A 54997-nucleotide genomic window follows, 5' to 3' on the forward strand; every position below is an offset into this window, starting at 1 on the left:
TGCAGGATGGGGACATCACCTTCGAGTGTCCGGGGAAGATCACTTATCACTCGGTGCAGCGGAAGTTGGCCGGGCCGGTGCAGAAGAGTTACCCGTTGCCGGCATTTCCCAAGAGCATCTGCGTGGCGTGCCTCCTGAAGTCGCTCAAGTCGGCGCCGGCCTTCACCCAGGTGGAGTAACGCACGATGAACCTGATCGACAAGCACGCACCCGGATGGATCGACGCCCTGTTTGCGGAGGGCGGCCCTCTTGCCTCCGGCGCTGAGGAATTTCGCTACGCCTTGATCGATTGCGCCTTCGCCCCGCAATGCCATCAGCTGCTCAAGAGCCACCTGGGCTCCGGCTCCTGGCGGTCGCTCTACGAGAACATGCCCGGCGCTTCAGATGAAGCGATCCAGCATTCACCCGTGCTGCTGAACATCGATGCCGTCGAGAGGCCCTTGCTCGATCGTGTGCTGCTGCTGACGAATGGCTTGCCGATGCTCAGCTTCATCCGCTCGGACGAACCGCTCGAATCGCTGTTCGAGCGCCTGAGCCCCTGGTGCATCGTGAATGCGGATGGACAGTATTTCGTGCTGCGCTTTCCCGACACGCGCCGCCTGCCGGATGTGTTGGCTGCGTTGTCTCCGTTGCAGCAGATGGCGTTCTGCGGTTCCGGAGCCACATGGCATTTCCGTCGGCGCGACGCCGGCTGGAGCACTTTCCTTGCACCCGGGCAAATGAACGCCTCCATGTTGCTGCCTCCGTGCGCGCCGGTCCTCGATGGTGAACAATGCGTGGTACTCATCGCTGGCAGCGAAGCGGACGAGATGGTCGCGAACCTGCTGCAGCTCTCGCCGGCCTATGAAGCGAAGCATTCGCCCTCGGCCTTGCACGCACTCGCGGAGCGCGGGCTCGCCGAGGCCAATGCCATGCACCTCGACACGGTGGCACAACGGATGAATCTGTGCGAAGTGTTTTGGCAGCATCCCGAACTCAGCCGCAGCGTTCGTTCAGACCATGAGGCGCTGCGCGCCTTGATGGTCTAGCGCACCACAGCAGGAACAACAGATGCTTCTCAAGAACTGGCTCCTTCCCCTCGTGCTTCTTGCATCCCTGGCCGCGACAGGATGCGCCATCGGTCGTGCCGACACGGTTCCAGCATCGGTCAGCGGCGTCAACTACACCGACCAGGACATCCACTACCGGCTGTTCGACCCCAAGGATCCGAAGCAGACCACACTTGCCTCCGAAGACATTGGCCCATTTTCCGCAGGAGGCGTGCTGTGCTGTTACGGCGTACCGAAGACCTGGGCGCCTGGCATTCAGGTCGGTGTGATTCTGCAGAGCTACGACAACAATGCGCGCGACTACCGGCCGCGCCAGACCTTCATCGTTGATCTGCCGCCGTACGACAAGAGTGGCAAGGCGGGGGATGTGTGGTTTATCAACTATCCCGATGGCACGGTGGGGGTGGTTTCAACCGCTTACCGGCCCAACGGCGATGGGTGGCCCGGGAAGATCAAGGGATGGCCCAAGCCTTCGCTGGCTTTTCAGCGGGAGTTGTGGGAAAGGGATATGCGGTTGGCAGAGGAAGGGTTGGCGTCGAGTGCAAGGTCGCTGCAAAGACTGAAGAATGACCCGAAAAAGTACCTGAGGGAAGAGTGGGATTGGCTCTCAAAGAGCTATGCATTCAGGCACAAACTAAAGCTATTCTCAGGGCCAGACGATCCCGCATTCTTTGCAGAGGAAAAAGAAACGATGGAGAGGCTCGTGGCGTGGCAGCAAGAGAAGATCGACCGCTTGATGAAGATAAAGCCATGACCATGCTTTCCGAACAACACTGCAAAGAAGCGCCTCGCGCTTTTCGTACTTAGCTTGTCGCAACAGGAACGACAGATGATTCTCAGAAATTGGCTACTTCCCTTTGCGCTTCTTGCATCACTGGCCACCAGTGGTTGTGCTTTAGGCCGCGCCGACACGGTTCCGGCTTCGGTCAGCGGCGTCAACTACACCGACCAGGACATCCGCTATCGACTGTTCGACCCCAAGGACCCGAAGCAGACCGTGGTCGCCTCCGAAGAGATCGGTCCGTTTGCCGCAGGAGGCGTGATCTGTTGCTACAACGTGCCGAAGACCTGGGCACCTGGCATCCAGGTCGGAGTGATCCTGCAGAGCTACGACAACAACGCACGCGACTATCGGCCGCGCCAGAACTTCATCGTTGATCTGCCGCCCTACGACAAGAGTGGCAAGGCGGGGGATGTGTGGTTCATCAACTATCCCGATGGCACGGTGGGTGTCGTTTCAACCGCGTACCGACCTAACGGCGACGAATGGCCCGGGAAGATCAAAGGGTGGCCCAAGCCTTCGCTGGCTTTTCAGCGGGAGCTGTGGGACCGGGACATGCAATTGGCACGGGAAAGTTTGGAGTCGAGCGCGGAAGCACTGCAGGAGTTGAATAAAGATTCCAAAAAATACCTCAAAGAGACATGGGACGAGCGCGCAAAGGAGTTTGCTTATCGAAAGGAACTCGCCGCGTTTTCGGGGCCAGACGATCCCGCCTTTTTCACCAAGGAAAAGGCCATGCTGGAGAGGTTGATAGTCTGGAATCAAGAAAAAATTGATCGGCTGATGAAGGTCAAGCCATGACAGCCCATCTTGCAATCTCGATTGACGAGATGACTTTTTTTAACCCCTCAGATCGAAAAGTATTTTTTGGGAAGAACAACAAGAAGATTGAAGATGACTATGAAGTCGGCCGGGAATTGCGCCCCATAGGCCAGCCCGGCAAGTCCTGCGACGTGAATCTCTTCATGGGCTTCTTCTTCGATGGCACGCGAAACAACTACGACAGCAGCACAAAAAACGAGGACTACACGCATTCCAACGTCGCACGCTTGTACGGCGCGTATCCGGGACAGAGCGTGCCTGGGGTGCCAGCTGACCCCGATGCGCAATGGACCACCAACCCCGAAAACTACCAGCACTTCTTCAAGGTCTACGTTCCGGGCGTGGGAACGCCCTTCATGCAAGTGGGCGACAGCGGCGTCGGCAAGGATGCGCTGCTGGGCAACGCCACTGCTCGCTACGGCGAGCGCCGCATCCTGTGGGCGTTGGCGCAAGCGCTCAACTGCGTCTACCGCTACCTCACCCGGAGCGGCAAAGGGCCGGGGTTATTCTCGGCCGAAGAGGTGATGCGGTTCTGCGAGGATTTCAGCCTCGGCAAGGAGGAGCTTCTGGAGGCGTCCAACGGGGCCGCTGAGAAGCGCCAACGCGACAACAAGAATCGCCGCACGCTGGAGGTGATGCTCAACAAGCTGCACGATTCAATCAGGCCGCACATGATCGACCCCGAAACCGGCCAGTGCAGCAAGGTCGATCCAGGTCGGGTGCAACGCATCTTCGTCAGCGCATTCGGCTTTTCGCGGGGAGCAGCCGAGGCACGGGTCTTCGTCAACTGGTTCCTGGCGATGTGCCAGATCGATGCTGAACTTCGCGGGCAGACGGGGCCGACGTTGGCCTCGTTCCCGGTGACCTTCGACTTCCTGGGATTGTTCGATACGGTCGCGTCGGTCGGTGTAGCGGCCTCGTCGCTGTTCGCCGACGGGCATGGCGGATGGGCCGATGCGGACGCCTCGATGCGCATTCCGGCCGAGGTGCCCTGCCTGCACATCGTGGCCGCGCACGAGTTCCGTCGCAGCTTTCCGTCGGATTCCGTTCACGTCGGCAATACGTTGCCTGAGAATTCTCGGGAGTGGGTGTGCCCCGGCATGCACTCGGACGTCGGCGGAGGCTACATGCCGACGGAGCAGGGCAAGGGAGTCCATCCCAAAGGCGATGACATGCTCTCGCGCATTCCCCTCGCCCTGATGTACCGTGAGGCGCGAATACTGGGCGTGCCACTGAAGCTGGAACTGGCACGTCCGGTCATCAAGGATCAGTTCATGGTCGCCAAGGAACTGATCCGTGATTTCAACGCCTACCTTGCCGTATGCCAGGTCAAGGAAGGTCTGTTGCGCGATGTCATGGCAGAGCAGCGCAAGCTGTTCATCCAATGGCGCAAGTCCTGGGCTGGCCACGCGGCCACCATGCCGTTCGTCTTGCGTGCTTCGGAGGCAGACCGGGCGGACCTCAAGTCGGCCGACGAGCAGTTCGTCAAGGAAGTAGAAGACTTCGAAGCCTGGCGAAAGAAAAAGAAGCGGATCAGCGGTCGCAACAGCCCGGACGGCACGCCGCGCGAGGTCGACAACGTGCCCGGCATCGATTCGGAGCGGGTGGGCGAGTGGGGGCGTATCGAGCCGTACTGGAACGAGCCCGTGCTCACCAGCAAGCTGTTCGAGGACCGTGTGCACGATTCTCACGCATGGTTCAAGCTCACTGGTCCCGAGGCGGCCGAGTTCAAGGCGCAACTCGAAAAGCTGGTGGCCCGCAAGAAAAAGGCGGACGAGGCACGCACGGGGATCGATCCACCCAGAGGTGGAGCACCGGCCGGGCTGACGCGCCGCCAGGAGCGATGGGTCAACCTGTACCTGACCACGGGCGAGTACGCGCCCGATTTCACGGAAGGACGCGAATGGTATGCGTGGGGTGCCGGCTACTTGCGCTATCGCCGTGTGTATGCGGGCGCGGACGAGACACGACTGACTCAGAACCGTCGACCCGTTGAAAGGGAGTCACCGGAGCCGATGACGGCCTGATCCGAACGGCAGGGCGGTGTCCTGCCGCTCCTTTGTTCAGAACGGATAGTGCCGAGGCGTCGTCTGCACCGTAATCCACCGCAGCTCCGTGAACGCTTCGACGCCGGCTCGCCCACCGAACCGCCCGTACCCTGACGACTTGACACCGCCAAACGGCATCTGCGCCTCGTCATGCACCGTCGGCCCGTTGACATGGCAGATCCCCGCCTCGATGCGCTGCGCCACGTTCCACGCACGCGCCACATCGCGGCCGAACACCGCTGATGACAAACCGAACTCGTTGTCGTTGGCCACCGCCACGGCCTCTTCCACGCCATTCACGCGCACGACCGCCTTCACCGGCCCGAACGATTCCTCGCGGTAGATGGCCATCGCGGGCGTGACGTGGTCGAGCACGGTGGCGGGCATCAGCGTGTTCTGTGCCTTGCCGCCGCACACGAGGACCGCGCCCTTGGCGAGGGCGTCGTCGATCAGGGCGTTGCAGCGCGTCACGGTGCTCATGTCGACGACCGAGCCCAGCACGACGGGGCCTTCGCGCGGGTCGCCGAGCGGCAGCGCCTGTGCGCGGGCGGCGAACTTCGAGACGAACTCGTCGGCCACCGCGTTGTCGACCACGAGGCGTTCGGTCGACATGCAGATCTGGCCCGAGTTGGCGAAGGCGCTGAAGATCGCGCCGTTCACGGCTGCGTCGATGTCGGCGTCGTCCAGCACCACGAAGGGCGCCTTGCCGCCGAGTTCGAGCACGGCGGGCTTCAGGTACGTGGCGCAGGTCTGCGCGATGAGGCGGCCCACGCGCGTGGAGCCGGTGAAGTTGACGCGCCGCACCGCCGGGTGCGCGACCATGGCCTCGACCACGGCGCCGGCGTCGGCCGGCGCGTTGGTGACGAAGTTGACGGTGCCCTTGGGCAGGCCGGCCTCGGCCAGCGCTTCGATGATGAGCGCGTGCGTCTCGGGGCACAGCTCGGAGCCCTTGAGCACGACGGTGTTGCCGCAGGCCAGCGGCGTGGCGATGGCGCGCGTGGCCAGGATCACGGGGGCGTTCCAGGGCGCGATGCCCAGCACCACGCCGGCGGCCTGCCGCACGCCCATGGAAAGGCTGCCGGGCACGTCGGACGGAATGACCTCACCCGCGATCTGCGTGGTGAGCGACGCGGCCTCGGTGAGGATGCCGGCCGCCAGGTGCACGTTGAAGCCGGCCCACAGCGCCGAGGCGCCGGTCTCGCGCGCCATGGCCTGCACGAAGGCGTCGGCGCGCGCTTCGAGCGCGTGCGCGGCCTTGAGCAGCAGGGCGCGGCGCTCGTTGGGGCCGGTCTTCGACCAGGTGACGAAGGCGCGCTGTGCGGCGTCGACGGCGGCGACCGCGTCGGCGGGCGTGGCCGCGGGCGCGCGCGTGGCGATGCCGCCGTCCAGCGGGTTGCGGCGCTCGAAGGTGGCGCCGCCGGTGGCCGTGCGGCGTTCGCCGTCGATGAGCATGGAGATGTCGGTCATGGGTGTCCTTTGCAAGAAAGAAAGAGGAAGAGGGGTGTTCAGGTCACGCCCAGGTAGGCCTGGCGCACGGCGTCGGAATGCAGCAGCGCCTGCGCCTCGCCCGAGGCGACGACGCGCCCGCGTTCGAGCACGTAGCCGCGGTCGGCGGCCTGCAAGGCCTTGCGCACGTTCTGTTCGACCATGAGCACGGTCACGCCCTGGTCGGCGATGCGGCGCACGATGGCGAGCAGCTCGTCGACCATGCGCGGCGCCAGGCCGAGCGAGGGCTCGTCGAGCATCAGCAGGCGCGGCCCGCTCATCAAGGCGCGCGCCACGGCGACCATCTGCTGCTCGCCGCCGCTCATGGTGCCGGCGAGCTGCGTGGCGCGTTCCTTCAAACGCGGAAAGTCGTCGAAGGCGCGCGCGAGGCGCTCGGCGCGCAGGCGCGCGGGGATGAGCCAGCCGCCGAGTTCGAGGTTCTCGGTGACGGTCATCTGCGGGAACAGCTGTCGGCCCTCGGCCACCAGCGCCAGGCCGCGTCGCACGCAGGCGGTGGCATCGGCGGACGGCAGCGCCGCACCGTCGAGCACCGCGTCGCCCGTGCGCGGCAGCAGCCCCGCCAGCGCCTTAAGCAGCGTGGTCTTGCCCGCGCCGTTGGGTCCGAGCACGACGGTGACACCGGGCGTCACGTCGAGGTCCAGGCCCTGGATGACCTGGAAGCCGTGGTAGCCGGCCGAAAGGCCGCGCACGGTCATGAAGGTGCCGCTCATGCCGTGGCCTCCATCTCGTCGCCCAGGTAGGCCTCGACCACCTCGGCATTGCGCACGACCTCGGCCGGCGTGCCGTCGGCGATCTTGCGGCCCTGGTGCAGCACCAGCACGCGCTCGACGTACTTCAGCAGCGTGGTCACCGCATGCTCGATCCACACGACGGCGAGGCCGTGGTCGTCGCGCAGGCGGCGGATGCGCCGTGCCATGGCATCGACCTCCGCCTCGGTGAGGCCGGCCGCCACTTCGTCGAGCAGCAGCACGCGCGGCCGGGTGCCGAGCGCCATGCCGATCTCGAGCAGCCGCTGCTGCGAGGGCGTGACGTCGGCCGCGATCTGCGTCGCGAGGCCGCCCAGGCCCAGCATGTCGAGGATCTCGTCGGTGCTGCCCAGGCCCGCGATGGGCGCGCGGCGGCGGCCTGCGAACTGCATGCCGAAGCGCACGTTGTCCTCGAGCGTCATGTCGGCCATCACGCGCGGCGTCTGGAAGGTGCGCGCGATGCCGTGTGCGGCGTACAGGTGCGGGCCGCGCCGCGTCAGGTCGACATCGCCTTCCACCAGCAGCCGGCCCGACGTGGGCATGACCACGCCCGAGATCGCGTTAAAGAAGGTCGTCTTGCCCGCGCCGTTGGGGCCGATGATGCCGACCAGCTCGCCCGCATGCAGCGTGGCGCTCACCGCGTCGACGGCGGTGAGTCCGCCGAAGCGCACCGTGAGGTCACGGGCTTCGAGAAGCGGCGTGGCCTTCATGGTGCGTGCCTCCGCAACGCCGCCGCCTTGCGCTGCCACAGCGACGCGAGGCCGTTGGGCAGGTACATCACGCACAGGATGAGCAGCAGCCCCAGCACCATCATGTAGCCGTAGGGCAGCTGCAGCCGCAGCGTCTCCGACAGCAGGCTGAACACGATGGCCGCGGCCACCGGTCCGCCGATGCTGGCGGCCCCGCCGATCATCGCGATCAGCACGGTCTGGAAGCCGATGAAGGGGCTGAACACGGCGGCCGGCTCGATGTAGGTCCAGCGCACGGCCATCGCGGCGCCGACCGCGCCGGCGAAGGCGGCGGTGAGTGCGAAGCCGGCGATCTTCACGCGGCGCGTGTCCACGCCCAGTGTCTGCGCGCGTTGCTCGTCGGCACCGATGCCGGCCAGCGCCAGGCCGAAGCGGCAGCGCTTCACGAGCAGCGCGGTGGCAATGGCCGCGCCCGCAATCGCCAGCACCGTGAGGTACACCGTCTCGTTCGACGGCACCACCGTGAGCACGCGCCCCACGGTGCCCGAGACCTGCTTCTCGACGAAGGTGACGGCATGGCGGATCAGCTCGGTCATGCCGAAGGTCAGCACCGCGAAGTAGGTGCCGCGCAGGTGCAGCACGGCCGCGCCCATCAGCACCGCCACCGCGCTCGCGATGGCCGCGCCGCTCAGGATGACCAGCGGCCAGGGCAGCACCTCGAGCAGCGTGGCGCTCGCGTACGCGCCCAGGCCGAAGAAGGCCGAGGTGGCGAGCGACAGGTAGCGCGTGGCACCGCAGAACAGCGACCAGCTGGTGGCCAGCGCGATGTACATCAGGCAGCCGAGCGCGACCGAGGCGATGAACTCGCTCGCGACCCACGGCACGGCGGCCGCCAGCGCGAGGCCGATGCAAAGCACCCACCACGGTTTGTTTTGAAAGAGGGAATTCATCTTCTGGAGAACAGTCCGTTGGGCCGCCAGATCAGCACGCCGATGAACACGGCGTACGACAGCAGCATCTTGAGCGAGGGGCTCGTGTAGTACATGCCCAGCGCTTCGACCACGCCGAGCAAGAGGCCGCCGACGAGGCTGCCCGCGATGCTGCCGAAGCCGCCGAGGGTGATGACGATCAGCGCCGTCACGGTGTAGGGCTCGCCCATCGAGGGCGAGATCTCGTAGGTCATCGACAGCAGCGCACCGGCCACCCCCGACAGGCCCAGGCCGATGCCGAACATCAGCGGGTGCAGCCGCCTGGTGTTGATGCCCACCAGCTGCGCGCCGGTGGGCGACTGCATCAGCGCGCGCACCGCCTTGCCCAGCAGCGTGAGCTTGAGCAGCGCGATGAGCACGAGGCTCAGCGCCAGCGCCACGCCGAACAGCACCAGCTTGTTGGCGGTGAAGCGCATCTCGCCCAGCTGCACCGGCTCGGCCAGGTAGTCGTAGCCGCGCAGGTCGCCGCCCCACACGAGCAGGGCGGTGTTCTGCACGAAGAACATCAGGCCGAAGCCGACCATGAGGCTGCGCGCCTCGAACACGTCGACGTTCGGCGCGCGCGCCGCCACCTGGCGAAAGCACAGCCAGTGCACCGCCATGCCCAGCGCCATCAGCAGCACGAAGGCCACCGGCATGAACACCAGCGGCGAGACGCCCAGCGCCGTGTGTGCCCACCAGGTGAGAAAGGCGCCGAGCATCAGGAACTCGCCGTGCGAGATGTTCATGATGCGCATCAGCCCGTACTGCAGGTTCAGTCCGATGGCCACCAGCGCGTAGATGCCGCCCGTGATCAATCCGCCGGCCAGGAGCTCGGCCCATCCAGAGAACGACACGCTGTTATTTCCAGGCCGGCTTCGGCATCAGTTGCGCGGTGGCGCGGTCTTTGGGCCACACCACTTCGAAGTCGCCGCCCTGCCATTGCGACACGGTGCCGGGGATCGACGCGTTCTCGCTGCCCTCGAAGCGGATCGGCCCGAGGATGGTCTTGAACTCGTTCTTCGCGATCTGCTCGCGCAGCGCCTTGCGATCCAGGCCCACCTTCTCCACCGCCTGCTGCAGGATCTGAAGGCCGGCCCACGCGTGGCCGCTGGCCCAGCGGTCGGGCTCCTTGCCGAACTTCTTCGTGTGCGCGTCGAAGTAGGCCTTGGCCTCGGGGCTGGTCTTGCCGTTCCACGAGCCCATGCCGATCACGCCCTCGGTGTTGGCGGCCATCACGTTCTTGTAGAGCTGGAAGGCGGTGCCCACCGAAGCGTAGAAGTACTTCGGGTTGAAGCCCACCTCGCGCGCCTGCCGGCTCGCCAGGATGGTGTCCGGCGGGTAGGTGATGCCGATGAAGGCGTCGGGGTTCAGGTCCTTCATGGTGCGCAGCACGGGCGCGAGGTCTTTCACGCCCAGCGGGTAGCTCTTGCGGTCGAGCACCTGGATCTGCGTCTTCTTCAGCGCGTTGTTCAGCGCCGCGAAGTTCTCCAGCCCGAACAGGTCGTCCATGTAGACGATGGTGATGGTCTTCACGTTCTGCGCCACCAGCATGTCGACCAGCGCGCCCATCATCTTGTCGGGCTGCTGCAGCAGCGAGAAGAAGAAGGGCAGGCGCATGTCGATGAGCTTGCGCGACAGGGCCGTGGGCGCGAGCAGGGGATAGCCGAAGCGGTTGGCCAGCGGCGCGACCGCGAAGTTGGCGCCCGACCCCCAAGGCGGCAGCACGAGGTCGACCTTGTCGCTGCCCATGAGCTTTTCAAACGTGCGCACGCAGGTCTCGGTCTCGCTGCGGTCGTCGTAGCCGATCAGCTCGATGGGCCGCTTGGTGCCCTTCACCGACAGGCCGCCCGCGGCGTTGACCTGCTCGGCCCACAGCAGGTAGTTGGGTTCCTGGCTCACCTGTGCGCCCGCGGCCCAGGGGCCGGTGCGGGCGATGGCGTAGCCGATGCGAACGGGGGCGCTTTGCGCGAACAACTGCGGCGCGACGGCGGCCGCGCCCAGCGCGGTGGCTGTGCCCTGAATCCAGTGGCGGCGGGTGGGGTGAAGCATGGAGGTCTCCTTCCGGGCGTCGGTATGCGCCCGCTGACCGGGATCGTAGAAACGCACGCCCTTCGACGCTGTGCCTGCCGCGCACAAAGCACTTGACGCAGCGTGCAGGCGCCTAGTGGTTAACCCGCAAAGGCGAGGGCTTTGCGGGCACTCCACAATGCGCGGCATCCCGCTGCCGTGTTGCAATCTTTCGTCTTCACTGCTTTCGCTCCATGACCGCGTCCCTGCTCCTGTCCACCGACGCCATCCCGCCGAAGGAACGCGGGCCGCTGTGGTGCGAGTGGGTGTGGCGCCACTTCGGCGGCCTCGGCTCCGACCTGTATGGCGACAGCGATTTCGACGGCCACCTCGCGTCTTCGCACGCGGGCGACGTGATCCTCACGCGGCTCGAAGCCAACCGCCATCGCGTGCTGCGAACCCCGCAGATGGCGCGCCTGAGCGATGCGCCCTACCTGAAGATCGTCGCGCCCTGGCAGGGCTCGGCCGAGGTCACGCAGCGCGGGCGCGCGGCGGCGGTGCGCGCGGGCGGCTGGACCTTGTACGACACCACGCTCGACTACACCGTGGCCAACCCCGAGCGCAGCGACCACCTCATCGTGATGCTGCCGAAAGACCAGATCGCCTCGCCCGCGCTGCCGCTGGGCGACCTCGTGGCGCGGCGCATCGGCGGCGACAGCGGCATCTCGCGCGTGGCGCTGGAGACCATGCGCAACACCTACCTGGAGCTGCCCCACATGAGCGAGGCCGCCGCGCGCGGCGCGGGCGAGCTGCTGATCCAGCTGGTGCGCCTGTCGCTCATGGAGCTCGCGGGCCGCAGCACCGCCCAGACCCAGCGCGAGGCGCTGAAAGACCGCATCCACCGCCACGTGGCGCAGAACCTGCGCGACCCCGCGCTGTCGATCGACGGCGTGGCGCTGGCCCTGCGTTGCAGCAAGCGCCTGCTGCACCAGGCCTTCGCGGGCGACGACGACACGCTCACCGGCTACATCCAGCACCAGCGGCTGGCCGCCAGCATCCGCGACCTGATCGACCCCGCGAACGCCGCGCGCTCCATCACCGACATCGCACTGGGCGCGGGCTTCGGCAACCTCTCGCACTTCAGCCGCGTGTTCCGCGCGCACACGGGCGGCAGCCCGAGCGAGTTCAGGCGGCAGGCGACGCTGCCGCGCTAGCCCGGTTCGCGCGGCTCGTGCGGCAGCCGCGACGCGCCGGCCTGCACCGCATCGTCCACGCTCCACGGCGCATACACCTCGGCGTGCAGGTCGGGCGAATCGACCTTGGCCAGCAGGTCGCGCACGCCGTCCTTCACGCGCGCCAGCGACAGGCGCGCGCCGCGCGCACGCACGTAGGCCGCAAAGTCGCACAGCGCCTCGATGCTGGTGGCGTCGAGGTCGGGCGATTCCTCCAGGCTCAGCACCATGCGCTGCAGGCCCGGCGTGGCGTCGATGCGCGCGCGGATCGATGCGAACACCGCGTCCGCGTTGCCGAAGAACAGCGGCACCTCGGGCCGCGCGATCAGCACGCCCGGCGGCACCACGGCCTCGGGGTGGCGGCCGGTGTCGACGTAGTCGTGGCTCTGGCCCAGCCGGCCGAGCCAGCTCACGGTGGTGCGCGAGAAGCCGCGCAGCAACAGCAGCAGGCTCACGCCGATGGCGGCCAGCAAGCCGTCGAGCACGCCCAGCAGCAGCACGGCCGCAACCGCCACCAGCGCCACCAGCCGGTCGCGCCGCCAGTGGAAGTACGGCCGCAGCGACGAAGGGTTCAGCGAATGGCTCACGGCGTTGATCACGATGGCCGCCAGCAACGGCTCGGGCGTGTGCGCGATCCACGGCAGCAGCGTGAGCACCGCCACGAGCACCACAAGCCCCGCCACCAGGCCCGCCGCACGGCTGCGTGCGCCCGCCGATTCGTTGGCCGAGGTCGCCGAGTACCCCGCGCCCACGGGCATGCCCTGGAACAGTGCCGACAGCAGGTTGGCGCCGCCCAGCGCCAGCAGGTCGCGGTTGGCCGACACGTTGTCGCCGTGGCGCATGGCGAAGGTGCGGATCGAGCCGTAGGACTCGGCATAGAGGATCAGCGCCATCGCGAAGGCCAGCTCGCCCATCCCCAGCCATTGCGTGCGCCCCAGCGAAGGCACGCCCGGGTGCGAGAAGTCCAGCGAGATCGGCCCCACCGCCGCCACGCCCCAGGCCTGGCACAGCCCGCTCACGTCCAGCGCGATACCGCCCACGATCACCAGCAGGGCCGCCGGCACCGCGCGCCAGCGCGCCAGGCCGCGCAGCAGCACCAGCGCCGCCAGCGCCATCGCCGCGCCGGCCAGGTTCCAGTGCCGCCACTCGGCCGCCAGGCCCGCGACGAGGCGGAAGAAATCGCTGTGCGCCGGCTGCACCGCCAGCACCTTCGGCAACTGCTTGACCACGATGGTCAGCGCCAGCCCGAGCGCGAAGCCGCGCAGCACCGGCTTGGCGATCAGGCTCGACACCGCGCCGAGCCTGGCGATGCCCGCGATGACGAAGAAGACCCCGGCCAGCAGCACGATGCCCGCGCCCAGCGCCAGCCGCGTGGCCGTGTCGACGCCCGGCATCGACGTGGTGGCCGCGAAGAGCACCGCCGCCGACGACGAGGTGGCCGAGACGATCGCGAAGCGGCTGCTGCCGAACAGGCCGTAGACCAGAAGGCCGGCGAACAGCGCGATCACGCCGGCCTGCGGCGGCAGGCCCGCGATGCCCGCATAGGCCACGGCTTCGGGCAGCAGCAGGCCCGCGATGGACACGCCTGCCACAACGTCGGCGAGGCCGGGGCGGCGGGCGGCGCTGTCGTTCACTTCGCGGGCGTGGCGTTGGTCACGCCGGTCCAGCCCGGCAGGTAGCGCGCGTCGGCGGTGCGCGCCAGCGCCACGGCCTTGTCGATGGTGGCCTGCGGCAGCGGCTCGGTGGCCGAGGGCTGCAGTTTCTTCGCGGGCACCAGCGGACGGAAATGGTCGGCCCACAGGAACTCCGCATAGGGCGCCGCGTCCTTCGCGTAGCCGCCGGCCTTGCGCACGAAGCCGGCCAGGGCGCGGTACGGGTCGTCGCGCAGCTTCGCCACGCTGGAGGGGATGGCGCTGAACGCGCGCCGCTTGCCCTTCTCGTCGAAAGGGTGCGCCCAGCGGTGGAATTCCATGAGGCGCCAGAACTGCTCGCCCCGGACCTCGCTGAGGTCGTCCAGCTGCATCACCCACACCGTGCCCACCGACTCTTCGTGCAGCGCGCGGCCCAGGTGATGGTGATCGACGATGTAGTAGTGCCCGCCCGGCCCGCGCACGGCAGGAAACCAGTGCGCGGCCAGCGTGTGCTCGCGCTCCTTGCGCTTGAGCTGCTTCCACTGCGCGCGCTTGGTGGCCACTTCGGCGCCGCCGACCGTGATCTGGGTCGGCCGCAGTGCATCGAGGGAAACGGGGATGAGGTTCGGCTTGGCGGTCATGCGGGGACGCTCCGTGGTGACGAGGGAGGCTTGCGGCGGCGGGCGCGGGCGATCATCGCCACCCGCGCGCCACACCGCAAGTCGGCCGCACGCTACCAGCGTCAGGCGGACCGGAACCTGACGGCGCGCGCGACGTGCGCGGCGCCGGCGGGCTGCAAGCCGTTGCGGCCCGCGGGGTCGTAGCGCGCCAGCGCCTGGTGGCCGTCGAGGTCCTCCTGCAGCGCAAAGCCCGTGTCCCGCAGCAGCGCGCCCAGCGTCGCCGGATCGAAGCCCGACAGGAAGTCTTCGCCGACCGACGACACCTCGCTGCGCAGCCGCTGGAACGCGGCGTTGCCCGCCGCATCGGGGCGCAGTGCCGCCTCGTCGATGTAGGTGAAGACCAGCTCGCTGCCCTCTGGCCCGCAGCCGGCGATGGCGCGCAGCGCCGCCAGGTTGGCCTCCCGCGTGAGGTACACGGTGACGCCCAGCCACGCGAAGAAGGCGGGCCGCGTCGCATCGAAGGGCGTGCGCGCGAGCGCAGCGGCAAGGTCTTCGACCGACAGGTCCGCCGCGACGAAATGCACCGAGGGGGAAGGCGGCACGCCACAGGCTTGCAGGCGCTGGCGTTTCAGCTGCTGCGTGGCCGGGTGGTCGACCTCGTAGATGGCCAGGCCCTGCGCCCACTCGGGGATGCGGCACACGAAGCTGTCGAAGCCCGCGCCGATCAGCACGTACTGGTCGACGCCGCGCGCGACCGCGTCCTTCAGCGCGTCTTCCGTGTAGCGCGAACGCAGGATCACGTCGGGGTAGGCGGCGTTGGCGCGCATCGCGTCGTCGAGCGCTGTGTCGGGCGAGCCTGTCGAGGTGGCGTCGCGCCGTGCCAGCGCGCGTTCGAGGAAGGCGGCGCGCACGCTGTCCGGCACCAGGCGCTCGCCCCACGGGTCGTCCAGCAGCGGCGCGGGCGCGCTGCGCGCATGGATGGCGCGCATGAGCGCGGTGGCGAGGGCGGTGCGGCTGGCTTGCGAGGAAGGATTCAAGGCGGGGGCTCCGGTGGTGCAAGGGGTGCAAGGGGTGGAAGGGCGCGAAGTTTCAACCCGCGCGAGGCGTCTGTACAGTGCATTGTTCAAAGCAATGACCTGCACCAAATGAATTCCATGGACCTGAACCTGCTGGCCGCACTCGACGCGCTGTTGAGCACCGGCAGCGTGAGCGCGGCGGCCGAGCGCATGCACCTGAGCGCGCCGGCCATGAGCCACACGCTCGCGCGCATCCGCGAGGCGCTGGGCGATCCGATCCTCGTGCGGGCCGGCCGCAAGCTGGTGCCCACGCCGCGTGCGGTGGCGTTGCGCGATCCGGTGCGCCGCCTGATTGCCGACGCGCGCCTGCTGATGCAGCCCGACGGCGGCGTGCCGCTGGCGCGCGTGACGCGCGAGTTCACGGTGCGCGCGCCCGAAGGCATGGGCATCGTCTACGGCGCCACCTTGCTGGCCGCGCTGCGGCGCGACATGCCATTGGCACGCCTGCGCTTCGTGCCGGAAAGCGACAGCGATGCGATGGCCTTGCGCGAAGGGCGCATCGACCTCGACGTGGGCACGCTGCCTGACAAGGGGCCGGAGGTGCGCAGCGAGTTGCTGTACGCGCAACGCATCGTCGGCGTGGTCGGGGCGGGGCATGAACTGCTCAAGGCGCGCGTCACGCCCAAGCGCCTGGCGGCCCAGCAGCATGTGGCGGTCACGCGGCGCGCCAGGTCCGTCGAGCCCCTCGACAGCCTGCTCGCGGCACAAGGTTGTGCGCGGCAGATCGCATTGACCGTGCCCAGCGCCTATGGTGCGCTGATGGCCGCCGCGCGTTCGTCGCTGGTGGCCTGCGTGCCCGAGCCGCTCGCGCGCACCGTGGCCGCGAGCCTCGGCCTGTCGATGTTCAAGCTGCCGGTGGCCGTGCCGCCCGAGCAGGTGCTGCAGGCCTGGCATCCGCGCGACGAGGTGGACCCGGCGCACCGCTGCCTGCGCGATGCGGTGGCGGCCGTGTCGAAAGACACGCGCTTCGGTCCGCTCACGGGCCGCGACGCGCAGGCCCCGATGCGCGGGCGCGCACTGGCGGCACACCGCGCGCTGCTTGCAAAGTTGCCATGAATGCTTAAGCAGCGGTTGTGTCGAAGCGGGCATCAAACTTACATCTTCTCGGTTAACGGGCTTCGCGGCAGGCGTTGCTTGTTCAAAAAAAAGATGCCTTGAGGCCTGCTTGGCCTCGAGAGCGACGCTTCCCGCTGGTATGGTCGTGCGCGCAATCCAGCTCCACGTCACCCCGCCCGTTGTCGACGCATTGGGTATTTGCTTCACATGCCCCTTCGTCACGACCGCATCTTTCCGCGCTACGCGTTCTACTGTGTGCTGGCCGGCCTGGCCGCGATCTATGTCTTCTGCGCCATGGTGCTGGTGCCGGCAAAGATATACATCCTTCCGTACCTCATCACGCCGGACTTCGTGCGCTACAAGGGCGCCTTCTTCGTGCTGGTGCTGGCGATCCCGGCCGCGATCTACCTGATCGGCTGGAAGGGCAGCGACTTCTTCGCGTGGCTGCGCACCCCACCAGTACTGACGCTGACCGCGCACGGCCTGCAGTTGGGCACGCAGACCATCGCTTTTGCCGACGTGACGCGGCTGCGCCACCGCCACAACCGCAACCACCTGCTGCTCACCACCCGCGACGGCCAGACGCTGCGCCTGCGGCTCGACCTGTGGGACGACCCGTACGCGCTCGTCGCTGAAGTGGAAGAAGCCGTGGGCGAGGTGCTGCGGCACGACGTCGAGCGGCGCCTGCATGCGGGCGACACCGTGCCCTTCGGTGCGCTGGCGCTGAATGCCGAAGGGCTGGTGCACAAGGGCCAGCTCATCGCGTGGTCGAGCATCGACACCATCCGCACGCAATCGGACGCCGAAGCGATGGACGTCGACGAGCACCTGCTCATCGTCGCCAACGGCAAGACCCGCAAGATCGATCGCTCCAAGATCGACAACGAGCCGGTGCTGATGGTGTGCCTCATGCAGCGCCTGCCGTCGGCCTGACCCTTCTTCTTTTTCTTTTCAATCTCCAAAGTACAGCGACTCAAAAAAATGGAAATCTACAGCTCCGCCCGCCAACAGGAAAAAACCCGCCAGGACCGCCCCGTCTTCTACTCCCGCACGCGGCTGATCGCCGGTGCCACGCTCTGGGTGGTGGTCGCGGTCGTGCTCGCCGTGCTGTGCATTCGCGCGCAGGACAAGAACATCGGCATCCTCATCGCGGCGGGCTTCGGCCTGCTGGCCGCGTGGCTGGCGGTCAAGTGCATCCGCACGCTGGCCAACATCGGCACGCCGGCCTTCGTCATCGGCCACCAGGGCCTGACCTTCGAGAACGGCCTGCTGCTGCCGTGGCCCAACATCGTCGAGAACATCTGGGTCAACCAGGACTACATGGGCATTCCCATCGGCAAGCAGATCCAGATCAGGACCGACCTGCCCAAGCCGAAGGCGCGCGTGCTGCGCCGCGCGACCGCGCTGGAGATTTCGGGCGACGAGTACCTCGCGCTGTGCGACGCCTACCGCTGAGCCGCAGGGGCTGAAAGCCCCTTGGCAGCGGGGCGTCAAAAAAGGGTTCGATAGACTGCAGGGGTGACATCCTCTTCAGAGCCTCCCAGTAGGTCGCTGGCCTGCGCCAGCTTTCGCCTGCACCGCTGCGTTGCCAACCACGCATTCGCAGCGCACGTCCTCCCCGTCTTTGCACTGTCGCCCGACATGGCCCGCGCCATGCCGGGCCGCACCCGTTGCCCGCGCGCCTTCCATGATTGAACTCCTCACCGACCCGACCGCCTGGATCGGCCTCCTGACGCTGGTCGTCCTGGAGATCGTGCTGGGCATCGACAACCTGATCTTCATCGCGATCCTCGCGGAGAAGCTGCCGCCGCACCAGCGCGACCGGGCGCGGCGGATCGGCTTGGGCCTGGCGCTCTTCATGCGGCTGGCGCTGCTGTCGATCGTCTCGTGGCTGGTCACGCTGACCACGCCGCTGTTCAGCGTGTTCGGCCAGGGCTTCTCGGGTCGTGACCTGATCCTGCTGCTGGGCGGCCTGTTCCTGCTGTTCAAGGCCACTTCCGAGCTGCACGAGCGGCTGGAAGGTGTGACGCACACGGCCAGCGGCTCGACCGTGTATGCGGGCTTCGCGCTGGTGGTCACGCAGATCGTGGTGCTCGACGCCGTGTTCTCGCTCGACGCGGTGATCACCGCCGTGGGCATGGTGGAGCACCTGCCGGTGATGATGGCGGCCGTCGTCATTTCCATCGGCATCATGCTGTGGGCATCGAAGCCGCTCACGCGTTTCGTCAACGCGCACCCGACGGTGGTGGTGCTGTGCCTGAGCTTCCTGCTGATGATCGGCCTGAGCCTGGTGGCCGAGGGCCTGGGCTTCCACATTCCGAAGGGCTACCTGTACGGCGCCATCGGCTTCTCCGTGATGATCGAGGCGCTGAACCAGTGGGCCAAGCGCAATGCGCTGCGGCACGAGGCCCGCCGGCCGCTGCGCGACCGCACGGCCGAATCCATCCTCCGGCTGCTCGGCGGCCGGGCGCCCGGCGAGCCGGTGCCGGCGGGCGGCGCGCCCGACGCGGCGCTGGCGGCGCAGCCGGCCTTCGCCGTGGCGGAGCGCAACATGGTCAGCGGCGTGCTGTCGCTGGCCGAGCGCAACGTGCGCTCGGTGATGACGCCGCGCACCGACATCTCGTGGGTCGACCTGAACGACGAACCCGACGCGGTGCGCGAGCAGCTGCTCGACACGCCGCACGGCATCTTTCCGGTGTGCCGCGGCTCGCTGGACGACGTGGTGGGCGTGGCCCGCGCGAAGGACCTGCTGGGCCACCTGCTGCGCGACGGAAAGATCGACGAGCGCGGCGGCCTGCGCACGCCGATCTACGTGCCCGAGTCGACCACCGTGATCAAGCTCATCGACACGCTGCGCGGCGCGCGCGGGCAGCTCGCGCTGGTCAACGACGAGCACGGCACGCTGACCGGCGTGGTCACGCCCATCGACGTGCTGGAGGCGATCGCCGGCGAGTTCCCCGACGAGGACGAGACCCTGGAGATCCTGCAGACCGCATCCGATGCGTGGACCGTGTCGGGCAGCGCGGACCTGCACCTGCTCGAACAGGCGCTGCAGACCCATGGCCTCGTGAGCGACGACGACAGCTACACCTCGGTGGCGGGCTTCCTGCTGGTGCGCTTCGGCGGTCTGCCGCCCGCGAAGGCGACGTGGGTGCACGACGGGTACGAGTTCGTGGTGACCGAGGTCGATGCGCAGCGAATCCGGACCGTGGCGGTGCGCCGGCTGCCGCCGCCGGAAGCCGAGGCCTGAACACGACGACGCGACGCGTGCCGGCCGATTTGTTAGGCTGGCGCCCCGTCGTCGTCACCTTCATTCCACGCGCATGAACGCCTCTCACCGCCGGCCGGTTCCGCTGGCCAAGGCCTACCGCCTGCTGAACCACGGCCCGACCGTCCTCGTGAGCGCTGCGCACGACGGCCGGCGCAACATCATGGCCGCGGCCTGGGCCATGCCGCTGGACTTCGATCCGCCCAAGGTGGCGGTCGTGCTCGACAAGAGCACCTGGACGCGCGTGCTGCTCGAAGGCGCGGGCACCTTCGCACTGCAGGTGCCCACGCGCGCGCAGCTCGACCTGACCGAGGCGCTGGGCAACAGCTCGGGCCGCGAGATCGCCGAGCGCGACGGCAGCGACAAGTTCGCCGCCTACGGCCTCTCGACCTTCGCGGGCGAGGCCACCGGCGTGCCGCTGCTCGAAGGCTGCGCGGCCTGGCTCGAATGCCGGCTGCTGCCCGAGCCGCCGATCCAGCAGCGCTACGACCTGTTCCTGGGCGAGGTGATCGCGGCGCAGGCCGACGCGCGCGTGTTCTCCGAAGGGCGCTGGCATTTCGAAGGACACGACGAACTGCGCACGCTGCACCACGTGGCGGGCGGGCACTTCATCGTCGATGGCGAGGCGGTCGATGCGAAGGCGCTGCCGCGCGTGACACCGTAGCCGGCATGCCGGACCTGAACCCAGTCATCACCGTCGTCGGCTACAGCCTCATGGGGCTGCTGGTGGCCATGATGGGGTCGCTGGGCCTGGCGGCGCTGTGGACCTGGCGCGACTGGCCCGGCGCCGACCGCCTGACCGGCCTGGCCGCGCGGCTCGCGATCCTCACGTGGATGGTGGGTGGCGTGATGCTGATCTTCGGCGGGCTGGCGATGGCCGGCCTGGCGACCTGGGTCATCTTCTGGGCGGCCAAGCCGCTGCCGGGCACGCTGCTCGGCATCGCGGGCTACGTGGCCTCGCGGGCCGTGCTCGTGGTCATGGCGGTGCTGCTGGTGCGCCAGGGCGGGCTGGTCCTTGCCGCCTGGTGGGGCGCGCGAGGCGAAGGCACCGGGACGACGCCCGACAAGCCGTAGCTGTTCAAGCCGCGGCCGGGTGCGGCACCTCGACCGGGAGCGCGCCGAGCCAGTGCGACAGCGGCGCCAGCACCACCTCGCCGGCACCGTCGGCATCCCGCACCGGAAACGCCAGGTCGCGCAGCACCGCGTACTCGCGCAGCCGCGCGGGGCCGATCGGGTCGCCCGGCGTCAGGCCGGCGGAGGGGTGGCACATGAGCACATCGCCCGTCTCGCTCGCCGCGATCCATGCCGTGAGGCGCTGCCGGTGGTCTTCCATGTCGCCCTCGAAGTCGTACACGCCGAGCAGGCGGCGGCTCGTGGGAATGCCGTGGCGGCGGGCCAGCGCCGACAGGCCCGCGGCGCCCAGCGCATGGATGAGGCCGGCCTTCAGCCGCTCGGTGCCCCGGCCCGGGCCCGGCGCCGTGTGGCGCAGCCACGGCGGCGACGCGCCGTAGCGCCGCACGATCTCTTCCACCAGCAGCTCGCGCACCATCGGCAGCTGGTGCACGTGGCGGTGCCCGTCGACGAAGGCGGGCGCGCGGTGCATGGCGTCCTCGAAGCGGGTGAACTGGTCGCGGATGTCGGCGCGCAGCCCCGGGGCGAAGGCCGTGCGCGTCCAGGTGCGTGCCACCAGCCCGGTCAGGGCCGGCTCGGGGCCGCCGGAGACCTCGGGCCGCGTGAGGTCCAGGTGCAGGCCGGCGTCGAAGGCGCCGGCGTCGATGCGCAGCAGTGCCCGTGCGCCGGCCAGCCAGGCGCGGCGGCGCACCATGCAGCTGGTGGCCGAGACGATGCCTCGCTCCGCCAGGTCGATGACGGCCGCGTTCACGCCGGCGCTCAGGCCGAAGTCGTCGGCGCAGATGCACAGGCTGCGGGACGGGGCGGTGGGGGTGCGCATGTCAGTCATTGGCGCTGGCCGGGGCCGCCGGCGGGAGGCCCAGGCACTGCGCGTCGCCCGTGGCGCTGCCCGGGAAGCGCCAGGCCGCGACGGCCGGGGTGAAGGCGACCAGCCGGGCCCGCGCGAGCCACGGGTGGGCAAGCTGCGCGTTGCTCGGGCCCACCAGCCAGGTGGTGCGCGGCGTGCACAGCGCGGCGGCCAGCTGCGTGCGGTCGACCAGCAGGTCGGCGGCGCGCGCGGGGTCGAAGCGGGCCGCGTCCGCGATCTCCTTGCGCCAGTTGTCGCGCGTGTCGGTGGCGGCGGCTTTCCAGTCGTCCGCGATCCGCACCGGCGTGCGCAGCTTCCAGTAGAACGGGATCTCGTAGAGGTAGCTGTCGAGCATCAGCACCTGGTCGCCGGCCGCCACGGCCTGGCCCTCGGGCAGCCGCAGCATCGTGCCCGGCGGCCGTGCGTAGAGCGCCAGGCCGGCCACGCAGGCGATGCACACGAGGGCCGACGCCAGGGCCGTCGCGCGGACCTTGGGCAGCAGCGTGTCGGGCACGCGGCCCGCGAGCACGCGCTGTGCGATCAGGCAGGCCAGCGGCGGCAGCGCCGGCAGCACGTAGCCGACCAGCTTGGAGCGCGGCAGCGAGAAGAAGCCGACGATGACCACGAGCCAGATCCACATGAGCCAGTCGATGTCGGAGAAGCGCGTGCGCGGCGCCGCCGCGTCGCGCCCGCGCGGCACCAGGGCCCAGGCGAACCACGGCAGCGTGAGGGCCGCCAGCACCGGCAGGTAGAACCACATGCCGTGCTCGTTGTTGAAGCCCGAGGACGCGAAGCGGCGGAAGTGCTGGGTGATCACGAAGTAGTCGAAGAACTCGGGGTACTTCATCTGCATCGCGACGAACCACGGGCCGGCCACCGCGAGCAGGATCGCCCAGCCCGGCAGCCACACGGCCAGGCGCAGCACCACCGCCTTGCGCGTCACCGCGCACCAGGCCAGCAGCACCAGCGCGGGCAGCAGCAGGCCGATGAGCCCCTTGGCCAGCAGCCCCGCCGCCGCCAGCAGGTAGGCGCCCGCCAGCAGGCCGCGCCACGGTTCCTCGCGCTCCCGCGCCAGCACGGCGCCGGCGCCGAACAGCACGGTGCCCGAGATGCAGCCGGCCACCAGCATGTCCAGGTTGGCGAACTGCGCGCCCAGGAAGAAGAAGGGCGTGGTGACGAGCACCACGGTGGACAGCAGCGCCAGCCGCACCGTCGACCAGCGGCGCAGGAACAGGAACAGCGCCGAGGCCGCGATGCCCGCGCCCAGCACGGACGGCAGCCGCGCGGCCCATTCCACCGGCCCGGCCACCGCCATCGCGGCGGCGCCGATCCAGTAGAACAGTGGCGGCTTGTGGAAGAAGGGCAGGCCGTCCAGCCGTGGCACGAGCCAGTCGCCGGAGTGCAGCATGCCCAGCGCGATGCCGACGTAGCGGCCTTCGTCGGGCGCCATCAGCGGCCGGGCCCAGGCCGTGATGAGCAGCCAGGCAAAGATCCCCGCGATGAGCCACAGCGGCTGCGGCGCGGTCCACCAGGCGGGCGTGGTCGTGGTCGTGCGCGGTGTCATGGCTGCCCGGCCCCGAGGCCGGTTCCGCGCTCCTGGCGCACCACGTACAGCGGCCGGCCCTTGGCCTCCTCGTAGATGCGCGCGATGTACTCGCCGACGATGCCGGTCGAGATCATCTGGATGCCGATGAAGAACATCAGGCTCACCACGATGGTGGTCCAGCCGGAGACGTCGTTGCCGAACAAGAGGTGGTCGATGGCCACGAAGATGCCGTACGACAGCGCCGGCACCGCGAACAGCAGGCCGACCACGCTCACCATGCGCAGCGGCCAGGTGGTGAAGGCGGTGAGCCCGTCGATCGCCAGGCTCACGAGCCGACGCGCATTGAAGCTGCTGGCGCCCTGCGCGCGCGGGGCCGGCGTGTAGGGCAGCGCCACGGCGCGGAACCCGACCCACGCGTACAGGCCCTTCATGAAGCGGCTGCGCTCGGGCAGGCTCTTCAGCGCGTCGACCACCTTGCGGTCCATCAGGCGGAAGTCGCCCGCGTCCTTGGGCACCGAGAAGCGGTCCGAGTCGTTCATGAGCCGGTAGAACAGGCGGCTGCCGAGCTGCTTGAAGCGGCTCTCGTCATGGCGCGCCTCGCGCACCGCGTAGACCACCTCGGCGCCGGCGCGCCACTGCGCGAGCATGTCGTGGATGAGTTCGGGCGCGTGCTGCAGGTCGCCGTCGAGCAGCACCACCGCATCGCCGCCGGCCGCCACCAGGCCCGCGGTGAGTGCGGCCTCCTTGCCGAAGTTGCGCGACAGCGAAATGCAGCGAAAGCCCGACAGGTCGCACCAGGCCTCGGCCACGGCGGCGGTGTCGTCGGTGCTGCCGTCGTCGACCACGATGATTTCCCAGTGCATCCGCGTGGCCCACAGCACGTCTTCGAGCAGCGGCAGCAGGTGGCGCAGGTTGGCGCCCTCGTTGAAGCAGGGGATCACGCACGAGAGGCTGCGCGCGCCGGGCGGCGGCGTGTCGGGGTCGACGCTCCGCGGCGAGGGGGCGGCCGTGGCCGTGGCATCGGTGTCCGGGTGCAGGGTCGAGCTGGCGGTCATGAGGGTCTCCAGGCGGAAGCTGTCGCACGGGTGGCGGCGCGCACGGCCGCGCGGTGGGCCAGCCACTGCGCGGTGCCCAGCGCGCCGACGAGCGCGGCGGCCAGCAGCAGGCCGGCCGCGATGTCGAACGGGAAATGAACCCCGGTGTAGACGCGGCCCCAGCCCGTCGCGGCGGCCAGCAGGAACAGCGGCACGCCGATCGCGCGCAGGCCGGTGCGCGCCAGGAAGGCCAGCGCGACCGTGAACATCACGCTGGCATGCGTGCTCGGCAGCGAGCCGTTGACCGCGTGCGTGATGTAGGCCGGCACCAGCCCCTGCGCGAAGGGGCGCGGCACGTTCAGCCGCAGCGCAATGGCGTGCGACAGCATCGAGGCCAGCCCGGCCAGCAGCGCGACCGCGACCAGGTAGGCGCGGTCGTCGGGCCGACGCCACAGCATCGCGAGCGCGACGGCGGCGCACAGCCAGCTGCCGCCGAGCGCCAGCGCGCGGGCGCACATCAGCACCCACGGCGTGGGCTGCGCGCCGGCGGCGAGCCATTGCAGCAGGGCGAGGTTCAGCGCGTGCAAGGCGGCACCTCGCTCGGCACACGGCCAACGGTGGACGCAGGGCGATGCGCGCACGAAGAGAAAGCGGACATGGTCGGACCTTTCGACAAAGACGAGGGGGCGCCGGCCGCGCGCAGGGCGCAGCACAGCCGCTCGGCGCGCGAGGCGCCGTTTCTCAGGTCGCGAAGGGCGGGGCGGCGGGGGGAGGCAGGCGCCGCCAGGGGGCGGACGGTGGTGGCGCCCCGGCATGCCACGGCACGGGCTCGGGTGTTCTGCGGCCGGCCGGCTTCGCCCGCCGCATCAGCACCACGGCCAGCGGCAGCAGCGCCAGCAGCAGGGCCAGCAGCGTGTCCAGCCCCAGGTTCAACGTGTCGGGCAGATGAATGCCCGCGGGGCCCTGGGCGAACACCGTGGTCTCGCGGTCGAACGGGTGGTCCGCGCGGTCGTCCGCTTCGAACTGCGTCGTCTCGCCGACGCCGCGCAGCCGCAGCATCGGTTCGTCCTCGAGCCCGTCGCAGTTGAAATGCACAGCGATGAAGGGCTGCAGCAGGCTCAGCAACAGGGCCGCGAACCACCATGCCCGGCGATGGGCATGAGCGAGACGGCGGATGCGTGCGAGCAACATGCGCGAATGCTAGGAGCCTCGCATGAACGGAACCTGATCGTGCAGGTCAGCGTCCCGCAAGGTAGCGGGGGTGCGCGGAAGGGGCAGGGCCGGCCGGCGCTACCGGGCCGGCGCCGCGCTCACAGCAGGAACGGAATGAAGCGCCGCGTGCCGCGCATGTAGTCGCGGTAGGCGTCGCCGAAATGCGCGAGGCATTCCTTTTCGTCGCGCAGCGCCGTCAGAAAAAGGAACAGCGTGGCCGCGAGCACCAGCGCCAGCGTGAGCCAGGTGAACTGCTTGAGGAACGCGCCCCAGGCCAGCAGCATCAGCGCCGTGTACATCGGGTGGCGGATGTAGCGGAAGGCGCCGGTGGTCACCAGCGCCGAGGTCTTTTCAAAACCGTACAGGGCCGGGTCGTCGTTGCGCGCCTCACTCGGCTTGCCGTGTGCCTTGAGCAATCGCACCGCGTGGATGGGCAGCCAGATCGACAGCGCCAGCAGCACGCACGAGAGCAGCTGCGTGAACGAGAGCGGATCGACATGCCACACCGGCAGGTTCAGCACGATCAGCACCAGCATGCATTCCCACGCGAAGAAGCGGTAGAAGCCGTGCGAGCCGGGCTGGCTCAGCGGCCCGCGCGACACGTACAGCAGCGCGGCCGTGCCGGCGACGAAAAGAAAGAGCTGGAACCAGAAGAGCATGGCGGCCGAATTTACACGGCCCCGCGCGGTCGGTGTGGCTCAGCCGGAGATCGAAAACCCGCCGTCGACCGGGATGGCGGTGCCGGTCACGTAGTCGGAGGCGGCGCTGGCCAGGAACACGGCGGTGCCTGCGATGTCCGAGGGCTGGCCCCAGCGGCCGGCGGCGGCGCGCGCCTTCACGCGCTCGTACAGGCCCGGGATCTGGGTGCGTGCGCCGTCGGTCAGCTCGGTCTCGAACCAGCCCGGCAGGATGGCGTTGACCTGGATCTGGTCGACCGCCCACGAGAGCGCGGTCGACTTGGTGAGCTGCACGATGCCGGCCTTGCTCGCGGCGTAGGCCGGGGCGTAGGGCGCGCCGAAGATCGACATCATCGAGCCGATGTTGATGATCTTGCCGCCGCCCGCGGCCTTCAGATGCGGGTGCGCGGCGCGGCTGCACAGGAAGGCGCTGGTGAGGTTGGTGTCCATCACCTGGTGCCACTCGGCCAGCGCGAGTTGGTCGACCGGCTTGCGCACCGTGGTGCCGGCGTTGTTCACGAGGATGTCGAGCCGGCCGCAGCGCGCGGCGACCTCGTCGAAGGCCTTCTGCACCGAGGCTTCGTCGGTCACGTCGAGCGCGAGCGCGAAGCTGTCGCTGCCCAATGCCTTCAGCGATTCGACCGCGGCGGCCGACTTCTGTGCATTGCGCGCCGCAATGACGACGCGGGCACCGGCCTTCGCGAGGCCCTGCGCCATGCCGAGGCCGATGCCGCCGTTGCCGCCGGTAACGAGCGCGACTTTGCCTGTGAGATCGAACATCAAGGGGTTGCTGGTTTCTTGGAGACGAGCGTCAGGATATCGTAGCTAGCGACCAGCTCGCCGAGCTGGTTGGTCACCTCCACGTCCCAGGCCACCACGCCCTGGCCCTGGCCGCTCGCGTCCTTCTTGTTGCGGTCGATCTTGCGCTTGCAGGTCAGGCGCGCCTGGATGGTGTCGCCGATGCCCACGGGCTTGACGAAGCGCAGCGTGTCCAGGCCGTAGTTGGCCAGCACCGGGCCGGGCGAGGGCGACACGAACAGGCCCGCGGCCGCCGACAGCACGAAGTAGCCGTGCGCGATGCGCTTGCCGAAGGGCGAGGCCTTGGCCGCCTCTTCGTCGAAGTGCATGTAGAAGTAGTCGCCCGAGATGCCGCCGAAGGCGACGATGTCGGCCTCGCCCACGGTGCGGCGGTGCGTGAGCAGCGAATCGCCGATGCGCAGTTCTTCGAAGTAGCGGCGGAAGGGATGCACCTCGCTCTCGCGCAGCGCGGCGCCGCGCACGTGCTCGCCGGTCACGGCTGCGAGCATGGTGGGCGAGCCCTGCAGCGCAGCGCGCTGCAGGTAGTGCTTCACGGCGCGCAGGCCGCCGAGCTCTTCGCCGCCGCCCGCGCGGCCCGGGCCGCCGTGCTTCAACACCGGCAGCGGCGAGCCGTGGCCGGTCGATTCGGCGGCGGCCTCGCGGTCGAGCACCAGCAGGCGGCCGTGCCACGCGGCAGCGACCGGGATGGCCTTGGCGGCGGTGGCCGGGTCGCGCGTGACCAGCGTGCCCACGAGGCTGCCCTTGCCGCGCGCGGCCAGCGCCAGCGCTTCGTCGATGCCGTCGTAGGGCATGAGCGTGCTGACGGGGCCGAAGGCCTCGACGTCGTGCGCCGCATCGTGTTCGAGCGGCTTGCGGCTCAGCAGCAGCGTGGGTGCGAAGAACGCGCCTTCGCTCACGCCGTCGCCCACCGGCGAGAAGCCGTCGCGTTCGCCGTACACCAGCTCCGCGCCCTGCAGCAGCGTGGCGACGCGCTCGGCCACGTCGGCCTGCTGGTCGCGCGAGGCGAGGGCGCCCATGCGCACGTCTTCGCGCGACGGATCACCGATGACGGTCTTGGCCAGGCGGGCGCGCAGCTTCTCGGCCACCGCATCGAGGTGCTGGCGCGGCACGATCGCGCGGCGGATGGCGGTGCACTTCTGGCCGGCCTTGATGGTCATCTCGCGCGCCACCTCCTTCACGAAGAGATCGAACTCCTCGTCGTCGGGCGTCACGTCGGGCGCGAGGATCGCGCAGTTGAGCGAGTCGGCCTCGGCATTGAACGGGATCGACTGGCGCACCAGGTTCGCGTTCACGCGCAGCTTGGCGGCGGTGTCGGCCGAGCCGGTGAAGGTGACCACGTCGGGCCCTTCGAGGCGGTCGAGCAGGTCGCCCGTGCTGCCGATCACCAGTTGCAGGCTGCCTTCGGGCAGGATGCCCGACTGCACGATGAGCTTCATCAGCGCCTCGGTGAGGTAGCTGGTGGCCGTGGCCGGCTTGCCGATGCAGGGCATGCCCGCCAGGAAGCTGGGCGCGAACTTCTCGAGCAGGCCCCACACCGGGAAGTTGAAGGCGTTGATGTGCACCGCCACGCCGCCGCGCGGCACCAGGATGTGCGTGCCCGCGAAGCCGCCCTTCTTGCCCAGCGGGAAGGCCGGGCCTTCGTGCACGAGGTTGCCCGAGGGCAGCTCGTTGGTGCCGATGCTGGCGTAGGCGCTGAGCGTGCCGGCGCCGCCCTCGATGTCGATCCAGCCGTCGGCGCGCGTGGCACCCGTGTGGGCCGACACGGCATACAGCGCTTCCTTGTTCGCGGCCAGGTACTTGGCCAGCGCCTTCAGGCGCTCGGCGCGCTGCTGGAAGTCGAGCTTCATGAGCGCGGGGATGCCGACGCGGCGCGCGTGTGCCAGCGCTTCGGCGAAGTCGATGGCCTCGGCGTGCGTGCTCGCGACGGCCTGGCCGTTGACGGCGCTGCGCAGCGATTGGGCGGCTTGCTGGCCGATCCAGCGGCCGGCGATGTAGCTTTGAAGGGTGGTCATGGCGCGTGTCCTTTGAAGAGGGAAGGCGCAGCGGCGCAGTGCGCGCGCTGCGCGGGGGTCATTTCTTGTTGCCGATGCCCAGGTAGGTATCGATGATTCGCTGGTCGTGCAGCAGATCGCCGGCATTGCCTTCGAGCGCCACGGCGCCCATCTCGAGCACATAGGCGCGGTCGGCCACCTGCAGGGCGGCGCGGGCGTTCTGTTCGACCAGCAGCACCGACACGCCGTGCTTGCGCAGCTGCGACACCACGCGCAGCACCTCGCGCACCACCAGCGGGGCCAGGCCCAGCGAAGGCTCGTCGAGCATCAGCAGGCGCGGGCGCGCCATCAGTGCGCGGCCGATGGCCAGCATCTGGCGCTCGCCGCCCGAGAGCGTGGAGGCCATCTGCGGACGGCGTTCCTTCAGGCGCGGAAAGATCTCGAAGATCTCGTCCATGCGCGCGCGCTGGTCGCGCTGGCCCTTGCGCCATTGATAGAAGCCGCCGAGCAGCAGGTTGTCTTCGACCGACATCTCGCCGAACAGCTCGCGCCGCTCGGGCACCAGCGCCACGCCGCGCGCCACCATGGTCTCGACGCCGGGGCGCGCGATGCGCTCGCCGTCGAGCGACAGCTTGCCGCTCGACTGGAGCAGGCCCATGGCCGCGCACAGCAGCGTGGTCTTGCCGGCGCCGTTGGGGCCGATCACGGTGACGATCTCGCCCTCGTTCACGTGCAGGCGCACGCTGTGCACCGCCTCGACGGTGCGGTAGGCGACGCAGAAGTCTTCCAGTTGAAGAATGGGGTGGCTCATCGGGCGTCTTCCAGCAGTTCGTCGTCGGCGCCGCCCAGGTAGGCCTCGAGCACGCGCGGGTTGGCCTGCACTTCGGCCGGCGTCCCGGTGGCGATCACGGTGCCGAACTCCAGCACGGTGATGCGGTCGGCGAGGTTCATCACGAACTCCATGTCGTGCTCCACCACGAGGATGCCCAGGCCTTCGGCGCGCAGCTGGCCCAGCAGCTCGGAGAGTGCGCGCTTTTCCAGGTGGCGCAGGCCGGCGGCAGGTTCGTCCAGCAGCAGCACCGACGGCTGGCCGGCGAGCGCGCGGGCGATCTCGACCACGCGCTGCTGTCCCAGCGAGAGCGAGGCGGCCGGCGTGTCGGCGTGCGCGCCGAGGCCGCAACGCTCGATCTGCTTGCGGGCTTCGGCCATCAGCGCGGCCTCTTCGGCGCGGTCCAGCCGCAGCATCGCCGCGAGCCAGCCGCGCCTGGCGCGCAGGTGCGCGCCGAGCGCCACGTTCTCGACCACGCTGCGCTGGCCCAGCAGGCGCACGTGCTGGAAGGTGCGGCCCAGGCCGCGCGCCGCAAAGGCGCGCGAGGGGCGGCCCGACATGGCGTCGCCTTCGAGCCGCACTTCACCCGAGCTGGGGTCGTCCACGCCCGAGATCATGTTGAAGAAGGTGCTCTTGCCCGCGCCGTTCGGTCCGATCAGCGCGTGGATCTCGCCGGCCTTCAGCGTCATCGAGATGTCGTTGTTGGCGATGAGGCCGCCGAAGCGCTTGCTGACCGCGTCGGCCTGCAACAGCATCGTGCCTGCCGCCGGCAGCACGCGCTGCGCGAGCTGCGCCGCCGGTGCGGCTGCGTTGGCGGCGGGCGCCTTGGCGACCGGCCGCACCCAGCGGCTCACGAGCCGCGCCAGCGTGGGCCACAGGCCGTCGGCAAAGCGCTGCAGCACGAACAGCATCAGCAGGCCGAACACCACCACTTCGAAGTTGCCGCTGGTGCCCAGCAGCGCGGGCAGGATGTCCTGCAGCTTCTCCTTCAGCAGCGTGATCAGCGTGGCGCCGAGCACCGCGCCCCACAGGTGGCCCGCGCCGCCGACCACCGCCATGAACAGCATCTCGATGCCGATGTTCAGGTTGAACGGCGTCGGGTTCACGAAGCGCTGCATGTGCGCGTAGAGCCAGCCCGACACGGCCGCCAGCAGCGCGGCCAGCACGAACAGCTTGATGCGGTGGCGTGCCGTGTCCACGCCCATCGACTCGGCCATGAGCCGGCCGCCCTTGAGCGCGCGGATGGCGCGGCCTTCGCGCGAGTCGAGCAGGTTGTGCAGCGCCCACAGCGCCAGCAGCAGCACGGCCCAGATCACCACGCCGAGCGCGCGCGGCGAGGCCAGCGAGATGCCCGCCACCACCAGCGGCGGCACGCCCGTGATGCCGGTCTGGCCGCCCAGGAACTCCATGTTGCCGAGCAGGAAGTACAGGCTCAGGCCCCAGGCGATGGTGCACAGCGGCAGGTAGTGGCCCGACAGCTTGAGCGTGACTGCGCCGAGCGCCCAGGCCAGCGCGAAGGTCAGCACCAGCCCGAGCAGCAGGCCCAGCCACGGCACCAGCGCCGAACCGGCCATGCCGCCCAGCCAGCCCGCGGCCGTGGGCGAGGTGCAGATCCACGCGGTGGCATAGGCGCCCATGCCGACGAACGCGGCCTGGCCGAAGGAGGTCATGCCGCCCACGCCGGTCAGCATGACCAGCCCGGCGGCCACCAGCGCGTACAGGCCGATGTTGCTGAGCACCGCGACCGTGAAGTCGGGCAGCCAGCCCCAGGCCAACGCGAGCGCCACGATGCACACCAGCGTGAGCGTGCGCGGCGTGACCAGCGGACGGCCCGCGTGCGCGGCGGTGGCGGTCGAAGATGAAGTCGACGGCGCGCTCATTCCTCGTCCTCCACATGATGGCTGCGCAGCGAACGCCACCACAGCACCGGAATGATCAACGTGAACACCAGCACTTCCTTGTAGGCGCTGGCCCAGAATGAAGAGAAAGCCTCCAGCAGGCCGACCAGCAGCGCGCCCGCGAGCGCCAGCGGGTAGCTCGCGAGCCCGCCGACGATGGCGGCCACGAAGCCCTTCAGGCCGATGAGAAAGCCGGTGTCGTAGTAGACCGTGGTGATCGGGGCGATCAGCAGGCCCGACACCGCGCCGATGAGCGCCGCGAGCGCAAAGCTCAGGTCGCCGGACAGCTCGGTGGGAATGCCCGAGAGCCGCGCACCCACGCGGTTGATGGCCGTGGCGCGCAGCGCCTTGCCGACCATGGAGCGGCCGAAGAACCAGAACATGGCGATCACCAAGAGCAGCGTGACGCCCACCACCACGAGCGACTGGCCGCTCACGGGGATGCCGCCGATGTCGAAGCGCACGTCCGAGAACGGCGTGGTGCGCGAACCTTCGGCACCGAAGAAGAACAGGCCCAGGCCGACCAGCACGCCGTGCAGCGCGACCGAGACGATCAGCAGCATCAGCACCGTGGCGTCGGCCAGCGGGCGATAGGCCAGGCGATAGAGCAGTGGGCCCAGCGGCGCGATCAGCACCAGCGTGGTCACCGCCTGCATGGTCATCGACGTGGGCTTGAGGCCCAGCACCAGCACCGCGGCGATCGCCGGGAAGGCCACGCACCAGGTGAAGGCCGAGCGCCAGTCGATGGTCGCGCCGCGCTTCCAGCGCCACACCTCCACGGCCAGCGCCATGACGCCCAGCGCCACCAGCAGCCACAGCGTGGCCGGCGTGCGCCCGCCCTGCAGCGCCGCCATCGAGAGCGCGCCGAAGGCGACGAACTCGCCCTGCGGAATGAAGATCACGCGCGTGACCGAAAACACCAGCACCAGCGCGAGCGCCATCAGTCCGTAGACCGCGCCGTTCACGATGCCGTCCTGCCCCAGCAACAGGGCAATCTGCAAGTCCATATGAAAACCTTCGGGCGGGGCCCGTGTGTCGAATCAGTGTCCGTATGACGCCTTCCCCCTCTGGGGGAAGGTTGGGATGGGGGCAGCCACTGCGTTCAAGGCTGCGCGGCATTCAAAGCCGTCGTGCCCCCACCCCGGCCCTCCCCCAGCGGGGGAGGGAGCAAGTCAGAGAACGTTCAGGGCTGGAATTTCCAGGCGCCGTTTTCGATCTTCACCATCACGCGGGCACGCTGGTCCAGACCCAGGTGATCGGCCGCCGTCATGTTGAACACGCCGTGCGCGCCCGACACGTCCTTGGTCTGCTCGAGCGCGTCGCGCAGCGCGGCGCGGAACTCGGGCGTGCCCGGCTGGGCCTTCTTCAGCGCGACCGGCACGGCCGAGCTCATCAGGAGGCCCGCGTCCCAGGCGTGGGCGCCGAAGGTCGAGACCGTGCCCTTGCCGTAGGCGGCTTCATAGGCGGCGACGTAGGCGAGCGCAGACTTCTTCACCGGGTTGCTGGCGGGCAGCTGGTCGGCCACGAGCACCGGGCCGGCCGGCAGGAAGGTGCCGTCCACGTCCTTGCCGCCCACGCGCAGGAAGTCGGCGTTGGCCACGCCGTGCGTCTGGTACATCTTGCCGGTGTAGCCGCGCTCCTTGAGCGTCTTCTGCGGCAGCGCGGCCGGCGTGCCGGAGCCGGCGACCAGCACCGCGTCGGGCTTGGCCGACATGAGCTTCAGCGCCTGGCCGGTGACCGAGGTGTCGGAGCGCGCATAGCGTTCGTTGGCCACGATCTTGATCTTCTTCAGGTCGGCGGCTTTGGCGAACTCCTGCGACCAGCCTTCGCCGTACGCGTCGGAGAAGCCGATGAAGCCGACCGTCTTCACGCCGTTGGCGGCCATGTGCTCGGCGATGGCCAGCGACATCATGATGTCGTTCTGCGGCGTCTTGAAGACCCACTTCTTCTTGGCGTCCATCGGCTCGATGATGCGGGCCGAGGCGGCCACCGAGATCATCGGCGTCTGCGCCTCGCTGGCCACGTCGATCATCGCGAGCGAGGCCGGCGTGGTGGTCGAGCCCAGGATCACGTCGACCTTGTTCTCGGCGATCAGCTTGCGCGTGTTGTTCACGGCGGCCGTGGTGTCGGAGGCATCGTCCAGCACGATGTAGTTGATCTTCTGCCCGCCGATCGTCTTGGGCATCAGCGCGATGGTGTTCTTCTCGGGAATGCCGAGCGACGCCGCCGGCCCGGTGGCCGAGATGGTCACGCCGACGTTGACGTCGGCCCAGGCCGAGAGGGCCGTGGCGCACAGGGCGGCGATCAGCAGGGGCTTGAAGAATTTCATGGTTGGTTTGTCTCCGGGTTGAAAGGGGAAAGGCCGAGGAAAAAGCCGTGCGTTCAGCGCTCGTCGAAGGACAGCGTGACGCGTTCGGTCAGGGGGTGGGCCTGGCAGGTCAGCACGAATCCCGCGGCCACCTCATTCTTGTCGAGTGCGAAGTTTCTTTCCATGCGGACTTCCCCGTCCACGCACTTCGCGCGGCAGGTGCCGCACACGCCCGAGGTGCACGAGAACGGCACCTCGAGCCCGGCCGCCGACGCCGCATCGAGGATGCTGGGCTGGCCCTCGGTGTAGGTGATCTCGCGCTGCAGGCCGTCGCGCACGATGGTCACGCGCGCCTGCTTGGCGTCGCCCGGCTGCGCCTCGTGCACCACCGCGCCGACCTGGTTGGCCGAGGTGGCCGAGGGCAGCGCGACGCCGAAGCGCTCGATGTGAATGCGGTCTTCGGGCACGCCCGCGGCGAGCAGCGCGGCCTCGGCCTCGTCGTTCATCTGGAACGGGCCGCACACGTACACGTGGTCGATCTGCGCGGCGGGCACCACCGAGGCCAGGAACTCGCCGATCTTCTCGCGGTTCATCACGCCGAAGCCCAGCGGCGAATCGGTGTGCTCGTCGGAGAACACGTGCTGCAGCACGAGGCGCGTCATGTAGCGGTTCTTCAGGTCCTCGATCTCTTCCTTGAACATCGTGGACTGCAGCTGGCGGTTGCCGTAGATCAGCGTGAAGCGGCTTTGGGGCTCGCGCGCCAGCACGGTCTTCATGATCGACAGGATCGGCGTGATGCCGCTGCCGCCCGCGATGCCCACGTGGTGGCGCGCGGCCTCGGGCTCGATGGGCACGAAGAAGCGGCCTTGCGGCGCCATCACCTGCAGGCTGTCGCCGGGTTGCAGGTGGGCGTTGATCCAGTTGGAGAACACGCCGCCGCGCACCTTGCGCACGCCGACGCGCAACTCGCCGTCGTCGATGCCGGCGCAGATCGAATAGGAACGGCGCAGGTCCTGGCCGTCGATGTCATGGCGCAGCGTGAGGTACTGGCCCTGCGTGAAGCCGAAGACTTCGCGCAGCGCGGGCGGCACCTCGAACGAGACGATGACGGCCTCGTGCGTGTCGGGCTCGATGGCCTTCACGCGCAGGGGGTGGAAGAGGGTGCTCATCGTGGGCGTGCCTCAGATAGGCTTGAAATGTTCGAAAGGTTCGCGGCAGGCCATGCAGCGGTACAGGGCCTTGCACGCCGTGGAGCCGAAGGCCGACAGGCGCTCGGTGCGCTCGCTGGCGCAGCGCGGGCAGGCGATGCGCTCGCCGGCCATGCGGCCGAACAGCTTGATCGGCACGGCGGTGTTGGAGGCCTGCTCGGGCGTGAGGTGCGCGGGCGGGGCGATGCCGTAGGCCTTGAGCTTGTCGCGGCCTTCGTCGCTGATCCAGTCGCTGGTCCAGGCGGGCGCGCGGCGCAGCGTGGCGCGCGCGCGGCCCAGGCCCGCGTGCTCGATGGCGGCCAGCACGTCGTGCTCGATGGCTTCGGTCGCGGGGCAGCCCGAGTAGGTCGGCGTGAGCACGATCTCCAGCCCGTCGTCGTGCTCGATCACCTCGCGCACGATGCCCAGGTCGCAGACCGACACGGCCGGCACCTCGGGGTCGGGCACGGTGTGCAGCACGGCCCACGCCGCATCGACACGCGACGCCAGTGCGTTCGTCACCACACGCCCCCGGGGAAGCTGCGCTGCAGGTGCTGCATCTCGGCCAGGATGTAGCCCATGTGCTCGCTGTGCACGCCGTGCTTGCCGGTGCTGCGGAAGGCGGCTTCCTTCGGCATGGTGAGGCCGGCGGCGTCGAGCACCTGCTGCATCTCGGCCAGCCACGGTTCGCGCAGTTCGCTCCAGGCCGGGCCGAGGCCGCTGGCGCTGGCCTGCGCATCGACGTCGTCGCTGTCGAACAGCTCGGGCACGTAGAGCCACAGCTGCTTGAGCGCCTTCTCGGTGCGGCGGCGCGATTCGTCGGTGCCGTCGCCCAGGCGCACGACCCAGTCGGCCGAGTGCTGCTGGTGGTAGCGCGCTTCCTTCAGCGCCTTGCCGGCGATGGCGGCCACTTCGGCGTCGCTCGACGCGGCCAGGCGTTGCCACAGCAGCTTGAGCAGCGTGGCGACCATGGTGTTGCGCAGCACGGCAAAGGCGAAGTCGCCGCGCGGCAGCTCGACCAGCGTGAGGTTGAAGTAGTCGCGCTCGTCGCGCAGGTAGGCGAGCTGGTCTTCGTCGTGCGCGCGGCCGGCGCCTTCGAGCTGGCCGGCGTGCGTGAGCACCGCGCGGGCCTGGCCGACGAGGTCGAGCGCGATGTTGGCCATCGCGATGTCTTCTTCGAGCACCGGTGCGTGGCCGCACCATTCGCCCAGGCGCTGCGCGAGCACCAGGCAGGTGTCGCCGATGCGCAGCAGGTAGTGCACGGCGGGCGTGCGGTTCAGTTCGATCGAGGCTTGCATGGCGTGCCGTTCCTGGCTCACATGTGGTCCACGGACTTGGGCAGTGCGTAGAAGGTGGGGTGGCGGTACACCTTGTCTTCGGCCGGGTCGAAGAACATGTCCTTGTCGCCCGGGTCGCTGGCCACGATCTGGTCGGAGCGCACCACCCAGATGCTGCTGCCTTCCTGGCGGCGGGTGTAGACGTCGCGCGCCATCTGGATCGCCATCTTCGGATCGACCGCGTGCAGGCTGCCGCAGTGCTTGTGGTCCAGGCCGGCCTTGCTGCGCACGAACACTTCCCACAGGGGCCACTCTTGCTTCATTTCGGTGCTCATGCTGCTTCCTTCAAAGGTTGTTTGTTGGCGTGGGCCATTGCGGCTTCGCGCACCCAGGCGCCGTCGTCCCAGGCGTCCACGCGGGCCTGCAGGCGTTCGCGGTTGCAGGGACCGTCGCCGGCGATCACGCGCCAGAATTCGCTCCAGTCGATGACGCCGAAGTCGTGCGCCTGGCGTTCTTCGTTCCACTTCAGGTCGGGGTCGGGCAGCGTCACGCCGAGGATCGCGGCCTGCTCGACGGTGGCGTCGATGAACTTCTGGCGCAGCTCGTCGTTGCTGAAGCGCTTGATGCCCCAGCGCATCGACTGCGCCGAGTTGGGCGACTGGTCGTCCGGCGGGCCGAACATCATGATCGAGGGCCACCACCAGCGGTTGACGGCGTCCTGCACCATGGCTTTTTGCGCCTCGGTGCCGTGGGTCATCATGGTCAGCAGCGACTCGTAGCCCTGGCGCTGGTGAAAGCTCTCTTCGCGGCAGATGCGGATCATGGCGCGCGCATACGGTGCGTACGAGCAGCGGCAGATCGGCACCTGGTTCATGATGGCCGCGCCGTCGACCAGCCAGCCGATGGTGCCCATGTCGGCCCAGCTGAGCGTGGGGTAGTTGAAGATCGAGCTGTACTTGGCCTTGCCCGTGTGCAGCGCGTCGAACATCTGGTCGCGCGAGGTGCCCAGCGTTTCGGCGGCGGCGTACAGGTACAGGCCGTGGCCGCCTTCGTCCTGCACCTTGGCCAAGAGGATGGCCTTGCGCTTGAGCGTGGGCGCGCGGCTGATCCAGTTGCCCTCGGGCAGCATGCCGACGATTTCGGAATGCGCGTGCTGGCTGATCTGGCGCACCAGCGTCTTGCGGTAGTGCTCGGGCATCCAGTCTTTCGCCTCGATGAAGTCGCCCGCGTCGATGCGCGCGTCGAAGCGTTCCTCGAGACGCAGCTCGTCGGCGGAGCGCACGGCCTTCTGCTTGCCGTCGCCTGCGTCCTTGCCCATCGTGTCCATGGCCTGGGTGTACATGTGCGTGTCCTTTCGGTGCGGTGTGTGGGGGCGCGGGCGCTCAGCGCGGGCGCGTGTCGACGACGCGCCGGGCCTTGCCGGTCTGCGTGCGTTCCATTTCGTCGGGGCCGTGCACGACCACGCGGGTGGAGATGCCGATGAGCGTCTTCACGCGGTGCTGCACCCACTCGGAAATCGCGTTGCGGTCGGCCGCGGCGGCTTCGTGCGGCGTGAGTTCGCAGTGCACCTCGACCTGGTCGAGCAGGCCTTCGCGGCTCACGCGCACCTGGTACAGGCCGGTGAGGGCGCTGTGCGCGAGCACGATCTCTTCCACCTGCGTGGGGAAGACGTTCACGCCGCGGATGATCATCATGTCGTCGCTGCGCCCGACGATCTTGCCCATGCGGCGGAACGACCGCGAGGTGGGCGGCAACAGGCGCGTGAGGTCGCGCGTGCGGTAGCGCACGATGGGCATGGCCTCCTTGCTCAGCGAGGTGAAGACCAGTTCGCCTTCTTCGCCGTCGGCCTTCAGCTCGCCGGTCTCGGGGTCGATGATCTCGGGATAGAAGTGGTCTTCCCAGATCACCGGGCCGTCCTTGCTCTCGACGCATTCGCTGGCCACGCCCGGGCCCATCACTTCGGAGAGGCCGTAGATGTCGACGGCGTCGATGCCGGCGCGGGTCTCGATGTCGCGGCGCATGGCTTCGGTCCACGGCTCGGCGCCGAAGATGCCGACCTTGAGCGAGCTGTCTTTCGCGTCGAGGCCCTGGCGCTCGAACTGCTCGATGATCACCTGCATGTAGCTGGGCGTGACCATGATGATGTCGGGCTTGAAGTCCTGGATGAGCTGGACCTGCTTCTCGGTCTGGCCGCCCGACATCGGGATGACGGTGCAGCCCGCGCGCTCGGCGCCGTAGTGCGCGCCCAGGCCGCCGGTGAAGAGGCCGTAGCCGTAGGCGACGTGGATCATGTCGCCGGGCCGTCCGCCCGCCGCGCGGATCGAGCGCGCGACCAGGTCGGCCCAGGTGTCGATATCGTTCTTGGTGTAGCCCACCACGGTCGGCTTGCCGGTGGTGCCCGATGACGCGTGGATGCGCGCCACCTGCGTGCGCGGCACGGCGAACATGCCGAAGGGGTAGTTGTCGCGCAGGTCGGTCTTCACCGTGAACGGGAATTTCGACAGGTCGGCCAGCGATTTCAGGTCGTCGGGGTGCACGCCCTTGGCATCGAAGGCCTGGCGGTAGTGCGGCACGTGGTCGTAGGCGTTGCGCAGCGTGGCGCGCAGGCGCGTGAGCTGCAGGGCGGCGATCTCGTCGCGGCTGGCGGTTTCGATCGGGTCGAGGTCGCCGGGGGCGGGGCGTTTCACGGTCATGGTGGGGTGTCTCCTCAAGCGGCCGGGACGGCCGGCCGGCCCTTGGCGGTGTAGGAGCGACCGCGGAACATCGCGATGCGCTCGCCGCGCTGGTTGGTGATTTCGGTGTCGTACACGCCGGTGCGCCCGGCCTTGGAGACTTCGAAGCAGCGCGCGGTGAGCACGTCGCCCTCGCGCGCCGGCGCGAGGAAGTCGATGGCGAAGCCCGAGGCCACGGTCAGCTCGTTGTACGAGTTGCAGGCGAAGGCGAAGGTGGAATCGGCCAGCGTGGCCATGAAGCCGCCGTGGCAGATGGCGTGGCCGTTGAGCATGTCGGGGCGCACGCGCATCTCGAGCGTGGCCTGGCCGGGGCCGACCTCCACGATGCGCATGCCCAGGCCCTTGCTGGCGTTGTCGTTCGCGAACATGCCGTCGCGCACGAACTCGGCGGTCTGTTGCGGGGTGCGGGAAGCGTCGGTCATCTCAGCGGTCCTTGAACACCGGGGCGCGCTTGGCGCGGAAAGCCTCGACACCTTCGCGGTAGTCGTCGGCGTTGCCCATCTCGCGTTGGATGCGCGCTTCTTCGGCAAGTGCCGCGCCCAGGTCGAGGTTTTGCGCGGCGGCCATCGCTTCGCGGGTGGCAACGAGTGCGCGCGTGGGCATGCCGGCCAGGCGCGCCGCCAGCGCGGCGGCGGTGTCGGCCAAGGCCGCGTCGTCCACGCACTGCCAGATGAGGCCGATGCGCGCGGCGTCTTCGGCCGGGAGCTTGTCGCCCAGCATCGCGATGCCCAGCGCGCGCGCCGGGCCCACGAGGCGCGGCAGCAGCCAGGTGCCGCCGGTGTCGGGCACGAGGCCGATCTTGGTGAAGGCCTGGATGAAGCTGGCCGAGCGGCCGGCCACGACGAGGTCGCAGCACAGCGCTAGGTTGGCGCCCGCGCCGGCCGCCACGCCGTTGACGGCGGCAACCACCGGCACCGGCATCGAGCGCAGGCGTGCGACCAGCGGGCCGTAATAAGCAGAGATGACGTGGCCCAGGTCCTTGGGCGCGGCGCCCGGCGTGGGGTCGGGTGCGACCGACGGGTCGGCCAGGTCCTGCCCCGCGCAGAAGGCGCGGCCGGCGCCGGTGAGCACCACGCAGCGCACGCTGCTGTCGGCGGCAGCGGCTTCGAGCGCGGCCAGCAACTCGGCATGCAACCCGGTCGTGAAGCTGTTGAGCGCCGCGGGGCGGTTCAGGCTCAGCGTGCGGACGGCGCCGCTGTCGCTGATGAGTACCAAAGGCTCAGTCATGCGTGTCTCTTTCATCCTTTGTGGGGCCGTATCGGCAGGCAAACACTATTGACCGACCGTTCGGTTGATTTTAGGATCGACCTCGATTCCGGCACAAGCGGGGTGCATTCAGGGCAAACCCTGAGACTCGCAAAAAACAAGGAGACCGAATGCCCAGCTATTCCATCGACGGCGTGATTCCTGTCGTCGACCCGAGCGCCTACGTGCATCCCACGGCCGTGCTGATCGGCGACGTGATCGTCGGCCCCAACTGCTACGTCGGCCCCTGCGCCAGCCTGCGCGGCGACTTCGGCCGCATCGTCTTGCAGGAGGGCGCCAACGTGCAGGACCACTGCTGCATCCACGGCTTTCCCGACAACGACACGGTGGTGGAGGTCAACGGCCACATCGGCCACGGCGCGATCCTGCACAGCTGCATCGTGCGGCGCGATGCGCTGGTGGGCATGAACGCGGTGGTGATGGACGAGGCCGAGGTGGGCGAGAAGGCCATCGTCGCGGCCTGCGCCTTCGTGCCCGCCGGCATGAAGGTGCCCGCGCGTTCGCTCGCGGCGGGCATCCCGGCCAAGGTGCGGCGCGAACTCAGCGACGAAGAGATCGCCTGGAAGCTCGAGGGCACGCAGACCTACCAGGCGCTGACGGTGCGCAGCCTGGCCAGCCTGCACGAGGTGGCGCCGCTCGCCGAGGTGGAAAGAGACAGGCCGCGCCTGCCCGCCACCGACGTGAAATCCCTGATCGCCACCCGCCGCGGATAGCCCTGCGGCTTCATGCAAGATCGCGACTGCTGCAACCCAGCAACCGACAGACAACCCAGGAAGAAGACCCGATGCCGCGTGGAAGATCCGCCACCTACGACGACCAGCGTGAACTGATCCTCGCGCAGGCCGCCCAGCTGTTCGCCCGCCGCGGCTACCCCGCGACCTCGATGAACCAGGTCGCCGAGGCCTGCAACCTGTCGAAGGCCACGCTCTACCACTACTACAAGGACAAGAGCAGCCTGCTCATCAGCATCGCCGAGACGCACGTCTCGAAGCTGGCGGCGTTGGTGGCCGAGGAAGAGGCCCAGCCGTCCACCGACGAGGAGCGCCTGCGCCGCTTCATCTACCGCATCGTCGAGGAGTACGCCGGCGCGCAGGACGCGCACCGCGTGCTCACCGACGACGTGCGCTTTCTCGAGGACGAAGACCGCGAGCGCGTGCTCGACCAGGAGCGCGCCGTGGTCGCCGGCTTTGCGCGCGCCGTGTCGGCGCTGAGGCCCGGCGCGCCGAGCGACGAGCTCGCCAAGCCGCTGACCATGCTGCTGTTCGGCATGATCAACTGGATGTTCACCTGGATGAAGCCCGGCGGCCGGCTCGACCACGCGGCCATCGCGCCGATCGTGGCCGACCTGTTCCTGGGCGGCGTGGGGGCGGTGAAGCTGCCGGACCCCGCGGCGACCCCCGCCGGAGCCGATCAGGCTGCTGCCAGGTAGCGCGTGGCCGGCTTGCCGGTCTGCGACGCACCGAACAGGGTGGCGCCCGCCTCGGTGAACGCCGCGAGCAGCTTGGCCTCGTTCACCGAGGGCAGGGTGATCGGCTCTCCCAGGTCGAGCCCGGCCAGTGCGGCATCCACGCAGTCTTCGGCGGCCATGATCGTGCCTTCGGCCAGCGTCGACATCGGCACGCCCGACAGCTCCCAGATGTCGGTGGCCGTGGCCGCCGGCAGCACCAGCTGCACCTTCACGCCGGTGCCCGCCACTTCGTCCTGCAGTCCGCGCGTGAACGCGACCACGAAGGCCTTGGTGCCGCTGTAGATGCTGCTGATCGGCAGCGTGTGGAAGCCCAGCACCGAGCCGACGTTCACCAGCGTGCCGCGGTTGCGCGAGGTGAAGGCGGTCAGCGCGGCGCGGCTCAGGTGCGCGAGCGCGTTGATGTTCACGTCGAGCATGCTTTGCAACTGCGCGGGCGTGGTCTGCGCCACGGGCGCGAGCGTGGAAATCCCGGCGTTGTTGACCAGCAGCGTGACCGACGGGTCGGCGGCCACGGCCTGGGCCACGCGTTCGAGGTCGCTGTCGCTGGCCAGGTCGGCGGCCAGCGTCTGCACCTTCACGCCGTACCGGGCGCGCAGCTCGGCCGCGACTGCTTCCAGCAGCTCGGCGCGCCGCGCCACCAGCAGCAGGTCGTGGCCGCGGCGGGCCAGGCGGTCCGCATAGATCTTGCCGAGGCCGGCCGAGGCGCCGGTGACGACGGCGGTGCCGGGGGTTGCTCGATCGCTCATTTCGAATCCGTTCAAAAGGGTAGGGATGGGTCGGAAAAGCCGTTTGCACTGCAAGCATGATGATCATCATGTTTGAGGTGGCGAAGCATGACGACTATCATGAATAGCGTCAAACGGGGGATCGAAGTACCCCGCAACAGAAAGAGGTCACATGCGCTACCCCGCAGCAGAAACCGCCGAAAAGCACCAGAAGATCCTCGAGGAAGCGTCGCGCCTGTTCAAGGAGCGCGGCTTCGGCGTGAGCGTGAGCGAGGTCATGAAAGCCACCGGCCTCACGCACGGGCCCTTCTACAACCACTTCGATTCGAAGGAGGCGCTGATGGCCGAGTGCATCACGCACTCCGCGGTGTCCGCGCTCGCCGACCTGGATACGGCCGGCGAAACGCCCGAAGGCATGCGCGCCTACGTGCAGGCCTACCTGAGCCACGAGCACCGCGACGCGCGTGCCGAGGGCTGCCTGGTGGCGGCGTTCGCCGGCCAGGCGGGCAACGGCGAAGGCGTGAATGCGTCGTTGACGGCGTACCTGAAACTCGTCATCGACCGCTTCACCCGCCACTTTCCATGGCGCGCGAAAAAGAATGCACGGGGCGATGCGATCCGCACGCTGGCATCGATGTACGGCGGCGTGGTGATGGCCCGCGCGGTGGACGACGAGGCGTTGTCGGAAGAAATCCTGCGCGAGGTGCTCGCCGGCCTCGAGGCAGCGCCCCAGCCTCGCGCTTCGCGCGCTAAAGAATCCGGTTGAACCAGAGCAGCGACAGCCCCGCCGACAGCAGCGTGAGCACCGCCGCGCCCAGCGCGAACAGCGCGGAGATCTCGGTTTCCTTCTTCTCGACCGTGAGCCTGGAGCTCAGCGTTTCGTAGACCTTCTTCAGGTCGCTCGCGGTGCCGGCGTAGAAGTACTCGGCGCTGGTCTTGTTCGCGATGGCCTTGAGGGTTTCTTCGTCGAGCCGCACGCGCATCGACCAGCCTTCGAAGCCGATGGTCTCGCCGTCGACCGTGCCCACGCCCACCGTGTAGATGCGCACGCCGCGGTCGGCCGCGGCCTTGGCGGCGTCCAGCGGGTCGACGCCGGTGGTGCGTTGGCCGTCGGTCAGCATGATGATCGCGGCCGAGGTGAACGAGCCGGGCGCCACGGGCGTGAACTCTTTCAGCTGCTTCTCGTTCTGGTCGATCGGGATGCCGCGCTGGCGGCTGGGCGCGCTGAACTGCGAGATGTCGATGCCCGCGTCGGGGAACAGCGTGGCGAGCGACACCACGATGGCGTTGCCCGTGGCCGTGGCGCGCTGCAGCTGGAAGCTGTCGATGGCCGTGACAAGGTCGTCGTGGCTGGTGGTGGGCAACTGCGCCACCTGCGCGCTGCCCGCGAAGGCGACGATGCCCACCTTCACGTGGCGCGGCAGGTCTTTGATGAAACTCTTGGCCGCCTCCTGCGCCGCCACCAGCCGGTTGGGCAGCACATCGGCCGCGCGCATGCTGCCCGACACGTCCATCGCCAGGATGATGGTCTGCTGGTTCGAGGGCAGCACCACCACCGCCATCGGCCGCGCCGCCGCCACGAGCATCGCGGCCATGGCCACCAGGAACAGCAGCGGCGGAATGTGGCGCCGCAGGCTCTGGCCCGGGCCCATGGCCTCGCGCACGATCGACAGGCTGGCGTAGCGCACCGCCATCTTCTTCTTGCGGCGGATCAGCCAGACATACAGCAGCACCAGCAGCGGCAAGGCCGCCAGCAGCCAGAGGAATTGAGGCCAGAGGAATGTCATGCCGCCACCACCGCCTTCCCGCCACCCGCTGCGACGCCGCGGACCCGGCGCTTGCGCAGGTCCGCGAATCGCACGATGGCTTCGACCAGATCGTCGTTGGTCGAGAGTTCGAGGGCGTCGACGCCGGCCCGGGCCAGCGACTCGCGCAGGGTGGTCTCGCGCTCGGCGGCCAGCCGCGCGAAGCGTTTGCGGAACCCCGCGTCATGGGTGTCGACCCACAGCTGCTCGCCGGTCTCGGCGTCGCGCAGCGGCACCAGGCCGAGGTCGGGCAGCTCGAGCTCGAGCGGATCGAACAGGCGCACGGCAATCACTTCGTGCCGCTGCACCAGCTGGCCCAGCGGGCGCTCCCAGCCGGGCTCGCTGAGAAAGTCGGACACCACGAACACGGTGGAGCGGCGCGGCATGAGCGCGGCGGCGGAGGTCAGCAGGTCGGCCAGGCGCGTCATGCCCTTCTGCGCGGGCGCGGCCTCGGCCTGGTGGGCGCGCTTTTCCATGGCGTGCAGCAGGTGCAGCACATGGCGGCGGCCGGTGCGCGGCGGAATCACGGCCTCGAGGTCGCGGCCGTAGACCAGCGCGCCGACCCGGTTGCCGTGCCGTGTGAGCAGCCGCGCGAGCACGCCGACGAAGCCGGCCGAGATCTCGCGCTTGGCCTTCAGGCCCGAGCCGAAATCGACCGAGCGGCTCAGGTCGAGCACGAACCACGCGGCCATCTCGCGGTCTTCGGTGAACACGCGCACGTGCGGCGTCTGCAGCCGCGCGGTGACGTTCCAGTCGATGTGGCGCACGTCGTCGTGGTGCTGGTACTCGCGCAGGTCGGCCAGGTCGAGGCCGGTGCCGCGCATCAGCGTGCGGTAGTCGCCCTGCAGCAGGCCGTCGAGGCGGCGGATCACGGTCCATTCGAGCCGGCGCAGCGCGCGTTCGGCCCCGCCGGCTTCGATCGCGAGCCGGTCGTCGTTCGCGGCCTCGGGGGCCTTACGCCACCAGCTTTTCATGTTCCAGAGGTTTGGGAGGAGCGGGAACGGCCTTCATGATCTTCTCGATCAGCCCGTCGGGCGTGAGCCCTTCGGACAGGCCTTCGTAGGACAGCGTCACGCGGTGGCGCAGCACGTCGGGCACCAGCGCGCTCATGTCTTCGGGCAGCGCGTAGCTGCGACCGCGCAGCAGCGCCAGGGCGCGCGCGCCTTCGGTGAGGCTGATGCTGGCGCGCGGGCTGGCGCCGAAGGTGATGAAGCGGCGCAGGTCCTTCAGGCCGTGCTTCTCGGGCGTGCGCGTGGCCGACACCAGCTTCACGGCGTACTGGATCAGCGAAGGGTCGACGTACACGCGCCGCGCCTCGGCCTGCAGTTCGGCCAGCTGTTCGGTGGTGGCGACCGGCGTGGCCGAGACGGGCGGGCCGATCACGCGCTGCACGATCACGAACTCTTCCTCGTCGCTCGGGTAGTCGACCATGACCTTCATCATGAAGCGGTCGACCTGCGCCTCGGGCAGCGGGTAGGTGCCCTCGGTCTCGATCGGGTTCTGCGTGGCCATCACGAGAAAGGGGCGCGGCACCTTGTGCGTCTCGCCGGCGATCGTGACCTGGCGCTCCTGCATCACTTCGAGCAGCGCGCTCTGCACCTTGGCCGGCGCGCGGTTGATTTCGTCGGCCAGCAGCAGGTTGGCGAACACCGGGCCCAGCGAGGTGCTGAACTCGCCCGTCTTCTGGTTGTAGATGCGCGTGCCCACGAGGTCGGCCGGCACCAGGTCCGGCGTGAACTGGATGCGCTTGAACTGGCCGCGCACGGTGTCGGCCAGCGTCTTGATGGTGAGCGTCTTGGCCAGCCCCGGCACGCCTTCGACCAGCAGGTGCCCGCCCGCGAGCATCGCGACCATCACGCGCTCGAGAAAGCGGTCCTGCCCCACGACCACGCGCTTCACCTCATAGAGGATCTGCTCCATCAGCTCGGCGGTGGCGGGGGCGGTTGCAAAGGTCGACGAGGTCGGGTTTTCTGTGCTCATGCGAAGGGCTTTCTTTCGAAGAAATCAGAAAGGCGGCGAGCCTGCTGCCGAGGCGGCGTTCTCGATCGGCACCGCGAAGGCGATGCCGATGAAGGTGCGCTGTTGCGTCGGGTTGAGGATGGCGGTGACGATGCCCAGCACTTCGCCGTCCATGTTGATGAGCGGCCCGCCCGAGTTGCCGGGGTTGGCGGCGGCGTCGAACTGGATCAGGTTACCCAGCTCCTGCTTGCCCTCGGGCGAGCGAAAGGAGCGCTTCAGGCCCGACACCACGCCGGCCGACACAGAGGGCCCGATGCCGAACGGAAAGCCCACCGCGGCCACCTGGTCGCCGGGGCGCAGGTCGGCGGTGGAGCGCATCACGGCGGGGATCAGGTCGTCGGGAATCTTCTGCGCCTGCAGCACCGCGAGGTCGTTCTCGGGCTGCACGCCGGTGATGACGGCGATGGCCTCCAGGCCGTCGGCGAAGGTGACCTTGATCTTCTCGGCGCCGGCGACCACGTGCAGGTTGGTGAGGATCACGCCCTTGTCGACGATCACCACGCCCGTGCCCACGCCGCGTTCGACCTCGCCCGGCGTGCCGCCGTCGGCGGGCGCTTCGGGCGGCTTGCCCTTGGCCATGTTGCGGCCGCGCTTCTGGGTCCTGGCTTCGGGCGTGGCCTTCTCGGGGCCGTAGCCGACCACGCGAACCACCGAGGGCCGCACGATGTCGGCGGCCTTGGCAGCCGGTGAGGGCAGGGTGTTGGTCTGCAGCGTGCGCAGCACGGCGGCGTCGATGTCTTTCTGCGTGAGTGCCTTGGCGCCGTGGCGCGGTGCCCAGAAGGCGCCGCCGGCGGCGATGGCGATGCAGGTGACGGTGAGCAGTGCGAAGGCGCGGCGCCCGGGCTGCCAGCGTGCGCGCGGTGGTGGGGCTGGCACGGCGTCGGCCCCGGCCACAGCCGCGGCATCCGCCGGCGACCCGGCCGCCGGTTCTGCGGCCGGCGGCAGCGTGCGGGGCGAGCGGCTGTAGAAAGCGGGCCTGCGCATCGGAGAACCTCCGGCTAATAAGACGCGAGAAGGAGTTCACAGTAGCACGCTTTCCGCGCCTGTGCATCCCTTCGGGCATCATCGCGCGATGGCTGCGTTTGTCGATACCCACTGTCACCTCGATGCGCCCGAATTCGGTGCCGAGATGCCCGTCATCCGCGCCCGCGCAGCGGCGCAGGGCGTGGTGCTGTGCGTCATTCCGGCGGTGGCGGCCTTCAACTTCGCCACCGTGCGCGAACTGGCGCACGCGCAGGGCGACGCCTACGCGCTGGGCATCCACCCGCTGTGCACGGGGCAGGCGAGCGACGCCGACCTGCACACGCTCGATGCCGAACTGCATGCGCGGCGCGACGACCCGCGCCTGGTGGCGGTCGGCGAGATCGGGCTCGACTACTTCGTCGAAGGCCTGGACGCCGACAAACAGGAACGCTTCTTTCACACTCAGTTGCAACTGGCGCGCAAGCACGGACTGCCCGTGCTCATCCATGTGCGGCGCTCGGTCGACAAGGTGCTCAAGCACCTGCGCCAGACCGCGGGCGGGCGGCCGTGGCAGGGCATCGCCCACGCATTCAACGGCAGCGAGCAGCAGGCGCAGGCCTGCATCGAGATCGGCCTGAAGCTGGGCTTCGGCGGCGCCGTGACCTTCGAGCGCGCGCTGCAGCTGCGCCGCCTCGCGGCCACGCTGCCGATGGACGCACTGGTGATGGAAACCGACGCGCCCGACATCCAGCCGCACTGGCTCTACCGCACGCAGGCGCAGCGCGAGGCGGGCCAGGCGCAGGGCCGCAACGAGCCCGGCGAGCTGCCGCGCATCGCCGAAGTGGTGGCGCAGCTGCGGGGCATCGACATCGCGTCGCTGGCTGAAAACACCACGCGCAATGCGGTGGCAGCCCTGCCGAAGCTCCAAAGTCTGCTGAACGTGTCGGAGGGGCGTCCGCCTGCCGCGTAGGTCAAGTTCCCGACTTGCGCCAGCGCAGGTCATCGGGCCGGTTTTGCTGTCATCCTTGAAGTTCGAAGTGGCGTTGGTTGTCCAGTGGCACTGTCGTCACTCCGCACTTCACTCAAAAAAGGAGTCTTTCATGACCACATCTTTTGTTCGCACCCTGCCCGTCGCGCTCGCACTGGCGCTGGCCTCCATCGGTGTCTCGGCCGTCGCGCAAACCGCCGCGGCGCCCGCCACGGCGCAGCCCGCTACGGCCCAGCCTTCCACGGTCGAGAAGGTGAAGGAAGCCGGCAAGGACGCCGTCGATGCCACCGCACGCGGCACGGAAAAGGCCTGGGACGCCACCAAGAGCACGACCAAGAAGGCCGTGAACGCGACCGAAAGCGGCGCCGAGAAGGCCTGGGATGCCACCAAGAGCGGCACCAAGAAGGCAGCCAACGCCACCGAGCGCGGCACCAAGAAGGCCTGGAAGGCCACCAAGCACACCACCAAGAAGGCGACCGCCGCCACCAAGAATGCCGCCGTGAAGACCGGCGAGGCTGTCGAGAATGCCGGCCACAAGACGGCCGACGGCATGCGCAGCGCCGGCAAGGCGATCGGCGAGAAGGTGCCGGGCACGGCCGAAAACGAAGCGGCCAAGAAGTAAGTCACCCATCCCGATGCCGGACCTGTTCCGGCCTTCGCGAAAGAACCCGCTTCGGCGGGTTTTTTCATGGCTGCCCGCAGCAAGGGGATGGTGTGCTCGTAGTCAGGTGACGACACTACGCTGGACAGGCTCCGCTTTCCGGCGGAATGATGGAGAAGGACGTGACTCACTCCAGCGCCTCGCAAGTCGTACGGCAAATCCTCGAGGGGCCGGTCACCCGCCCGGCGCTGCTGCGCTGGCGTCGCCAGCAGTTTCTTTCCGAGGCCGGTTTCGGCAGCTACTTCGGCGTGTTCGATTCCTTCGCGCAGGCGCGCGACTGGCTGCCGGCCAGCCCGGAGTTCGACCACGCGGCGCTCGCGGCCGAGTACGTGGACGTGCGCACGAAGAAGGTGTTCCCCTACGACTACCCCGTGATGTGGTGGCTCGACCGCGCGTTCAGGGATGGCGCCACCCGCGTGCTCGACATCGGCGGCTCGGTGGGCGTGCACTTCTACGCCTACCGCCGCTATGTCGAGATGCCGCGCGGCTTGTCCTGGCGCGTCGTCGAAGTGCCGGCCATCGCATCGATCGGTCGGGACATGGCCGAGCGTCCCGGGGCCGAGGCCGATGGCCTGAGCTTCACGGGCGACCTGGAACATGCCATGGGCGGTGGCGACGACATCTGGATCGCCGCCGGTTCCCTGCAGTATTTCGAGAACGCGCGTCCCGGCGAGTTGCTTCGGCACTGCGCGGTGCGGCCCCGCCATCTCCTGCTGAACAAGCTCCCGCTGCATGACGGCCAGGACTACGTCACGGCGCAGAACATCGGAGCCGGTTGCTTCTCGCCGGTGCACGTCTACAACCGCAAGCACTACGTCGAAGAGATCGAGGCGCGCGGCTACGTCCTGCGCGACCAATGGCCGGTGCTCGAGCGCTCGCTGTACCTGCCGGGCTTTCCCGAGCGCTGTGTGCCGCAGTTCAGCGGCCTGTACTTCGTGCGCTGAGCGGCGCCGGGCAGGCGGCGGCGGTGGCACGATACCGCCCATGAAGCCTTCCGCCGCACCCGATGCCGCCACCGCCGCCGCCCTGCTCACCGGCCTGCCGCCCATCGTCTCGCCACAGACCGTTGTGCTCGTCCTCGGCAGCTTCCCCGGGGTCAGGTCGCTCGAGCGGCAGCAGTACTATGCACACCCCCAAAACCAGTTCTGGAAGATCTTGCAAGCCGTCTGGCCCGAAGTCCCCTTGCCGTCGGGCGTAGACAGCTACGCGCAGCGCTGCCGCTGGCTGCTCGACCGTGGCCTGGGCGTGTGGGACGTGTACGCATCCTGCGAGCGCGAGGGCAGCCTCGATTCGGCCATCCGCGCGCCGGTGGCGAACGACATCGCCGGCCTGCAACTGCCGAAGCTCGCCGCCATCGCGCACAACGGCGGCGAGAGCTTCAAACACGCACGTCACACGCGCACCCTCGGCGTGCCGGTCTATTCGCTGCCATCCACCAGCCCCGCCAACGCGTCGTGGTCCTTCGAGCGCAAGCTCGCGGCCTGGCGCGAGGTCTTCGTTGCCCACCACCTTCTCTGATGGCTTCCTCCGCAAACAAGAAAACCCTCGTCCTCCCCGAAGTCAATTTTTCCGACTGGGGCGACATCCGCTACCTGCACCTGGGCACCGAATGGGTCCAGGGCTCGATGAAGCTCGACGCACCCTTCGAGATCGAACTCGAGTACGTGCAGCGCATGATGGCCTGGCTGCTGTTCGTCGACAGCAAGGGCGTGGGCAACCGCCACGCGATGCAGCTGGGCCTGGGCGCGGCCACGCTCACCAAGTTCAGCCGCAAGACGCTGCGCATGCGCACCACCGCGGTCGAGCTGAACCCGCAGGTGGTGTCGGCCTGCCGCGGCTGGTTCAAGCTGCCGGCCGACGACCTGAAGCTGCGCGTGGTGATCGCCGATGCGGCCGAGGAAATCCGCAAGCCCGAATGGCTGGGCACGGTCGACGCGCTGCAGGTCGACCTGTACGACCACGAGGCGGCCGCACCGGTGCTCGACAGCGAAGACTTCTATGCCGACTGCCGCGCGCTGCTCACCGAAGACGGCTGCATGACGGTCAACCTGTTCGGCCGCTCGTCGAGCTACGAGCGCAGCCTCGAGAAAATCGCCGCCGCCTTCGGTGCCGATGCGGTCTGGGCCTTCAAGCCGACGCGCGAAGGCAACACGGTGGTGCTGGCCCAGCGCACGGCGTCGCGCCCGAAGCGCGAGGTGCTTGCCGAGCGCGCCCAAACCATCCAGACTCGCTGGGGCCTGCCCGCGCCGAAATGGCTGCGGGTGTTCAAGCCGATGACGCTTTCCCTCACCACCTGATTCCCGGTTCATGAGCGCTGTACCTGCCGCCGCCGCTGCTGCTGTCCGCCACGAAGGTCCGCTCGACCTGCGTCGCCTGATCGAATGGCTCGCCACCGACGGCGTGATCTCGCCGATGGAGGCCAAGCGCACCATCGCGCGCTGCGCCCAGGCCGAGAGCCGGCAGGCGCCGCTGGTGCGCCTGGCCAACGTGGCCATGACGCGCGAGGCCGACGGCAAGCCGCTCGACCTCGAGGCGCTCACGCAGTGGCTCGCCGGCCGCGCCGGCCTGGCTTATCTGCGCATCGATCCGCTCAAGGTCGACGTGGGCAAGGTGGCCGACACCATGAGCGCCGGCTACGCCGAGCGCCACAAGGTGCTGCCGGTGCAGGTGCTGCCGAACGAGGTGGTGGTGGCCACGGCCGAGCCCTTTCTCACCGACTGGATCGCCGAGGTCGAGCGCCAGTCCAAGCGCACCGTGCGCCGCGTGGTGGCCAACCCGGCCGACATCCAGCGCTACACGGCCGAGTTCTTTGCGCTCGCCAAGTCGGTGCGCGCCGCGCAGAAGGCCGGCGGCAACACCGGCGGCGCGAGCTTCGAGCAGCTGGTCGAGCTGGGCAAGAGCACCAAGCAGCTCGACGCGAATGACCAGAGCGTGGTGCAGGTGGTCGACTGGCTGTGGCAGTACGCCTTCGACCAGCGCGCCAGCGACATCCACCTGGAGCCGCGCCGCGAGCAGGGCGTGATCCGTTTTCGCATCGACGGCATCCTGCACCCGGCCTACCAGATGCCCATGGGCGTGATGAATGCGATGGTCGCGCGCATCAAGTTGCTGGGCCGCATGGACGTGGTCGAAAAACGCCGTCCGCTCGACGGCCGCATCAAGACCCGCAACATGCGCGGCGACGAAGTCGAAATGCGCCTGTCGACTTTGCCGACCGCCTTCGGCGAGAAGATGGTGATGCGGATCTTCGACCCCGACACCGCGGTGAAGGACCTCGACGCGCTGGGCTTCGCGCAGCACGACGCGCAGCGCTGGGAACAGTTGGTCACGCGGCCCAACGGCATCATCCTGGTGACCGGACCCACGGGCTCGGGCAAGACCACCACGCTGTACTCCACGCTCAAGCGCGTGGCGACCGAAGAAGTGAACGTGAGCACGGTCGAAGACCCGATCGAAATGATCGAGCCGTCGTTCAACCAGACGCAGGTGCAGCCGCAACTCGACTTCGGTTTCACCGAAGGCCTGCGCGCGCTGATGCGGCAGGACCCGGACATCATCATGGTCGGCGAAATCCGCGACCTCGCCACCGCCGAGATGGCGGTGCAGGCCGCGCTCACCGGCCACCTCGTGTTCAGCACGCTGCACACCAACGACGCACCCAGCGCCATCACGCGGATGATGGAACTGGGCGTGCCCTCGTACCTCATCACCGCCGTGATGCTGGGCGTGCTCGCGCAGCGCCTGGTGCGCACGCTGTGCCCGCATTGCAAGCAGCCCGACGACGCGGTCACGCGCGAGAGCCTCGAAGCCATCGTCAAGCCGTGGCAGATCACCGGCCCGGTGCGCGCCTACAAGCCGGTGGGGTGTGTCGATTGCCGCATGACCGGCTACATGGGTCGCATGGGTTTGTACGAACTGCTGAGCGTGACCGAGCCGTTCAAGGACCAGGTCACCAAGGAACCCAACCTCACGGGCCTGCGACGCCAGGCCGTGATCGACGGCATGCGACCCTTGCGATTGGCCGGCGCACTGCGCGTGGCCGAGGGCGTGACGACCATCGAGGAAGTGCTCAGCGCAACGCCTCCGCTCGAGTAGGAACAGCTGCCTCGGGTCCTGCGAGGCATGAGGCATTTCGGGTTATCCCTAGTCCTTCGGTTAGTGGAATCCACATCAGCCTGACCGGAGGCTGACTCGACAATCCCGCATCGAAATTGTTCGAGGAGACTGTTCGTGAAAATCAAAAGTCAGAAAGACTTTTTCTCGGGACTGATGTTCACCGTCGTGGGCGTGGCGTTCGCATGGGGCGCCACCACCTACAGCGTGGGCAGCGGCGCCCGCATGGGTCCGGGTTACTTCCCGCTGATGCTGGGCATCCTGATGGCGCTGATCGGCCTGGGCATCATGTTCAGCGGGCTCACCGTTGAAACGACCGACGGCGAAAAGATCGGCAAGTGGGCCTGGAAGCAAGTGGTGTTCATCCTGGGCGCCAACCTCGCCTTCGGCGTGCTGCTGGGCGGCCTGCCGAGCATCGGCGTGCCGGCCATGGGCATGATCATCGCGATCTACGCGCTCGTGATCATCGCCAGCCTCGCGGGCCACGAGTTCAAGCTGCCGACCGTGCTGATCCTGGCCACCATCCTGGCCATCGGCAGCTACGTCGCATTCATCTGGGCGCTCAAGCTGCAGATCCAGGTCTGGCCGACCTTCATCACCGGTTGAGAAGAAAGCTGCTCACACCATGGAACTGTTTGAACACCTCTCGATGGGTTTTGGCGTTGCCTTTACCTTCACGAACCTGCTGTACTGCCTGGTCGGCTGCATTCTGGGCACGCTGATCGGCGTGCTCCCGGGCATCGGCCCGGTCGCGACCATCGCGATGCTGCTGCCCGCCACGTACGCGCTGCCGCCTGTGTCGGCGCTGATCATGCTGGCCGGTATCTACTACGGCGCGCAATACGGTGGCTCGACCACCGCGATTCTGGTGAACCTGCCGGGCGAATCGTCGTCGGTGGTGACCGTGATCGACGGCTACCAGATGGCGCGCAAGGGCCGTGCAGGTCCGGCGCTCGCTGCGGCCGGCCTGGGCTCGTTCTTCGCAGGCTGCGTCGGCACGCTGATTCTTGCCGCCTTCGCGCCGCCGCTGACCGAGCTGGCCTTCAAGTTCGGCCCGGCCGAATACTTCTCGCTGATGATCCTGGGCCTGATCGGCGCCGTGGTGCTGGCATCGGGTTCGCTGCTCAAGGCGATCGCGATGATCGTGCTGGGACTGCTGATGGGCCTGGTCGGTACCGACGTGAACTCGGGTGTCGCACGCTACAGCTTCGACATTCCTGAACTCACCGACGGCATCGGCTTCGTGGCCATCGCCATGGGCGTGTTCGGCTACGGCGAAATCATTGCCAACCTCTCGCGTCCGGACGACGAGCGCGAAGTGTTCACCGCCAAGGTCTCGGGCCTGTTCCCGACCAAGGAAGACTTCAAGCGCATGGTGCCTGCCGTGCTGCGCGGCACGGCGCTGGGTTCGGCCCTGGGCATCCTGCCCGGCGGCGGTGCACTGCTGGCGGCTTTCGCGGCCTACACGATCGAGAAGAAGACCAAGCTGAAGCCGGGCGAAGTGCCCTTCGGCAAGGGCAACATCCGCGGCGTGGCAGCTCCCGAGTCGGCCAACAACGCCGGCGCGCAGACCTCCTTCATTCCGCTCTTGACGCTGGGCATTCCGCCCAACGCCGTGATGGCGCTGATGGTGGGTGCGATGACCATCCACAACATCCAGCCGGGCCCGCAGGTGATGACCAGCAACCCCGAGCTGTTCTGGGGCCTGATCGCCTCGATGTGGCTGGGCAACGCGATGCTGATCATCCTGAACCTGCCGCTGATCGGCATGTGGATCAAGCTGCTGTCGGTGCCCTACAAGTTCCTGTTCCCGGCGATCGTTCTGTTCTGCGCGATCGGCGTGTACTCGACCAACAACAACACCTTCGATATCTGGATGGTGGGCATCTTCGGTCTGGTGGGCTACACCTTCTTCAAGCTGGGTTGCGAGCCTGCGCCGCTGCTGCTGGGCTTCATCCTGGGCCCGATGATGGAAGAGAACCTGCGCCGTTCGCTGCTG

General features: G+C 68.7%; 56 protein-coding genes (1 of these 56 cut by a window edge). 22 read left to right on the plus strand and 34 right to left on the minus strand.

The features are described 5' to 3' along the window. Nucleotides 1-185 precede the first annotated feature (185 nt). From AC3WQM_RS04940 to AC3WQM_RS04955, 4 genes are all read left to right on the plus strand, one after another. Nucleotides 186-1028 carry a DUF4123 domain-containing protein gene (locus AC3WQM_RS04940; RefSeq protein ID WP_492677195.1) on the plus strand — a complete coding sequence of 281 codons (843 nt, stop codon included), beginning with the start codon at nt 186-188 and terminating at the stop codon, nt 1026-1028. Between the two features lie 22 nt (nt 1029-1050). Next, the gene (locus AC3WQM_RS04945; protein WP_492677196.1) at nt 1051-1803 is read left to right on the plus strand and encodes a DUF3304 domain-containing protein; all 753 of its coding nucleotides are present in this window, start codon (nt 1051-1053) and stop codon (nt 1801-1803) included. 75 nt (nt 1804-1878) lie between these two features. Next, nucleotides 1879-2631, plus strand: coding sequence for a DUF3304 domain-containing protein (locus tag AC3WQM_RS04950; protein ID WP_492677197.1), 753 nt, complete (start codon nt 1879-1881; stop codon nt 2629-2631). Beyond that, entirely contained in the window at nt 2628-4679 is a 2052-nt protein-coding gene (locus AC3WQM_RS04955) for a T6SS phospholipase effector Tle1-like catalytic domain-containing protein (protein ID WP_492677198.1), read from the plus strand. The genes AC3WQM_RS04950 and AC3WQM_RS04955 overlap by 4 nt, the downstream gene beginning before the upstream one ends. Before the next feature lie 36 nt (nt 4680-4715). Here the strand turns inward: AC3WQM_RS04955 and AC3WQM_RS04960 are convergent, their stop codons facing one another. Genes AC3WQM_RS04960 through AC3WQM_RS04985 form a run of 6 tightly spaced genes read right to left on the minus strand, consistent with a single transcriptional unit; the run spans nt 4716 to nt 10661 of the window. Next, nucleotides 4716-6167, minus strand: a complete 1452-nt coding sequence (locus AC3WQM_RS04960) for an aldehyde dehydrogenase (protein WP_492677199.1) — start codon at nt 6165-6167, stop codon at nt 4716-4718. Nucleotides 6168-6205: 38 nt separating this feature from the next. Beyond that, the gene (locus tag AC3WQM_RS04965) at nt 6206-6916 is read right to left on the minus strand and encodes an ABC transporter ATP-binding protein (protein ID WP_492677200.1); all 711 of its coding nucleotides are present in this window, start codon (nt 6914-6916) and stop codon (nt 6206-6208) included. Next, nucleotides 6913-7662, minus strand: coding sequence for an ABC transporter ATP-binding protein (locus tag AC3WQM_RS04970; protein WP_492677201.1), 750 nt, complete (start codon nt 7660-7662; stop codon nt 6913-6915). The genes AC3WQM_RS04965 and AC3WQM_RS04970 overlap by 4 nt, the downstream gene beginning before the upstream one ends. Then, nucleotides 7659-8591: a branched-chain amino acid ABC transporter permease gene (locus AC3WQM_RS04975; RefSeq protein ID WP_492677202.1), complete on the minus strand. Its 933-nt coding sequence runs from the start codon at nt 8589-8591 to the stop codon at nt 7659-7661. The genes AC3WQM_RS04970 and AC3WQM_RS04975 overlap by 4 nt, the downstream gene beginning before the upstream one ends. After that, nucleotides 8588-9466, minus strand: a complete 879-nt coding sequence (locus AC3WQM_RS04980) for a branched-chain amino acid ABC transporter permease (protein ID WP_159275015.1) — start codon at nt 9464-9466, stop codon at nt 8588-8590. The genes AC3WQM_RS04975 and AC3WQM_RS04980 overlap by 4 nt, the downstream gene beginning before the upstream one ends. A gap of 4 nt (nt 9467-9470) precedes the next feature. Further along, on the minus strand, nt 9471-10661 hold the full coding sequence (locus tag AC3WQM_RS04985) for an amino acid ABC transporter substrate-binding protein (protein WP_095743865.1): 1191 nt from the start codon (nt 10659-10661) through the stop codon (nt 9471-9473). Nucleotides 10662-10873: 212 nt separating this feature from the next. Between AC3WQM_RS04985 and AC3WQM_RS04990 the strand changes: the two genes are divergently transcribed. After that, nucleotides 10874-11833 (plus strand): AraC-like ligand-binding domain-containing protein, encoded by a 960-nt coding sequence (locus AC3WQM_RS04990; protein WP_492677203.1) that lies wholly within the window; start codon nt 10874-10876, stop codon nt 11831-11833. On the opposite strand, the gene AC3WQM_RS04995 is transcribed toward AC3WQM_RS04990, so the two are convergent. The 3 genes from AC3WQM_RS04995 to AC3WQM_RS05005 all read right to left on the minus strand — a co-directional run bounded on the left by AC3WQM_RS04995 (nt 11830) and on the right by AC3WQM_RS05005 (nt 15139). Then, the gene (locus tag AC3WQM_RS04995; RefSeq protein ID WP_492677204.1) at nt 11830-13485 is read right to left on the minus strand and encodes a SulP family inorganic anion transporter; all 1656 of its coding nucleotides are present in this window, start codon (nt 13483-13485) and stop codon (nt 11830-11832) included. The two genes, AC3WQM_RS04990 and AC3WQM_RS04995, sit on opposite strands and share 4 nt — an antisense overlap. Then, the gene (locus tag AC3WQM_RS05000; RefSeq protein WP_489059901.1) at nt 13482-14123 is read right to left on the minus strand and encodes a ParB-like protein; all 642 of its coding nucleotides are present in this window, start codon (nt 14121-14123) and stop codon (nt 13482-13484) included. The genes AC3WQM_RS04995 and AC3WQM_RS05000 overlap by 4 nt, the downstream gene beginning before the upstream one ends. A gap of 101 nt (nt 14124-14224) precedes the next feature. Beyond that, nucleotides 14225-15139 carry a class I SAM-dependent methyltransferase gene (locus AC3WQM_RS05005; RefSeq protein WP_492677205.1) on the minus strand — a complete coding sequence of 305 codons (915 nt, stop codon included), beginning with the start codon at nt 15137-15139 and terminating at the stop codon, nt 14225-14227. Between the two features lie 117 nt (nt 15140-15256). Here AC3WQM_RS05005 and AC3WQM_RS05010 point away from each other — a divergent pair, with 117 nt between their 5' ends. From AC3WQM_RS05010 to AC3WQM_RS05035, 6 genes are all read left to right on the plus strand, one after another. Then, nucleotides 15257-16234, plus strand: coding sequence for a LysR family transcriptional regulator (locus AC3WQM_RS05010; RefSeq protein ID WP_492677206.1), 978 nt, complete (start codon nt 15257-15259; stop codon nt 16232-16234). 207 nt (nt 16235-16441) lie between these two features. Then, nucleotides 16442-17167 (plus strand): hypothetical protein, encoded by a 726-nt coding sequence (locus tag AC3WQM_RS05015; RefSeq protein WP_492677207.1) that lies wholly within the window; start codon nt 16442-16444, stop codon nt 17165-17167. Nucleotides 17168-17215: 48 nt separating this feature from the next. After that, complete coding sequence (locus AC3WQM_RS05020; RefSeq protein WP_492677208.1) at nt 17216-17689, plus strand: hypothetical protein; 474 nt, start codon at nt 17216-17218, stop codon at nt 17687-17689. A gap of 235 nt (nt 17690-17924) precedes the next feature. Beyond that, nucleotides 17925-19484: a TerC family protein gene (locus AC3WQM_RS05025; protein ID WP_492677920.1), complete on the plus strand. Its 1560-nt coding sequence runs from the start codon at nt 17925-17927 to the stop codon at nt 19482-19484. Between the two features lie 73 nt (nt 19485-19557). Next, entirely contained in the window at nt 19558-20166 is a 609-nt protein-coding gene (locus tag AC3WQM_RS05030; RefSeq protein ID WP_489059893.1) for a flavin reductase family protein, read from the plus strand. A 5-nt stretch (nt 20167-20171) separates the two neighbouring features. Continuing rightward, on the plus strand, nt 20172-20576 hold the full coding sequence (locus AC3WQM_RS05035) for a hypothetical protein (protein ID WP_492677209.1): 405 nt from the start codon (nt 20172-20174) through the stop codon (nt 20574-20576). A gap of 4 nt (nt 20577-20580) precedes the next feature. On the opposite strand, the gene AC3WQM_RS05040 is transcribed toward AC3WQM_RS05035, so the two are convergent. The 20 genes from AC3WQM_RS05040 to AC3WQM_RS05135 form a co-directional block, all read right to left on the minus strand. Next, the gene (locus AC3WQM_RS05040) at nt 20581-21453 is read right to left on the minus strand and encodes a ChbG/HpnK family deacetylase (protein ID WP_492677210.1); all 873 of its coding nucleotides are present in this window, start codon (nt 21451-21453) and stop codon (nt 20581-20583) included. Nucleotide 21454: 1 nt separating this feature from the next. Beyond that, nucleotides 21455-23044 carry an ArnT family glycosyltransferase gene (locus AC3WQM_RS05045; protein WP_492677211.1) on the minus strand — a complete coding sequence of 530 codons (1590 nt, stop codon included), beginning with the start codon at nt 23042-23044 and terminating at the stop codon, nt 21455-21457. Then, nucleotides 23041-24081 (minus strand): glycosyltransferase family 2 protein, encoded by a 1041-nt coding sequence (locus AC3WQM_RS05050; RefSeq protein WP_492677212.1) that lies wholly within the window; start codon nt 24079-24081, stop codon nt 23041-23043. Before AC3WQM_RS05050 ends, AC3WQM_RS05045 begins: the two co-directional genes overlap by 4 nt. Next, nucleotides 24078-24647, minus strand: coding sequence for a phosphatase PAP2 family protein (locus tag AC3WQM_RS05055; RefSeq protein WP_492677213.1), 570 nt, complete (start codon nt 24645-24647; stop codon nt 24078-24080). Before AC3WQM_RS05055 ends, AC3WQM_RS05050 begins: the two co-directional genes overlap by 4 nt. A gap of 154 nt (nt 24648-24801) precedes the next feature. Further along, nucleotides 24802-25251 (minus strand): hypothetical protein, encoded by a 450-nt coding sequence (locus AC3WQM_RS05060; RefSeq protein ID WP_492677214.1) that lies wholly within the window; start codon nt 25249-25251, stop codon nt 24802-24804. Nucleotides 25252-25370: 119 nt separating this feature from the next. Next, nucleotides 25371-25931 carry a methyltransferase family protein gene (locus AC3WQM_RS05065; RefSeq protein ID WP_492677215.1) on the minus strand — a complete coding sequence of 187 codons (561 nt, stop codon included), beginning with the start codon at nt 25929-25931 and terminating at the stop codon, nt 25371-25373. Between the two features lie 39 nt (nt 25932-25970). Further along, nucleotides 25971-26729, minus strand: a complete 759-nt coding sequence (locus AC3WQM_RS05070) for an SDR family NAD(P)-dependent oxidoreductase (protein WP_492677216.1) — start codon at nt 26727-26729, stop codon at nt 25971-25973. After that, complete coding sequence (paaZ, locus tag AC3WQM_RS05075; RefSeq protein ID WP_492677217.1) at nt 26729-28780, minus strand: phenylacetic acid degradation bifunctional protein PaaZ; 2052 nt, start codon at nt 28778-28780, stop codon at nt 26729-26731. The genes AC3WQM_RS05070 and paaZ overlap by 1 nt, the downstream gene beginning before the upstream one ends. A 58-nt stretch (nt 28781-28838) precedes the next feature. Further along, nucleotides 28839-29570 (minus strand): ABC transporter ATP-binding protein, encoded by a 732-nt coding sequence (locus tag AC3WQM_RS05080; RefSeq protein ID WP_095743875.1) that lies wholly within the window; start codon nt 29568-29570, stop codon nt 28839-28841. Further along, on the minus strand, nt 29567-31468 hold the full coding sequence (locus AC3WQM_RS05085; protein ID WP_492677218.1) for a branched-chain amino acid ABC transporter ATP-binding protein/permease: 1902 nt from the start codon (nt 31466-31468) through the stop codon (nt 29567-29569). Before AC3WQM_RS05085 ends, AC3WQM_RS05080 begins: the two co-directional genes overlap by 4 nt. Then, complete coding sequence (locus tag AC3WQM_RS05090; protein WP_062478648.1) at nt 31465-32493, minus strand: branched-chain amino acid ABC transporter permease; 1029 nt, start codon at nt 32491-32493, stop codon at nt 31465-31467. The genes AC3WQM_RS05085 and AC3WQM_RS05090 overlap by 4 nt, the downstream gene beginning before the upstream one ends. A gap of 176 nt (nt 32494-32669) precedes the next feature. Further along, nucleotides 32670-33815, minus strand: coding sequence for an ABC transporter substrate-binding protein (locus AC3WQM_RS05095; RefSeq protein WP_070063655.1), 1146 nt, complete (start codon nt 33813-33815; stop codon nt 32670-32672). A gap of 53 nt (nt 33816-33868) precedes the next feature. Then, nucleotides 33869-34963: a 1,2-phenylacetyl-CoA epoxidase subunit PaaE gene (paaE, locus tag AC3WQM_RS05100; protein WP_492677219.1), complete on the minus strand. Its 1095-nt coding sequence runs from the start codon at nt 34961-34963 to the stop codon at nt 33869-33871. Between the two features lie 12 nt (nt 34964-34975). Next, nucleotides 34976-35506, minus strand: a complete 531-nt coding sequence (paaD, locus tag AC3WQM_RS05105) for a 1,2-phenylacetyl-CoA epoxidase subunit PaaD (RefSeq protein ID WP_492677220.1) — start codon at nt 35504-35506, stop codon at nt 34976-34978. Beyond that, on the minus strand, nt 35500-36279 hold the full coding sequence (paaC, locus tag AC3WQM_RS05110) for a 1,2-phenylacetyl-CoA epoxidase subunit PaaC (protein WP_492677221.1): 780 nt from the start codon (nt 36277-36279) through the stop codon (nt 35500-35502). The genes paaD and paaC overlap by 7 nt, the downstream gene beginning before the upstream one ends. A gap of 17 nt (nt 36280-36296) precedes the next feature. After that, complete coding sequence (paaB, locus tag AC3WQM_RS05115; RefSeq protein ID WP_070063652.1) at nt 36297-36593, minus strand: 1,2-phenylacetyl-CoA epoxidase subunit PaaB; 297 nt, start codon at nt 36591-36593, stop codon at nt 36297-36299. Then, entirely contained in the window at nt 36590-37600 is a 1011-nt protein-coding gene (gene paaA, locus AC3WQM_RS05120; RefSeq protein WP_492677222.1) for a 1,2-phenylacetyl-CoA epoxidase subunit PaaA, read from the minus strand. The genes paaB and paaA overlap by 4 nt, the downstream gene beginning before the upstream one ends. 40 nt (nt 37601-37640) lie before the next feature. Continuing rightward, the gene (gene paaK, locus AC3WQM_RS05125) at nt 37641-38951 is read right to left on the minus strand and encodes a phenylacetate--CoA ligase PaaK (RefSeq protein ID WP_492677223.1); all 1311 of its coding nucleotides are present in this window, start codon (nt 38949-38951) and stop codon (nt 37641-37643) included. A 14-nt stretch (nt 38952-38965) separates the two neighbouring features. Beyond that, on the minus strand, nt 38966-39412 hold the full coding sequence (gene paaI, locus AC3WQM_RS05130) for a hydroxyphenylacetyl-CoA thioesterase PaaI (protein WP_056578139.1): 447 nt from the start codon (nt 39410-39412) through the stop codon (nt 38966-38968). 1 nt (nt 39413) lies between these two features. Continuing rightward, the gene (locus tag AC3WQM_RS05135; protein ID WP_369631633.1) at nt 39414-40217 is read right to left on the minus strand and encodes an enoyl-CoA hydratase-related protein; all 804 of its coding nucleotides are present in this window, start codon (nt 40215-40217) and stop codon (nt 39414-39416) included. Nucleotides 40218-40366: 149 nt separating this feature from the next. Here AC3WQM_RS05135 and AC3WQM_RS05140 point away from each other — a divergent pair, with 149 nt between their 5' ends. Both AC3WQM_RS05140 and AC3WQM_RS05145 read left to right on the plus strand, forming a co-directional pair. Beyond that, nucleotides 40367-40969 (plus strand): phenylacetic acid degradation protein PaaY, encoded by a 603-nt coding sequence (locus AC3WQM_RS05140; RefSeq protein ID WP_492677224.1) that lies wholly within the window; start codon nt 40367-40369, stop codon nt 40967-40969. 71 nt (nt 40970-41040) lie between these two features. Further along, nucleotides 41041-41685 (plus strand): TetR/AcrR family transcriptional regulator, encoded by a 645-nt coding sequence (locus AC3WQM_RS05145; RefSeq protein WP_492677225.1) that lies wholly within the window; start codon nt 41041-41043, stop codon nt 41683-41685. On the opposite strand, the gene AC3WQM_RS05150 is transcribed toward AC3WQM_RS05145, so the two are convergent. Further along, a complete protein-coding gene (locus AC3WQM_RS05150) occupies nt 41667-42470 on the minus strand; it encodes an SDR family NAD(P)-dependent oxidoreductase (protein ID WP_492677226.1) in 804 nt (267 codons plus the stop codon). The genes AC3WQM_RS05145 and AC3WQM_RS05150 overlap by 19 nt on opposite strands. A 151-nt stretch (nt 42471-42621) precedes the next feature. On the opposite strand from AC3WQM_RS05150, the gene AC3WQM_RS05155 reads away from it, so the two are divergent. After that, a complete protein-coding gene (locus AC3WQM_RS05155; RefSeq protein WP_492677227.1) occupies nt 42622-43215 on the plus strand; it encodes a TetR/AcrR family transcriptional regulator in 594 nt (197 codons plus the stop codon). Here the strand turns inward: AC3WQM_RS05155 and AC3WQM_RS05160 are convergent. From AC3WQM_RS05160 to AC3WQM_RS05175, 4 genes are read right to left on the minus strand one after another with little or no spacing between them, the layout of a single operon-like run. Beyond that, nucleotides 43199-44236: a VWA domain-containing protein gene (locus AC3WQM_RS05160; RefSeq protein ID WP_492677228.1), complete on the minus strand. Its 1038-nt coding sequence runs from the start codon at nt 44234-44236 to the stop codon at nt 43199-43201. The genes AC3WQM_RS05155 and AC3WQM_RS05160 overlap by 17 nt on opposite strands. Beyond that, nucleotides 44233-45228: a DUF58 domain-containing protein gene (locus AC3WQM_RS05165; protein WP_062478616.1), complete on the minus strand. Its 996-nt coding sequence runs from the start codon at nt 45226-45228 to the stop codon at nt 44233-44235. The genes AC3WQM_RS05160 and AC3WQM_RS05165 overlap by 4 nt, the downstream gene beginning before the upstream one ends. Beyond that, nucleotides 45209-46234, minus strand: coding sequence for an AAA family ATPase (locus tag AC3WQM_RS05170; RefSeq protein WP_070063644.1), 1026 nt, complete (start codon nt 46232-46234; stop codon nt 45209-45211). The genes AC3WQM_RS05165 and AC3WQM_RS05170 overlap by 20 nt, the downstream gene beginning before the upstream one ends. Nucleotides 46235-46258: 24 nt before the next feature. Beyond that, nucleotides 46259-47257, minus strand: coding sequence for a S1C family serine protease (locus tag AC3WQM_RS05175; RefSeq protein ID WP_492677229.1), 999 nt, complete (start codon nt 47255-47257; stop codon nt 46259-46261). Between the two features lie 88 nt (nt 47258-47345). Here AC3WQM_RS05175 and AC3WQM_RS05180 point away from each other — a divergent pair, with 88 nt between their 5' ends. The 8 genes from AC3WQM_RS05180 to AC3WQM_RS05215 form a co-directional block, all read left to right on the plus strand. Further along, nucleotides 47346-48206 (plus strand): TatD family hydrolase, encoded by an 861-nt coding sequence (locus tag AC3WQM_RS05180; protein ID WP_492677230.1) that lies wholly within the window; start codon nt 47346-47348, stop codon nt 48204-48206. Nucleotides 48207-48336: 130 nt separating this feature from the next. Further along, nucleotides 48337-48846 (plus strand): hypothetical protein, encoded by a 510-nt coding sequence (locus tag AC3WQM_RS05185; protein WP_492677231.1) that lies wholly within the window; start codon nt 48337-48339, stop codon nt 48844-48846. 161 nt (nt 48847-49007) lie between these two features. After that, nucleotides 49008-49829, plus strand: coding sequence for a methyltransferase, TIGR04325 family (locus AC3WQM_RS05190; RefSeq protein ID WP_492677232.1), 822 nt, complete (start codon nt 49008-49010; stop codon nt 49827-49829). 40 nt (nt 49830-49869) lie between these two features. Next, nucleotides 49870-50403 (plus strand): DNA-deoxyinosine glycosylase, encoded by a 534-nt coding sequence (locus AC3WQM_RS05195; RefSeq protein WP_492677233.1) that lies wholly within the window; start codon nt 49870-49872, stop codon nt 50401-50403. Continuing rightward, a complete protein-coding gene (locus AC3WQM_RS05200; RefSeq protein WP_492677234.1) occupies nt 50403-51182 on the plus strand; it encodes a class I SAM-dependent methyltransferase in 780 nt (259 codons plus the stop codon). The genes AC3WQM_RS05195 and AC3WQM_RS05200 overlap by 1 nt, the downstream gene beginning before the upstream one ends. Nucleotides 51183-51192: 10 nt before the next feature. Further along, complete coding sequence (gene tfpB, locus AC3WQM_RS05205; protein WP_489059850.1) at nt 51193-52980, plus strand: type IV pilus assembly ATPase TfpB; 1788 nt, start codon at nt 51193-51195, stop codon at nt 52978-52980. Between the two features lie 135 nt (nt 52981-53115). Beyond that, nucleotides 53116-53604, plus strand: coding sequence for a tripartite tricarboxylate transporter TctB family protein (locus AC3WQM_RS05210; protein WP_489059848.1), 489 nt, complete (start codon nt 53116-53118; stop codon nt 53602-53604). Between the two features lie 19 nt (nt 53605-53623). Further along, nucleotides 53624-54997, plus strand: the 5' portion of a protein-coding gene (locus AC3WQM_RS05215; protein ID WP_390346221.1) for a tripartite tricarboxylate transporter permease. It continues 138 nt past the right edge of the window; only the first 1374 of its 1512 coding nucleotides appear in the window; it begins with the start codon at nt 53624-53626; its stop codon lies beyond the right edge, outside the window.

It is taken from the genome of Variovorax sp. FW301-JW7, from assembly GCF_058788795.1.

Excerpts from the sequence above, each read along its gene's own strand:
- paaA (WP_492677222.1), bottom strand. The coding sequence starts at position 37,600 with ATGTACACCCAGGCCATGGACACGATGGGCAAGGACGCAGGCGACGGC.
- AC3WQM_RS05045 (WP_492677211.1), bottom strand. The coding sequence starts at position 23,044 with ATGACACCGCGCACGACCACGACCACGCCCGCCTGGTGGACCGCGCCG.
- paaB (WP_070063652.1), bottom strand. The coding sequence starts at position 36,593 with ATGAGCACCGAAATGAAGCAAGAGTGGCCCCTGTGGGAAGTGTTCGTG.
- AC3WQM_RS04955 (WP_492677198.1), top strand. The coding sequence starts at position 2,628 with ATGACAGCCCATCTTGCAATCTCGATTGACGAGATGACTTTTTTTAAC.
- AC3WQM_RS05035 (WP_492677209.1), top strand. The coding sequence starts at position 20,172 with ATGCCGGACCTGAACCCAGTCATCACCGTCGTCGGCTACAGCCTCATG.
- AC3WQM_RS05020 (WP_492677208.1), top strand. The coding sequence starts at position 17,216 with ATGGAAATCTACAGCTCCGCCCGCCAACAGGAAAAAACCCGCCAGGAC.
- AC3WQM_RS05000 (WP_489059901.1), bottom strand. The coding sequence starts at position 14,123 with ATGACCGCCAAGCCGAACCTCATCCCCGTTTCCCTCGATGCACTGCGG.
- paaC (WP_492677221.1), bottom strand. The coding sequence starts at position 36,279 with ATGCAAGCCTCGATCGAACTGAACCGCACGCCCGCCGTGCACTACCTG.
- AC3WQM_RS04960 (WP_492677199.1), bottom strand. The coding sequence starts at position 6,167 with ATGACCGACATCTCCATGCTCATCGACGGCGAACGCCGCACGGCCACC.
- AC3WQM_RS05135 (WP_369631633.1), bottom strand. The coding sequence starts at position 40,217 with ATGACTGAGCCTTTGGTACTCATCAGCGACAGCGGCGCCGTCCGCACG.
- AC3WQM_RS05165 (WP_062478616.1), bottom strand. The coding sequence starts at position 45,228 with ATGAAAAGCTGGTGGCGTAAGGCCCCCGAGGCCGCGAACGACGACCGG.
- AC3WQM_RS05175 (WP_492677229.1), bottom strand. The coding sequence starts at position 47,257 with ATGCGCAGGCCCGCTTTCTACAGCCGCTCGCCCCGCACGCTGCCGCCG.
- AC3WQM_RS05170 (WP_070063644.1), bottom strand. The coding sequence starts at position 46,234 with ATGAGCACAGAAAACCCGACCTCGTCGACCTTTGCAACCGCCCCCGCC.
- AC3WQM_RS05200 (WP_492677234.1), top strand. The coding sequence starts at position 50,403 with ATGGCTTCCTCCGCAAACAAGAAAACCCTCGTCCTCCCCGAAGTCAAT.
- AC3WQM_RS05195 (WP_492677233.1), top strand. The coding sequence starts at position 49,870 with ATGAAGCCTTCCGCCGCACCCGATGCCGCCACCGCCGCCGCCCTGCTC.
- AC3WQM_RS05030 (WP_489059893.1), top strand. The coding sequence starts at position 19,558 with ATGAACGCCTCTCACCGCCGGCCGGTTCCGCTGGCCAAGGCCTACCGC.
- paaE (WP_492677219.1), bottom strand. The coding sequence starts at position 34,963 with ATGAGCACCCTCTTCCACCCCCTGCGCGTGAAGGCCATCGAGCCCGAC.
- AC3WQM_RS04970 (WP_492677201.1), bottom strand. The coding sequence starts at position 7,662 with ATGAAGGCCACGCCGCTTCTCGAAGCCCGTGACCTCACGGTGCGCTTC.
- AC3WQM_RS04990 (WP_492677203.1), top strand. The coding sequence starts at position 10,874 with ATGACCGCGTCCCTGCTCCTGTCCACCGACGCCATCCCGCCGAAGGAA.
- AC3WQM_RS05185 (WP_492677231.1), top strand. The coding sequence starts at position 48,337 with ATGACCACATCTTTTGTTCGCACCCTGCCCGTCGCGCTCGCACTGGCG.
- AC3WQM_RS05160 (WP_492677228.1), bottom strand. The coding sequence starts at position 44,236 with ATGACATTCCTCTGGCCTCAATTCCTCTGGCTGCTGGCGGCCTTGCCG.
- paaZ (WP_492677217.1), bottom strand. The coding sequence starts at position 28,780 with ATGACCACCCTTCAAAGCTACATCGCCGGCCGCTGGATCGGCCAGCAA.
- AC3WQM_RS05095 (WP_070063655.1), bottom strand. The coding sequence starts at position 33,815 with ATGAAATTCTTCAAGCCCCTGCTGATCGCCGCCCTGTGCGCCACGGCC.
- paaI (WP_056578139.1), bottom strand. The coding sequence starts at position 39,412 with ATGACCGACGCTTCCCGCACCCCGCAACAGACCGCCGAGTTCGTGCGC.
- AC3WQM_RS05040 (WP_492677210.1), bottom strand. The coding sequence starts at position 21,453 with ATGCGCACCCCCACCGCCCCGTCCCGCAGCCTGTGCATCTGCGCCGAC.
- AC3WQM_RS04940 (WP_492677195.1), top strand. The coding sequence starts at position 186 with ATGAACCTGATCGACAAGCACGCACCCGGATGGATCGACGCCCTGTTT.
- tfpB (WP_489059850.1), top strand. The coding sequence starts at position 51,193 with ATGAGCGCTGTACCTGCCGCCGCCGCTGCTGCTGTCCGCCACGAAGGT.
- AC3WQM_RS05090 (WP_062478648.1), bottom strand. The coding sequence starts at position 32,493 with ATGGACTTGCAGATTGCCCTGTTGCTGGGGCAGGACGGCATCGTGAAC.
- AC3WQM_RS05180 (WP_492677230.1), top strand. The coding sequence starts at position 47,346 with ATGGCTGCGTTTGTCGATACCCACTGTCACCTCGATGCGCCCGAATTC.
- AC3WQM_RS04945 (WP_492677196.1), top strand. The coding sequence starts at position 1,051 with ATGCTTCTCAAGAACTGGCTCCTTCCCCTCGTGCTTCTTGCATCCCTG.
- AC3WQM_RS04965 (WP_492677200.1), bottom strand. The coding sequence starts at position 6,916 with ATGAGCGGCACCTTCATGACCGTGCGCGGCCTTTCGGCCGGCTACCAC.
- paaK (WP_492677223.1), bottom strand. The coding sequence starts at position 38,951 with ATGACCGTGAAACGCCCCGCCCCCGGCGACCTCGACCCGATCGAAACC.
- AC3WQM_RS05070 (WP_492677216.1), bottom strand. The coding sequence starts at position 26,729 with ATGTTCGATCTCACAGGCAAAGTCGCGCTCGTTACCGGCGGCAACGGC.
- AC3WQM_RS05060 (WP_492677214.1), bottom strand. The coding sequence starts at position 25,251 with ATGTTGCTCGCACGCATCCGCCGTCTCGCTCATGCCCATCGCCGGGCA.
- AC3WQM_RS05065 (WP_492677215.1), bottom strand. The coding sequence starts at position 25,931 with ATGCTCTTCTGGTTCCAGCTCTTTCTTTTCGTCGCCGGCACGGCCGCG.
- AC3WQM_RS05140 (WP_492677224.1), top strand. The coding sequence starts at position 40,367 with ATGCCCAGCTATTCCATCGACGGCGTGATTCCTGTCGTCGACCCGAGC.
- AC3WQM_RS05010 (WP_492677206.1), top strand. The coding sequence starts at position 15,257 with ATGGACCTGAACCTGCTGGCCGCACTCGACGCGCTGTTGAGCACCGGC.
- AC3WQM_RS05150 (WP_492677226.1), bottom strand. The coding sequence starts at position 42,470 with ATGAGCGATCGAGCAACCCCCGGCACCGCCGTCGTCACCGGCGCCTCG.
- AC3WQM_RS05080 (WP_095743875.1), bottom strand. The coding sequence starts at position 29,570 with ATGAGCCACCCCATTCTTCAACTGGAAGACTTCTGCGTCGCCTACCGC.
- AC3WQM_RS05145 (WP_492677225.1), top strand. The coding sequence starts at position 41,041 with ATGCCGCGTGGAAGATCCGCCACCTACGACGACCAGCGTGAACTGATC.
- AC3WQM_RS04985 (WP_095743865.1), bottom strand. The coding sequence starts at position 10,661 with ATGCTTCACCCCACCCGCCGCCACTGGATTCAGGGCACAGCCACCGCG.
- AC3WQM_RS05015 (WP_492677207.1), top strand. The coding sequence starts at position 16,442 with ATGCCCCTTCGTCACGACCGCATCTTTCCGCGCTACGCGTTCTACTGT.
- AC3WQM_RS05155 (WP_492677227.1), top strand. The coding sequence starts at position 42,622 with ATGCGCTACCCCGCAGCAGAAACCGCCGAAAAGCACCAGAAGATCCTC.
- AC3WQM_RS04950 (WP_492677197.1), top strand. The coding sequence starts at position 1,879 with ATGATTCTCAGAAATTGGCTACTTCCCTTTGCGCTTCTTGCATCACTG.
- AC3WQM_RS04975 (WP_492677202.1), bottom strand. The coding sequence starts at position 8,591 with ATGAATTCCCTCTTTCAAAACAAACCGTGGTGGGTGCTTTGCATCGGC.
- AC3WQM_RS05050 (WP_492677212.1), bottom strand. The coding sequence starts at position 24,081 with ATGACCGCCAGCTCGACCCTGCACCCGGACACCGATGCCACGGCCACG.
- AC3WQM_RS05085 (WP_492677218.1), bottom strand. The coding sequence starts at position 31,468 with ATGAGCGCGCCGTCGACTTCATCTTCGACCGCCACCGCCGCGCACGCG.